This window comes from Rhizobium sp. 2YAF20, assembly GCF_052114685.1.
Classification (GTDB): Bacteria; Pseudomonadota; Alphaproteobacteria; order Rhizobiales; family Rhizobiaceae; genus Rhizobium.
In genome coordinates this window covers 1-57,671 of record NZ_JBFRFF010000019.1, presented here as the reverse complement: position 1 = coordinate 57,671, position 57,671 = coordinate 1, and the positions used below count along the sequence as shown (strand labels likewise).

Below are 57,671 nucleotides of genomic sequence, written 5' to 3'. Positions count from 1 at the left end.
ATTCAGGCCGGGGAAGAGGCGATCCTATTTTCCTCTCCCATTGCCGTCAGGCCGCTGGAGACTGCCGATAGCGCGCGGCGCATGCTCGAAGGCTTTGACGACCCTGATACGCACATGGCCGTCATCGGCCGCGATGGCGACATCATTGCCTCCTCGCAGGGTTTCAACTCGCTCAGCATCACGCCGCAAACGGCAAAGATGCTGGTGATCATGGCCGGAGCCCAGCCGGAGCGGCTGATCAAGCGGCCGATCCCGACAGGACGCGGCTATCTGCCGGCAGCCGTCGGCAAGCTTTCCGATATTCCCGCTCTGCACCTTCTCTTCGTCGTCGAGATGGCGATTGGCCATCTCGATCCCGTCGAGGAACCGCCGTCGGGCTTTGTCGCGGAAGTCCCCGTACCCGCCGAAGCAGCGTTTGAGACGGCCACAGTTGCCGAAGCAGAAACCCAGACTGCGCCTGAAACATTGGCCGACGCTGCGAGTACGCCGGAAGCGCCGCCGATTGCGGACCCCTCTTCCCAAGTCATCGACGCCGTCGCCGGCATCGTCGATGTCGAGGATGCGCCCGAGGACATCTCCCTTTTAGAGGTCCCGGCGGAGGAGACTGCCGATCATGAGCCACAAGGTCTGGACGGGCTTGCCGCCATCGACGGAGCGACAAGCGAGGATATCGACGCCGCAGAGCTTAAGGGCGACGAGGAGACTGCCGCCGTTCAGCATTCCGTCGAACCTGAGGTGAGCGAGCCAATTTCGAGTGAGGAACCTGTCGAGCTGGAAGGCGAAGAAACCGCGCAGGCTCCCGCTCCTGTCATCGACGACATCCCGGCAGAAGCCCATCCAGCGATTGCGCCCGAGACTGCGGTCAAGGCCGATCAGGAAAGTGCAGCGCCTGAAGGCTTTGCCTATAACCGCAGCGGTCGCGCGACACGCTTCGTCTGGAAGATCGACGCCGAGGGCCGGTTCAGCGAGGTCTCGCGCGAATTCGCCGAGGCCGTGGGGCCGCACGCCGGCAATCTTACCGGCGTCGCCTTCGCCGATATCGCCAAGCGGTTCGATCTCGACCCCGAGGGCAAGATCGCCGAGCTTCTGGCAAAGCGCGATACATGGTCCGGCCGAACCATCAACTGGCCGATCGAAGGCACCAACCTGATGGTACCGGTGGACCTGGCAGCACTGCCGACCTACACGCGAAGCCGCGAATTCGACGGCTTCCGCGGCTTCGGCGTCGTCCGCCTTTCGGACGCTATCGAGGACCCTTCGGCTCTCGGGCTGACGCTTGCCCCGGCAGCCGAGCACGAGAAAGAGACGGAGGAACTGCCGGTCCAAGCTGACACGGAACTGGCGGCGGGCGAAGAGATACCGGCCGACAATCTTGAAGCAGAGCCTATCCTCGAAGAGGCGACGTCCGGCGAGCAAGAGCCGGAGATGCCGTCCAAGACAGAACCGCCGGCGCTGAAAATTGCTGATACGCCGTCCCGACGGCTCTCCGACAAGATCATCCAGCTGCACGAGCACCGAGCCGGCGACACCTTGTCTGCCAGCGAGCAGGCCGCATTCCGGGAGATCGCCAAGCAGCTCGAGCCCTTCGGCAAGCGAACGGAACTGCCGGTCGCGGTGGAAGAAGTGGGTTCCGAGCCAAAGGATATGCCGGCCGCGCTGGAGGAAGTGCCGCAAGCCGAGATGCCCGAAGCCGAGGCCAAGGAGGCCATAGCCATCGAGCCGATGGTCGCACAGGCTCAGAATGCCCATGACGATCACTCGGCCCGCATCCCAGACGCTGCGGCTGCGCCCGAAGAAGATTTCAATCCGCTCGACGTCCTGCACACGGTGATCTCTCCGCGGGTGAAAATGACCGTTGGATTGTCCGCCGAGATCGTCGATCAGTTGCCGATCGCCATTCTCGTCCATGCTGGCGACAGGCTGATCCATGCCAATCCGGAATTGTTGCGGCTGACAGGCTATGCGGGGCTCGGCGAGATCGAGAAAGTGGGCGGGCTCGACGCATTGCTGCAAAGGCACGACCTTGAAGGAAAGACCGAGCGACCTGGTGCGATGATGGTCGTGCGATCGGACGATACGCTCGTGCCTGTCACCGCCCGGCTGCAGTCCATCCGCTGGGAAGACGGCAGCGCGTTGATGCTGGCGCTGATGCCCGTCGAGAAGGAAGACGCGCAAGCGCATGTAGCAGAGGCCGTCGGCGGCCATGACGAGGTGCGACCGGAGCGGATGCTAGAAAAGGTGGCCAAACTCCAGATCGAGGTGGAGGAGCTGCGGTCCATCCTCGAGACAGCAACGGACGGAGTGGTGATCATCGGTCCGGAAGGCGACATCCGCTCGATGAACCGCTCGGCCAGCGCGCTCTTCAATTATGACGACCAGGAGACCCGCGGCAAACCGTTCGTGATGTTGTTTGCACATGAGAGCCAGAAGGCGGTTCTCGATTATCTCGGCGGCCTTGCCGGGCATGGCGTCGCCAGCGTCCTCAATGACGGGCGCGAGGTCATCGGCCGCGAGGCTTCGGGCGGTTTCGTGCCGCTGTTCATGACCATGGGCAAGCTCACCTCGTCGAACGGCTATTGCGCCGTCATCCGCGACATCACCCAGTGGAAGCGGACGGAAGAAGACCTGCGCAACGCCAAGCGCGCCGCCGAAACCGCCAATGCCCACAAGAGCGATTTCCTTGCCCGCGTCAGCCATGAAATCCGCACCCCGCTCAACGCTATCATCGGCTTTTCCGACATGATGGCGAGCGAGCGGCTCGGCCCGATCGGCCATTCGCGCTACGTGGAGTATTCGAACGATATCGGTCGCTCGGGGCGCCATGTGCTCGACATCGTCAACGACCTGCTAGACATCTCGAAGATCGAGGCCGGCGAGATGGATCTCGAATTCGGCGCGGTCGGCCTCAACGAGGCGATCGCCGAAGCCGTGTCGCTGGTGCAACCCCAGGCCAACAGCCAGCGCGTGATCATCCGCACGGCCCTGTCGCAATCGGTCCCCAACGTCGTCGCCGACCTGCGCTCGATCAAGCAGATTGCCCTGAACATCCTCTCCAACGCCATCCGCTTCACCCCGTCTGGAGGACAGATTGTCGTATCGACGTCCTATGAAGGCAATGGCAGCGTGGTCATCCGCATCCGCGATACCGGCGTCGGCATGACCCGGACCGAGCTCGAACAGGCGATGAAGCCGTTCCGGCAGGTGGCGACCAACTCGCGCAAACGCGGCGACGGCACCGGCCTAGGCCTGCCGCTGACGAAGGCGATGGTTGATGCCAATCGCGCGCTGTTCTCGATCAATTCTGCGCCGAACGAGGGAACGCTGGTGGAAATCACCTTCCCCTCGCCCCGCGTCCTGGCAAACTGATTGCTCAAAAGAAAAGGGCAGCCAATGCTGCCCTTAAGAGTCGATGCTGTCAGAACAATGGGTCGGCGGGATTAAGCGATGTCGGCCGCGACCAAGTTGGATTTACCTTTGACCAAGGTTTCTTAACGCGGAGTTACCGCCGAAGGGCTAACTTTCGCTTGCAACATGTGGCTTGACCAGAGCTAGTCCCGCAGTTCCGCAAGGCCCGCGAAAAGATCCAGAGCTTCCGGATTGGCAAGCGCTTCCTTGTTGCGTACGGGCCGGCCGTGGACCATGTCCCTGACGGCAAGTTCGACGATCTTTCCGGATTTGGTACGCGGAATGTCGCTGACCGCGATGATCTTTGCCGGCACATGCCGGGGCGTGGCTCCGGTTCGGATGCGGGTCTTGATCGCCTTGATCAGCTCGTCCGTCAGCCGGGCGTCCGGCACCAGGCGGACGAAGAGGACGACCCTGACGTCGTCTTCCCAGTCCTGCCCGATGCAGAGCGCCTCTGCGACCTCCTCCATCTGCTCGACCTGATTATATATCTCCGCCGTGCCGATGCGCACGCCGCCCGGATTGAGGGTTGCGTCGGAGCGGCCATGGATGACGAGGCCGCCATGGCTGGTCCATTCGGCGAAGTCTCCGTGGCACCAGATATTGTCGAAGCGCTCGAAATAGGCCGCGCGATATTTGCCGCGACCGGGATCGTTCCAGAACATGATGGGCATCGAGGGGAAGGCCTTGGTGCAGACCAGCTCGCCCTTTTCGCCGCGCACGGGCTTGCCGTCCTCGCTCCAGACATCGACGGCAAGACCCAGTCCCGGCCCCTGGATTTCGCCTCGCCAGACCGGCTGCAGCGGATTGCCGAGAACGAAACAGGAGACGATGTCGGTGCCGCCCGAGATCGAGGCGAGCTGGACATCGCTCTTGATACCCTCGTACACGAAGGTGAACCCCTCCGGCGAAAGCGGCGAGCCCGTCGATGTCATCAGCCGCAGGCTTGAAAGATCGTGGGAGGTCGCCGGCTTAAGGCCGCTTTTGCGAACGGCATCAATGTATTTCGCCGACGTACCGAAGACCGCGAATTTCTCATCTTGCCCGTAGTCGAAAAGGACATTGCCATCGGGCGCGAAAGGCGAGCCGTCGTAGAGGCAGAGCGTCGCGCCGGCGGCAAGTCCGTTGACCAGCCAGTTCCACATCATCCAGCCGCAGGTGGTGAAATAGAAGACCTTTTCGCCAGGCACTACGCCGCAATGGAGGCGGTGTTCCTTGACCAGCTGCAGCAGCGTTCCGCCCGCCGAATGGACGATGCACTTTGGAACGCCGGTCGTACCCGAGGAGAAGAGAATGTAGAGCGGGTGGGAAAATGGAAGAGCGACATATTCCACGGCCCTCGGCTCGAACGGCGCAAGGAAATCATCGAGCGTTCTTGCATTTTCGGTCACTTTCACGACCGCGTCGGCATCACCGGCATAGTGAACGATCAGCGCCGGCACGACAAGGCGGCGGGACACCGCGCTGACTTTCTCCGTCACATCCTGCAATTTGCCGTTATACCAATAGCCGCTGCAGGCGATGAAGAGCTTGGGTTCGATCTGGCCGAAGCGATCCATGACGCCCTGTTCGCCGAAATCCGGGGAGCAAGAGGACCAGATGGCGCCGATGGAGGCGGCGGCCAGCATGCAGGCGATGGTCTCAGGCATGTTCGGCATCATCGCCGCAATGCGATCTCCCTTGGCAATGCCAAGAGCCAGATAGGCCTGCTGGAGGCGCGATACAGTCGCGGTCAGCCGATCCCAGGACCAGCGGTCACGAACCTTGTCCTCGCCTCGAAATATCAGTGCGTCACCATCGCCTGCCCGTACCAAAAGGTTCTCGGCAAAGTTCAGCGAGGCGTCGGGAAAGAAGCGTGCCTCGAGCATATCGTGAGCATTGGTCAGCGCACGGTCGCCGCGATCGCCCCGGATGCCACAAAAATCCCACACTGCCGTCCAGAAATTCTCCCGCTCGGCAATCGACCACGCGTGCAGGCCTTCGAAATCTGAAAGCGACAAGCCGAAACGCTCGTTGCAGGCTTCCATGAAAACGTGCATCGGACTTGCACGACGAGATTGCTCGGAGGGTCTCCACAGCGGCTTTTCGTCTTGCATTCTTACTCCTCCGGGTTTGGCTCTATATATCATGCTGCAACGCATTATAAAGATCGTGATAATGCCGGCTTGTCCGGAAGCGGCATTTGCATATGGACTACATTTCCTATATCCGGCAAACGCAGACGATATCATGCGCAACAGTTTGAAAGTTTCTGCACAATCATGACGATGTCCAGGAATAAAAGATGGCAGGTAGCTATGCGATCCATGGGTCGTTGGCTACCGAGAGTTGCGAGAACCTCGGGCGCGATCCTGCTTTCGATCGTCATCGTGTTTGCCGTTTTCCGGGCGACTGCACCGTTTCTAATTTCCAGCGGGCTCGTGCGCTCCGGCATCGAGGACGCGCTCTCGAAATGGTCCGGCTACAAGGCCGAGATCGAAGGCACGCCAACGCTTGAATTCTGGCCGACCCCGAGGATCACGCTTAACCAGGTCACAATCCGCGAACCCACGAAGAGTGGCAAGACGCTCGGCCATGTCGATAGCCTTTCAGCCGACTTTTCGCTTCTGGCGGCGCTCGGCGGACATGCGAGGTTCCACGAATTTCACTTCGTCCGGCCCGTCCTCTATCTTCGTAGGGACGATAGCGGCCTGATTGACTGGACCAACGAAGGCCTGCTTTCAAAAGCGATCAATCGGGTCGAGACCAACTCCAGCAATGGCCTTGTCATGAGCAGGGAGCAGGATGCCCGGATCGGCGCGCTTACCATCGAGGACGGAAAGCTCGAACTGACGGACGACAAGACCGGCCGGCTCTTCAGACTGGATGGCATCAACGCCGACATCGTCTGGCCCCGGCTTTCAAGGCCGATGAGCGCAGTTCTCCTGGGCCGTCTCAATGGCCAGGATATCAAGGTCGATTTTGATTCAACACAGCCGCTGCTGCTTTTCGCCGGCAAGAACGTCGACGCCAGGACGACATTCTCGTCGCCGCTGATGAGCGGCACCTTCAGCGGCATCACCAATATTTCCAATTTTGCGGCGCTAGCCGGCAACCTCGACCTGACCATACCCGATATGCCGTCGTTCCTTACCTGGAGCGGCGAGCGCCTGCCGGGGTCAAGCACGATCAAGAACGTTTCGCTCAGCGCGAACATCGCGACCGTCAACAACAGCTTGCGGTTCAACGACCTGACCTTCAAGGTCAACGATGCCGCTGCATCCGGCGTCATGGATTACGGCTATACGTCAACAGGCAAGCCGAAGGTTTCCGGCACGCTCGCCTTCGACCAGATGAACCTCAATCCGTTTCTGGCCGCCTTTTCCATGCGGCTTGCCGCCGACACTGCCATCGACACGATCATCAACGGCAATCCGCTGCAACGGCTCGATATCGACCTCAGGCTCTCGTCCAAGAAGGCAGCCCTCGGTCCCTTCCTGTTCGACGATATCGGCGCCAGCCTGCTCGTTGCCGGCGGCACGGCAAAATTCGACATCGGCGATAGCGGCTTTGAAGGCGGCGGGCTGACCGCCCACCTCGAGGTCACCGAGCGGGACTTCGATGGCGGCGGCAAGCTGCAGATATCCGTTCGCAATGCCGATTTTGCCGGCCTGGTCAGCCGGATGAGGCTTGCCGGCCCGCTGCCGCTTGCAAGCGGCTCGCTCGACCTGTCGCTCAGCACCTCCAAGCCAATCTGGGCCGCAAGCCTGGGCGATGTCTCGGGAAAGCTTCATTTCTCGACCAAGGCAGGCACTTTCCGGCAGTTCAACATCTCCGCCTTCCGGGTATTGGCCGCCCAAAAGACGTTCTTCCGCATGAGCGATGTCGCCGACACTACCTTCGATTTCGATAGTATCAACTTCGATGCCACCTTCGCCAACGGCTCGGCGGAGGTTCACGATGCCAAGATCATTGGACGAAACGAGACCGTGACGCTCTCCGGCCTCGTGCCCTATCGCAGCAATGCCTTAGCCCTGTCCGGCTCTCTCGAGGCCGCCGATCCGGCCAACGCTGGCGACCTGCCGTTGCTGCCGTTCTTCATTGGCGGGACCTGGCCTGACCCGGTCATTTCGCCGGTATCGACCCTGCTGCAGAAACCTACCCAGCCGTAGCGCTTCCTAGGGCGATTCCAACAGGAAAAGTGTGAAGCGGTTTTCACTAGGAATTGCGTCAAACCAACAGCTTAAAGCGCGGCTGCGGCGTGTTCGTCGCGTTGGCGCTGCAGTTCGCGGCGCTTGGTGATCACCGAGGCAGCGATGACGCCGACGGTCACGACTGCAATCAGGATGGTGCAGACCGCGTTGATCTCCGGCGTCACGCCACGGCGGACCTGGCTGTAGATCTTCATCGGCAGGGTCGTCGTGCCCGGCCCCGAGGTGAAGCTGGCGATGACCAGATCGTCCAGCGACAGCGTGAAGGCGAGAACCCAGCCGGAGAACACCGCCGGCGATATCAGCGGAAGGGTAACCTCGAAAAAGGCCCGCACCGGAGACGCGCCAAGATCGAGCGCTGCTTCCTCGATCGATCGATCGAAGGTTATCAGCCGCGACTGCACGACGACGGCGACGAAGCACATGGTCAGCGTCGTATGGGCAAGCGCTACGGTCCAAAAGCCGCGATCGAAGCCGATCGTCACCAACAGCAGCAGCAACGACAGGCCGGTGATGACATCGGGCATGACCAGCGGTGCATAGATCATGCCGGAAAACAGCATGCGGCCGCGAAAGCGCGTGTGACGGACCAGTGTGAAAGCGGCGAGCGTCCCGAGGATCGTTGCAAGCGTCGCCGAAATCACGCCGACACGGAGCGTCGTCCACGCTGCATCGAGCAGGCTCTGGTTGTCAAAGAGTTGCCCGTACCATCTGAACGAAAATCCGGCCCAGACGGTCACCAGCTGCGAACTATTGAACGAGAAGATCACCAGCAGCAGGATCGGCATATAGAGCAAGGCAAAGCCGAGGACGACGGAGGTGACGTTGAAGCGGGACCATTTGACCATCGTCTACACCCCCCGCTCGTCGGCTTTCGCCTGTATGTTCTGAAACAGCACGATCGGGCCTACCAGGATAAGCAGGAGGATCGCAGCCACCGCCGAGGACACCGGCCAATCGCGGTTTGCGTTGAACTCGTTCCAGAGCGTCCTGCCGATCATCAGCGTCTGCGAGCCGCCTAACAGGTCGGGGATGACGAACTCGCCAACGACGGGGATGAACACCAGCATGCAGCCGGCGATGACGCCGGGCATCGACAGCGGGAAGGTCACCCGCCAGAACGCCGCCATCGGCGGGCATCCCAGATCCTCGGCCGCTTCGATCAGGGTGCCGTCCATTTTTTCAAGGGCCGAATAGAGCGGCAGCACCATGAACGGTAGGTAGGAATAGACGATGCCGATATAGACGGCGATATTGGTGTTGAGAACGACCAGCGGCTCGTTGATGACGTGCAGATAAAGCAGCACCTGGTTGAGGAAACCTTCGGGCTTGAGGATGGCGATCAGGGCATAGACGCGGATTAGGAAGCTCGTCCAGAACGGCAGGATGAGCAGCATCAGCAAGGTGGGTCGAAGCGCGCGCGGCGCCTGCGCCATGCCATAGGCGATAGGATAGCCGACCAGCAATGTCAGGAATGTCGAGATGGCAGCGATGACCACACTGGATAGATAGGCGTGTAGATAGAGGGGGTCGCTTGCGAGCCACGTGTAGTTGTCGAAGGAAAGCTCGCTGACCTTGCTCCAGAACCCGGCCCAGCCATCCGATAGCGCAAAGACCGGCGTATAAGGCGGCATGGCCGTTGCCGAGGTCGACAGCGACATGCGGAAAACGATGAAGAACGGCGCGAGGAAGAAGATAAGCAACCACAGATAGGGAATGATGATGACGAGGCGACGGTTGAGATAAGAGCCGAGCGTTCCCATGATCTCAATCCTTCAGCAGCACGCCGGCATTGTCGTCGAAGGAGACCCAGACTTCCTGGTCATAGGCGAAAGGCTCCTCGACGGTGCGCACGGCATTGAGCGACGATGCCTTCACCACCTGGCCGCTCTTCAGCTTGACGTGGAAGACTGTCATGTCGCCGAGATAGGCGATATCCCATATCTCTCCCGCAACGGCGTTCACCGAGGCGTTTTCTGGAGCGATCGGGCTCACCCGCAGTTTCTCCGGGCGGACGGCGAAACCGACGCGGCTGCCTTGTGAGGGGGTCTCGTTGGTCGCGGTGCGCAGCCTGAATCCGCTATCGACCGCTACCTCCACGATGCCGGGCTGCACCGCGACGACATTGCCGTCGAGAATGTTTACATCGCCGATGAAGCCGGCCACGAAGCGGCAATTCGGCGCCTCGTAGATTTCAGCGGGCGTGGCCACCTGCACCACCTTACCATGGCTCATGACGGCGATGCGATCAGCCATCGTCATCGCCTCTTCCTGGTCGTGCGTGACGACGACGAAGGTGAGGCCGAGGCTCTGTTGCAGGTCCATTAGCTCGAACTGGGTTTCCTCGCGCAACTTCTTGTCGAGCGCGCCGAGGGGTTCATCGAGCAACAGCACCTTCGGCTGCTTGGCGAGCGAACGGGCAAGCGCCACGCGCTGGCGCTGGCCGCCGGACAGCTGCGTCGGCTTGCGGCTCGCGAATTGCTCGAGCTTCACCATCTTCAGCATCTGCGCGACGCGATCGGCGATCTGATCCTTGGCCATCCCCTCCTGCCTGAGGCCGAAGGCGATGTTCTTTTCGACGGTCATGTGCGGGAAAAGCGCATAGGACTGGAACATCATGTTGACGGGCCGACGATATGGCGGCGTGCCGGCCAGGTCCTGTCCATCAAGGACGATCTCGCCTGACGTCGGCTGTTCGAATCCTGCCAGCATGCGCAAAAGCGTGGATTTGCCGCAGCCGGACGCACCGAGCAAGGCGAAGAATTCGCGGTGGTAGATATTGAGCGACAGGTCGTCGACGGCGGTGAAGTTGCCGAATTTCTTGGTGACGCCCCGAACCGAAATAAACGGCTTTGCCGAAGGATCCGCCCAAGGGGCGAAAGAGCGACGGATATTGCCGAGAGACTTCATCATCTATCCTCGAATGACCTGACAAAGCGCGGCGCGATATAACCGGCAACCGTCAACGAAAAGGCCCGGACTTTTGAGGTCCGGGCCGATGGCTTGCCGCTTACTGGCCGGTAATGACCGTGGTCCACAGTCGTGTGACCGTTTTCTGGGTCTTGTTGTCATAGGGGGTCGTGGTGAAGAGCTTCTTCATCATGTCTTCCGGCGGGTAGATGACCGGATCATCCAGAATTTCCTTGTCGACAAACTGCTGCGAGGCCTTGTTGCCATTGGCGTAGAACACGAAGTTGGACGACTTGGCGATGACTTCGGGCCGCATCATGTAGTTGATGAACTCATGCGCTTCGGCGACGTGGGGAGCGTCGGCCGGGATCGCCATCATGTCGAACCACATCTGGGCTCCCTGCGCTGGGATTGAATAGCCGATCTTGATGCCGTTCTTGGCCTCTTCAGCGCGGCTGCGCGCCTGGAAGATGTCGCCGGAATAGCCGAGCACGAGGCAGATGTCGCCCTGCGCCAGCGCGCTGATGTAGTTGGACGAATCGAACTTGCGGACATAGGGCCGGATCGAGGTCAGGAGATCCTGCGCCTTCTTCAGGTCGCCGGCGTCGCGGCTGTCGGGATCGACACCTAGATAGGCAAGGACTGACGGCAGGACATCGGACGGCGAATCCAGCATGTAGATGCCGCAATCCTTGAATTTCGCTGCCATTTCCGGCTTGAAAAGGATGTCCCAGCTCGGCCGCTCGTCGCTACCGAGGATCGCCTTCATCTTGTCGATGTTATAGCCGATGCCCGTCGTGCCCCACATGTAGTCGACCGCATAGGCATTGCCCGGATCGTATTTCTGGGCGCGATCGGTAATCTCGGTCCACATGTTCGAAAGATTGGGGATCTTTGACTTGTCGAGCTTCTGGTAGACACCGGCCACGATCTGGCGTTGCAGGAAGGAGGCCGTGGGAACGACGACGTCGTAGTTCGTACCACCGGCCAGGAGCTTGGCCTCCAGCGTCTCGTTGCTGTCGTAGACATCGTAGACGACCTTGATGCCGGTTTCCTTGGTGAAATCGGTCAGAATGGAATCGTCTATATAGTCCGACCAGTTGTAGACATTGACCACGCGATCCGCGGCAGAGGCGGAAGCTGCCAGGCCGATCGCGGCGAAAGCGGTCAAGGCCAAGCGTGCGAGAATGGCTTTCATTTTCTCTCCTGTTCCGTTCACGGGTATCTATGCGATACCCAACCCTCTGTTTTTCCCGGCAGACTAGAAAGGAATTCAAAAGGCCACAAGAGGAAAAGGCAAAGCTCGACGAAGCTTTTTCGATTTCCAACATACAGCCGCCGGCCGCCGATCAGGGGCTGCGGGCAATTATAAGTATTATGCATTTCTAATATTGATAGGCGATGCCGGCGACGCTAGATTGCCTGCCGTGTATGCTTTCAAATCCAGCGGCGGTGCGGGAGCCTGGATGAGGAAGGCGCGCAGCCAGGGGAGGCAATCAATGGCAATCATGAGAACCCATTCCGGGACGTGTTTCTGTGGGGCCGTGGAAGTGGAGGTCGCGGGAGAGCCCGCAGCAATGGGCTATTGCCATTGCGGATCCTGCCGCGAATGGTCTGCAGGTCCGGTCAATGCGTTTACGCTGTGGCCGCCGGATGCGGTGCGGGTCACAAAGGGCGCGGATCACGTTGCTAGCTATCAGAAAACCGAAACCAGCATCCGCAAGTGGTGCGCAACTTGCGGCGGGCACCTATTGACGGAGCATCCGCTCTGGGGCGTCACCGACGTCTACGCCGCCATCATCCCGACGCTCGATTTCAAGCCAGGGCTGCATGTGAACTACGAAAGCACCGTGCTGCACCTGATGGACGGCCTGCCCAAGCAGAAGGACATGCCGTCCGAAATGGGCGGCTCGGGTATTCTTCTGCCGGATTAATAGGTTGGCCGCTTGCCGGCGAAAAGGTCGGCGTGGCTCTTGAGCAGCTTCGTCATCCGGTCGATCACCGCGCGGATCTCCCGGCGGTGGCGATCCTCGTTGTTCATGACGATCCATTGATTGTGGCGGAGGGCCTCGATCTCGTCCCCTGCCCGCTCCAGCCTGGGCTCGACATCACCGACGAAGCATGGAAGCACTGCAGTGCCAGCGCCGGCGAGAACGAGATCGTGGAGGGATCGCGGGCGGTTGACCATAATTGCGATGTCAGCCGCATGGTTTGCGTGCGGCCAGCGCAAATAGGCCGAAACCGCTTCGTCCTCGCTAACGGCAATGAAGCGCTCTTGCCCGGCAAGGGGGGCGTTGCGTGCACGATAGGCCGCATAGGCGACATCGCCTGCCTTGACCGCCGCAAGGTTTGGCTCCTCCGGCTCGAAGGCCCGCATGGCGATATCGCTCTCGCGATGGGCGAGGCTGGCGCGACGCTCGGCAAGATAGAGGTCGACACGAAAATCATCGCGCTCCGAACAGATTGCCGGCATGTTCCGGCTGAGCAGCCACCCGACCCATGTGCCCGTCGCTATCCGAACGACCGCCGATCCCAGCGCGCCGCGTTGCCAGCCATCAACTTTGCGGGCAGCCGTCTCCATCTCCAGCAGTTGATCGAACAGCGCCTGTCCGTCTGCCGTCAGCCGATAGCCGGTCTGGCTTCGCGCAAAAAGCGGACGTGCAACCTGCTGTTCCAGATCAAGCATGCGACGGCCGATGGTGGCCGGGCTAAGCCCGGTCGCCGAAGCAGCACCCGTCAAGCCGCCGCCCCGCGCCACATCTAGGAAAAGTTGATAGGAATCCCAACTTGCATTTTTCATGAGTGAAAGACATAGGCTATTCTGAGTGGTTTATGAAGTAATTTTTGATGACTAGATTGCTGTCTTCCCAACATATGGAGGACGTCGTTTGTTCGACAATTTTGCCATCGTGAAACTGATCGAGATGCAGAACGAGATCGACCGCGCACGTTGGCGCAAGGACGAGGATGCGTTCTATCGTGATTTGGCCGGAGGCGACGAGGCCCGATTTTCCTCGGTCTGGAGGAGATTTCGAGGGCTCATTTCGCAAAAAAGAGAAACGGACCGGCGAGATATTCGCCGGCCCGTCTCGAATGCTTGCTGCGAGGTCTGTGATCAGGCAGCGCGATTGTAACCGCGGTCCACTTCGCTCTCGATCTTAAACTGCTGGATGAGATGCATGAGCTGATCGGCTTCGTTGGCCAGTTCGCGGCTGGCGGCGGTGGTCTCCTCGACCATTGCTGCGTTCTTCTGGGTCATCTGGTCCATCTGGTTGACGGTCGAATTGACCTCCTGCAGGGCGCTCGACTGGTCGTGGCTCGCCCGGGCGATCATCTCGACATGCTGGCTGATGGTAACGATCTGGCTGCTGATCTTCTCTAGAACCGTCCCCGTCTGCTGGACGAACTGCGAGCCGGAATTGACCTCGCGGGTAGACTTGTTGATGAGGCCCTTGATTTCCTGGGCGGCAGCGGCAGAGCGTTGCGCCAGTTCGCGGACTTCCATGGCGACGACGGCAAAGCCCTTGCCGGCCTCGCCGGCGCGGGCCGCTTCGATGCCTGCGTTGAGCGCCAGGAGATTGGTCTGGAAGGCGATCTCGTCGATGACGCCGATGATCTGTTCGATCTGGCGTGATGCGTCCTCGATGCGGGACATGGCGTCGATGGCATTGTTGACGACAACAGCCGAATCGTCGGCGCTGCGCTTGGCCTCGCGGACGATGACATCCGCGTCCTTGGCGCGCTCCGCGGAAGAGCGGACCGTCACGGTGATCTCGTCGACGGCAGCGGCCGTTTCTTCAAGCGATGCCGCCTGCTGCTCCGTGCGCTTCGAAAGATCTTCGGCCGAGGCTGCCATCTGGTTGCCGTTGTTCTGGATCAACTCGGCATTGTCGCGAACCTGGCTGAGGGTTTCCTGCAGGCGGGACATCGAAGAATTGAAGTCCTGGCGCAACTGTTCGAGGCGGCCGATGAACGGCGTCTCTATGGTGGAGGAGATATCGCCCTGGGCAAGGCGCTCAAGGCCGGCCGCAAGCTCGCTGACGGCGAAGTCGATCTGTCGGTCGAGCTCGCGCTTGTCCTCGTCGTTGCGCTGCCGCTCGTGTTCGGCTGCCGCGCGTTCCTCGTCGCTCTGTTCTTCGATGCGGATCTTCGACAGGGCGTTTTCCTTGAAGATGCCAAGCGCCCGGGCGATATCGCCAATCTCATCATGACGCTGTTCGCCGGTGATGCTGGTTTCAAGCCGGCCTTCGGCGATACGGCGCATGGCCGCGGTGATCTGGCCGATCGGACGCTGCAGTGTCAGCACGAGAGCGATGCCGCCGGCGATCGACAGCACGATCCCAAGCGCTGTAGCGAGGATCGAGATGAAGTTGGACTGCTGGCGTTCGACGCCGGCGCTCTGTTTCTGCGTCTGGGCAAAAGCGGTCAATTGAGCCCAGATCTGGTCGAACTGCTGGCGCGCGTTTGCGTATTCGGCGACGCGCTTCGTGATCGTATCGACGAGCGTGCCACCGTCCACATCCATCGACTTGATAGCAGGGCCGATCGCCGCATCGATGTCACTGGTGAAGTCCATGCCCTTGGCGCTCTGGTCGAGGGTGTTCATGTCGGTGCCGAGCTTGGCGACTTCCTGGCGCAGGCGCACAAGGTTGTCCTTGTTGGTGGTCGACAGGAATTCGGCGAGCACAAGCTGCATGGAATAGATAGAGGCTTCGAGGCGGCGCGTATCCTCAAGGACGGAATTGGTCTGGACGACCCGGGCATCAAGCGCCACGAAGGTGGTGGTCGCCTGGCGCATCATCTGGGTCGCGGTCAGCTGGGTGTAGGTCGACATCTGGCGAAACCGCGACAGAAGACGGGTAATGTCCGTGACCGACTGGTCGGTCGCCGCTGCGGCATCAATCCCTTCGACCAGGGTGGTCAGGTCCTTGATCGTGCCGTCCAGCGACTGCGTCATGCTCTTCTGGTTTTGCGGGATGGCAAGTCCGATCGAGCGCTGGGCCTTGACGATGTCGGGCAACCTGTCCTTGAGGGCCTTGACCTTGTCGGCCGGGGTCTGGGCCTTGTTGAAATCTTCGACGACGCTGACGAGCGTGTCGCCGCCCTTAAGTAGGCGATCCGCGGCACGCAACGTTGCGGTAGCGTTGGCCTCGTCGGTGCGCATCGTATCTTGAAGCTGCTGCGCCTGGAAATTGACGTTGAAACGCGTGCCGATCAACACTCTCTGTGCATCGTCGATCGATTTGCGGACATCGAGTTCCTGCTGATGCAGGGACCAGAGCGTGCCGACGACGCTGGAGATCGCCGCCGTCTTGGTCGTGGCATCGGCCAGCTCGTCGTGGCCGTCGGCGTCCTTGCCGACCTGATTGAGCGTCGCATTCAACACGGCTTCCTGCGACTTGAGGTCGACATAAAGCTTGTCGCGCGCCGGCTCGCTGGTGATGCGCAGGAAGTCGTCCATCGAGGCGTAAAGATTTTTAAAGCCGGTCAGCGATTGAAGGACGCTGTTGGAAATCTCCATGCGGCCCTGCAACAGGCCCGAGGCATAAAGACCGGTCAAACCGACCGCAGAGATGCTGATGACGAAAGGCAGGACGAAAATCAGGACCTTCGTCTTGATTTTGAAACGAGACAGAATCTTGTCAATCAACATGTGTGGCTTGGCCTCTCATACACCGCTTCCCCCGCCGACGCCTGCAGGGCGTTGACGCGAGTGCACAACCGTAAACCTTGGATTTGTTCAGACGGAACCCGAAGGGGGCAATCATTGCCGCACATCCAATCTACTTGGACGCATCCAATACAAGCTTAGCAATCTTGGAGCGAATATCTTAATATTCGGATAAAGACACTATCAGTCGGAGAATAGTCGTTAACGGGACAAATCGGCGAAAACAGCAACATGTATCACGGCACCAAGCGACATTAGACGGACCACTGATCTGTGGTCTCATGGCGCTTGGCGCAATCGCATCAAATCTGCTTCAGACGATGCGAGCCACAATATAGGCGACGCATGCGGCTGTTGCGCCGGTCGCCAACATCACAAGCCTTGTCGTCAAGATCTTCGATGACTGGGTTTCAGCAATTGCAATGGCACGAGCGCGACGCATATTCTTGTTCATGAGCATATATCCCATTTCGCACTGACACGATAACCGAAAGCGGCGTGCCGGCAACCATAAATATAGGAACTCGGTCGGCAGACGGCATTGGGACAGAATGGCGCAGCTCTCTTAAGAAGTATTGAATGCCCTGCGTGCGGGCAGATGCCCGACACAGCCCTGCCTATGCGGCCTCGCCGGCGACGTATCCCGACGCCCAGGCCCACTGAAAATTATAACCGCCGAGCCAGCCGGTCACATCAACGCATTCGCCGATGAAATAAAGGCCCGGGACGCTCTTTGCCTCCATGCTGCGCGAATCGAGGCAAGCCGTGTCGATGCCACCAAGCGTGACCTCTGCGGTTCTATAGCCTTCGGAGCCGGATGGCTTGATCTTCCAATCCTTGACGGCGGAGGCGAGCCCCGCCAGCCGAGCGCCGGATTGATCCGCCATATTGCCGGTCATGCCCTCGGCTTCCGCCATATGCTGGGCAAGTCGCTTCGGCAGGATTTCGGCAAGTGCCGTCTGTGCCGATTGCCGCCCGTTTTCCTGTCGCGCCTGTTTCAGATGGGCAAGGACATCGATATCGGGCTCGATTTCGATCGTGATCTCATCGCCTTCGCGCCAATAGGAGGAAATCTGCAGGATCGCCGGGCCGCTCAGGCCCCGATGGGTGAAGAGAAGCGCCTCGCGAAAGCCGGTCTTGCCATGGCGGATCTCGGCGGGAGCGGAAATGCCCGATAGCGGTGCCAGCCTTTCGAGAAGGCCCGGATCGAGCGTCAACGGTACAAGACCGGGGCGCGTCTCGACCACAGGAAGCAAAAATTGTTCGGCCACTCGATAGGCAAAGCCGGAGGCGCCCATCTTGGGAATAGACTTGCCGCCCGTCGCAATCACCAGCGAGCCTGCCTCGAATGCCTCATCCGGATTGACAACGCGAAACCCGGCCGCTGCCTGCTCGACGTTTGCGACTTCGACTTTCAGACGCAACTCGACGCCAGCCGACCGCATCTCGTCCGTCAACATGCGGATGATATCCTTGGCGCTGTTGTCGCAAAAGAGCTGGCCTAGCGTCTTCTCATGCCAGGCGATGCCGTGCTCCTCGACCCAGCTGATAAAATCGCGTGGCGTGTAACGCGCCAAGGCCGACTTGGCGAAATGCGGATTGGCGGACAGAAAGTTTTTCGCACCGGCATGGATATTGGTGAAATTGCAGCGGCCGCCGCCCGAGATGCGTATCTTCTCGCCAGGTGCTGCGGCATGGTCGATCACCAGCACCGAGCGCCCGCGCTTTCCGGCCCGGATCGCGCACATCATGCCGGCAGCGCCGGCGCCGATCACGATCACATCATATTTGCGGGCCAAATCATGTTTCCTTTGCCGTTCCCTGCTCTCATTTTTCCATCAGGCGGCGAAAGTCAACGCTCTCTCCCCCTCGCCAATTGCCAAACTGCCGTTATGATGCGGATACGAACAACCCGATACGGTGTTTTATGCCCCCCAAAAAGACCCCGCTTAAAGCCTCCAAGACGGTTTCCAAAGTTGCGGCACTTCCCCCAAGCTTGCGCTCGGCCCGAGGAGTGAACAACTGGAAGGAAGCAGTCCACTGGTTGCGGGCGCGCGGGATCGAGGATATCGAATGCATCACGCCCGATCTCGCCGGCGTTCCCCGCGGCAAAATGATGCCGACATCGAAGTTCACCTCGAACACGTCGCTGGCCCTTCCCTCGGCGATCTATCGGCACACGATCTCAGGCGAATATCCAGACGAGACCGAGAGCTTCCGCTATGAGCCGCGCGACAGCGACCTGAAACTTGTCCCCGACCTGTCGACACTCTCCATCGTTCCCTGGGAGACGGACCCGACTGCCCAGGTGATCTGCGACATCGTTAACTCCGAGGGCGGGGAAGTTTCCTATACGCCGCGCAACGTGCTGAAGCGCATTCTGGCGCTCTATGCCGAACGCGGCTGGAAGCCGGTCGTCGCACCGGAAATCGAGTTCTACCTGGTCGCTACGAACGACGACCCCGACTATCCGCTGCATCCGCCGAAGGGCCGATCCGGCCGATCGATCCTCGGCGGCCAGGGCTATTCCATCGCCGGGATCAACGAATTCGACGAGCTGATCGACGACATCTACCATTTCTCCGAAAAGCAGGGGCTGGAGATCGATACGCTGATCCATGAGGAAGGTCCGGCGCAGCTCGAAATCAACCTTCGTCACGGCGACCCGATTGAGCTTGCCGACCAGGTGTTCATGTTCAAGCGCACCATTCGTGAAGCCGCGCTGAAGCACGGCATCTATGCGACATTCATGGCCAAGCCGATGCAGGGGCAGCCAGGCTCGGCCATGCACATTCACCAATCGGTGGTGAATATCGAGACGGGCAAGAACGTCTTCACCAATCCGGACGGGGGTCCTTCGCCGGAGTTCTTCCACTTTATCGGCGGCATGCAGAAATATGTGCCGAACGCCATGGCGATGCTGGCACCCTATGTGAACTCCTATCGCCGGCTGGCCCCGAATATGTCCTGCCCGGTCAACAATGCCTGGGGCTACGACAACCGCACCACCGCATTCCGGGTCCCCGTCTCCGACCCGCAGGCCCGCCGCGTCGAAAACCGGCTGCCTAGCTCGGATGCCAATCCCTATCTAGCGCTGGCCGCGTCGCTTGCATCAGGCCTTCTCGGCATCATGAAGCAGATAGAACCGACCGCACCGACCGACGATGCGGCGAACGAAGGCTCCATCGATCTGCCGCGCGGGCTGCTCGAAGCGGTCGCGCTGATGGAGGACGAACCTGCCTTCGAGGAAGTGTTCGGCAAGGAATTCATCGGCATCTATGCCGGCGTCAAGCGTGGCGAATTCGAGACCTTCATGCAGGTGATCAGCCCATGGGAGCGGGAATTCCTGCTGCTCAACGTGTGAGGGCGGCGCATGACATTATCAGAGACATTGCCGGAAAATTGGCAAAGCCCGATCGCGCCCGGATTGTCCTGGTATCAGGCCACGGTCACCGACCGCCCGATCTATCCGGCCCTCGACGGATCGCGAAGCGCTGACGTCGCCATCATCGGCGGCGGTTACACCGGCCTGCAGGCGGCATATAATCTTGCAAAGGCCGGAACCAATGTCGTCCTGATCGAGGGCAGCCGCATAGGCGACGGCGCGTCCGGCCGCAATGGCGGCCAGCTCGGCACCGGTCAGCGTTGGTGGCCCGAGGAGATGGAGGAGACGCTCGGCTATGAGCGCTCCAAGGCGCTGTTCAACCTCGCCGAACGGGCCAAGCATCAACTGCTGGCCTTCGCCGATGAACATGGTATCGACATCGAATACATGCCTGGACAGATGAACGTCGCCCACAAGCCAGGCTACAAGCGCTCCTATGTCGAGAACGCTGAAATCGCGACGATGCGCTACGACTACCCGCATATGCGCTTCATGGACGAGGCTGAAACGCACGAGCGGCTGGGCTCAAAGCGTTATTTCTGCGGCGTGCGCGATATGGGGACCGGGCATATCCATCCCCTGAAGCTTTTGGTCGGCCTTGCGCGCATGACACAGGCGGCCGGCGCCTCGATTTTGGAAATGACGAAGGCCACCGCCATCCGACAGGCCGGGGGGCGTACCAAGATCGAGACGGCGAACGGCACGATCACGGCCGAGCGTGTGCTGGTCGCCTGCAACGGCTACATTGGCAATCTCGAGCCGGTCACGGCGAGCCATGTCATGCCTATCCGCTCTTTCATCGGCGCCACCGTGCCGCTTGAGCGATATCCCGATGTGTTGCCCGGCAGCGAGGCCGTGGCGGATTCGCGGTTCGTGGTGCGCTATTTCCGCAAGTCGAGAGACGGACGCCTGCTGTTCGGAGGGCGTGAGGCCTATACCTCGGACAATCCGCGCGACATTAAGCAGCATATCGGCCGGCAGATCGCAGAGCTTTACCCGAAACTTCGCAACATCGAGATCACCCATGCCTGGGGCGGCACGGTCGGGATAACCCTGCCCCGGCAGCCGTTCGTGCGCGAGGTCATGCCAGGCGTCACGTCCATCGGCGGCTATTCCGGTCATGGAGTAATGCTGTCAAACTACTGCGGTAAGCTCTATGCTGACGTGGTGCTCGGGCGGTCGGCGGATCTCGATCTGTTCAAGGCGCTGGACATCCCGTCATTTCCGGGTGGAGCGCGCATGCGAGCCCCACTTCTGTTCCTGGCGCTGACCTGGTTTGCGCTGCGCGACAGGTTTTAGCCAAGTGCGGATTTCCTCTTCGGGCAATTCGTTTTACAAGCGGTTTTGAGATTTATCGCAACGCACACTGGCCTTTTTAAATCGATTAGATTAAAAGGGCAGCAACCTAGCCTGATTGAGAGATACCTCATGAGCAGCCAAATAATTCCCGTTGAACCCTTTGACTATGTCGTTTTCGGCGGCAGCGGCGACCTGGCCGAACGCAAGCTCCTGCCTGCGCTCTATCATCGTCAGATCGAAGGACAGTTCAGCGAGCCTACCCGCATTATCGGCGCTTCGCGCAGCGCGCTATCGAATGAGGAATATCGGACATTTGCCCAAAATGCGCTCAAGGAGCATCTGAAGAAGGGCGAATATGACGAGGCGGAAGTGGCAAAGTTCTGCGCCCGCCTGTTCTACGTTCCCGTCGATGCCAGGTCCGACAACGGCTGGGACGAGCTGAAGAAGTTGCTTGACGAAGGCAAGGAGCGCGTTCGCGCATTCTACCTTGCCGTTGCACCTGGCATTTTCGGCGATATCTCGGAAAAGATCCGCGATCACAAGCTCATCACCAAATCCACGCGCATCGTCGTCGAAAAGCCGATCGGCCGCGACCTTGCATCGGCGCTCGAACTCAACGACACGATCGGCAAGGTCTTCAAGGAAGAACAGATCTTCCGCATTGACCACTACCTCGGCAAGGAGACGGTGCAGAACTTGATGGCACTGCGTTTTGCCAATGCCCTTTATGAGCCGTTGTGGAACGCCAACCATATCGACCACGTTCAGATCACCGTTGCCGAATCGGTCGGGCTTGAAGGCCGCGCGGGTTACTACGACACCGCCGGCGCGCTGCGTGACATGGTGCAGAACCACATCATGCAGCTCGTCTGCCTGGTGGCGATGGAAATTCCGTCGTCGATGGACCAGGAAGCTGTTCGCGACGAAAAGCTGAAGGTCCTGCGCGCACTGAAGCCGATCAACGCTTCCAATGTCGAGCAGGCAACCGTTCGCGGCCAGTACCGTGCTGGCGCTTCGGCAGGCGGTCCAGTCAAGGGCTATCTTGACGAGCTCGAGGGCGGCGTCTCCAACAACGAAACCTTCGTCGCCATCAAGGCCGAGATCGGCAACTGGCGCTGGGCCGGCGTTCCTTTCTACATCCGTACCGGCAAGCGACTGGCCGGCCGCATGTCCGAAATCGTCATCACCTTCAAGCCGATACCGCATTCGGTCTTCGACCAGGCGGCCGGCCGCATCTCCGCCAACCAGCTGATCATCCGCCTGCAGCCTGACGAAGGCGTCAAGCAGTCGCTGATGATCAAGGACCCGGGTCCGGGCGGTATGCGCCTGCGTAACGTCTCGCTGGACATGAGCTTTGCCAATGCCTTCAACGTGCGCAGCCCCGACGCTTACGAACGCCTGTTGATGGACGTTATCCGTTCCAACCAGACCCTGTTCATGCGTCGCGACGAAGTTGAGGCGGCATGGCGTTGGGTCGACCCGATCCTTAAGGGCTGGGAAGCGACCGGGCAGCTGGCGCAAGGCTATACGGCCGGTACCTGGGGACCGAGCCAGGCAATCGCGCTTATCGAGCGCGATGGCCGCACCTGGCATGATGAAATCTAGGTAGGACGGAAGCGATGGCAGCTACAATGCATGCTTTTGCCAGCGGCGCAGAACTCGCTGCCGGTCTCGCGGACAAGGTGGCCGAAGCTCTTTCGGCCGCTATCGCCGCACGCGGTTCCGCCAGCATCGCGGTCTCCGGCGGTTCCACGCCGAAGGCCTTCTTTCAAGAGCTGTCGTCGCGGGTGCTCGACTGGGACAAAGTGACGATCACGTTGGTGGACGAGCGTTTCGTGCCGCCCGACAATCCACGCTCGAACCATCTGCTCGTCAACGCCAACCTCCTGAAGGACAAGGCAGCGGCGGCGCAGTTCCTGCCGCTATACCAGCCAGCTGCGGACGCCAAGAAATCGGCTGTCATCGCGACTAGGGAAACCCGTGGGATAGACGATCCTTTCGATATCGCCATTGTCGGCATGGGCGGTGACGGCCATACGGCGTCGTTCTTCCCCGGCGGCAACAACCTGAAGCTCGCGCTTGACCCGAACACGCCGCGCGGGATCATCACGATGGAAGCCGACGGCGCCGGCGAGCCGCGACTGACTTTCACTTTCTCTAGCCTTCAGGACGCCAGATTGCTGGTGCTTCATATCGAGGGCGAGAGCAAGAAGGAGGTTCTCGCCAAGGCAGAGCAGCCAGGTGACGAGATGGAGATGCCGATCCGCGCCTTTTTGCGTAGAGCCGCCTCGCCGCTCCAAATTTACTGGGCTCCCTGAGGTCGCCCATCAGCGACCACGAGCCGACCGAGATACAACGCAAGTAGAACAGGCAGGGATGAACCATGTCCGCTGACGCACGCATTTCTGCGATCACCACACGCATCATCGAACGCTCGAAGGCGAGCAGGGAACGTTACCTGGAGCGGCTGCGCAGTGCGGCCACCAAGGGAGCTCAACGCAGCGTGCTTGGCTGTGCCAACCTTGCCCACGGCTTTGCCGTCTGTTCCCCTTCAGAGAAGGATGCGCTGGCGGGGGACCAGGTGCCGAATATCGGCATCATCACCTCCTACAACGACATGCTCTCGGCCCATCAGCCCTTCGAGACCTATCCGGCAATCATCCGCGAGGCGGCATCGCAGGCGGGCGGCATCGCGCAGGTCGCCGGCGGCGTGCCGGCCATGTGCGACGGCGTCACTCAAGGGCAGCCGGGCATGGAGCTTTCGTTGTTTTCTCGCGATCTCATTGCCATGTCGGCGGCGGTCGGCCTGTCGCACAACATGTTCGATGCGGCCCTCTTCCTCGGCGTCTGCGACAAGATCGTTCCGGGGCTGGTGATTGCCGCTCTCTCCTTCGGGCACCTACCGGCGATCTTCATACCGGCCGGGCCGATGACCTCGGGCCTGCCGAATGACGAAAAGTCGCGTGTCCGTCAGCTCTATGCCGAAGGCAAGGTCGGTCGCGATGAGTTGCTCGTGGCGGAATCCAAGTCCTATCACGGCCCGGGCACCTGCACGTTCTATGGAACCGCCAACTCCAATCAGATGCTGATGGAGATCATGGGCTTCCACATGCCCGGCGCTTCCTTCGTCAATCCCGGCACGCCGCTGCGCGAAGCGCTGACCCGAGAGGCCACGAAACGGGCGCTGGCGATCACCGCCATGGGCAACGAATTCACGCCCGCAGGCGAGATGATCGATGAGCGCTCGATCGTCAATGGCGTGGTCGGCCTGCATGCGACCGGCGGCTCGACGAACCACACTCTGCATCTGGTCGCCATGGCGCGCGCGGCCGGCATCATCCTTACCTGGCAGGATATCTCCGAGCTTTCCGATGTCGTTCCGCTACTTGCCCGCGTCTACCCGAACGGCCTTGCCGATGTGAACCATTTCCATGCCGCAGGCGGCATGGGCTTCCTCATCAAGCAGCTGTTGAAGAAGGGGCTGCTGCACAACGACGTGCGCACCGTCTTCGGCCACGGGCTCGATGGCTATGCTGTCGATGTGAAGCTTGGCGAAAACGGCACCGTTCTCCGCGAGCCGGCACCTGAAAAGAGCGCCGATCCGAAGGTACTGGCGGCGATCGAGACGCCTTTCCAAAGCAATGGCGGATTGAAGATGCTGCGCGGCAATCTCGGAAAGGCGGTCATCAAGATCTCCGCCGTCAAGCCGGAGCGCCACATCATCGAGGCGCCGGCGATGATCTTCCACGACCAGAAGGAAATGCAGGACGCATTCAAGGACGGCAAGCTGAACCGCGATTTCGTCGCGGTCGTTCGCTTCCAGGGGCCGAAGGCCAACGGCATGCCGGAACTGCACAAGCTGACGCCGGCGCTTGGCGTGCTGCAGGATCGCGGCTTCCGGGTGGCGCTCCTGACCGACGGGCGGATGTCCGGCGCGTCGGGCAAGATCCCCGCGGCGATCCATGTGACGCCCGAGGCCGTCGAAGGCGGTCCGATCGCCCGCATCAGGGAAGGCGATATGATCCGCCTTGATGCAATCTCCGGCACATTGGAAGTATTGGTCGACGCTGCCGATATGGCGGAGCGCATCCCGGTCAAGATCGATCTGTCGGAGAATGAATTCGGCATGGGGCGCGAACTGTTCGCCCCGTTCCGCCGCGCCGCGGGACCTGCCGATCAGGGTGCCGGCGTCTTCCTGTAAGCTTGCATTGGTGGCAAAAATAAGCCCCGCGGACCAGCGTCCAGCGGGGCTTTTTCATGCCTTCGCCGCTATCTTACGAGCGGATATCGAGGACCCGGTCGCGATGGGCCGGATGGGTGCTGTAGACAAAGAGCTTGTTCAGCTCCTTTTCTGACATCAGGCGCAGAAAACGGACTTCGACGGTGTTGTTGGCGAAGACCTTCATCAGCATACATCCGACCTTGACGATGCGGGCATCCGGAATATCGAGGTAGAACTGCTTTGGAAGATTGTATTGCGTAAGGATCGCCAGAATGGCACCGCTTCTGGATATCCTGATGATATCGCAGCGGCGGGACGCCATATTCATCACGCCCTTCTCGGTATACTCGATACGCGCTGCATTCATCGTATCTTCCATGCGATACCGCCCCTCGCGGTCGTACATGAAAGACTCTTCCTTGTTTAAAAAGTGATTTGGCGACCCCGACGCTGCCATGCGAATTGTCCCGTGTTGGATTAGGAGCCCAAACTCTAACACCGCAAATTTAACAGAAGGTTCGAATAGACGTTCGTTGATGTTGCAATTCGATGCGCCAAAGGTCCATTTTTGGTCCTTTAGCGCGTCGCGTCAGAATTGCATTTGGCACGCGCCTTTTAGCTCTCTGTTTTCGCGGCTTTCGCTGTCCCAACGAGGCTACGCACTTCCGGGCGACCCGCCCTATCGGCGATAAGTCTGCCCTTCCGCATCGAAGAGATGAAGCTTGGCTCGATCCGCTACAAAGCGCACCTTCTGCCCTCTTTTCACATCAACAATGCCAGCGAGCTTGGCAACGATCGGCTCGCCATCCACCAGGCCCTCGATGTAAAGCAATGTCACCTCGCCAAGCGCTTCGACAATCGCAACCTCTCCCTCGAAGAGATAGTCCTCGCTGGTGGCAATTCTCAGATCTTCTGGCCTGACGCCGAAGCTGGCGGTCTTGCCCTTTTCCGTTGCGGCAGATGGGATATCGAGGGTCACCGATTTGCCACCGGTCAGCGTGATCGTCGTCGCGTCCCCCGTTCCCTCAATCTTGGCGGGAATGATGTTCATGGCGGGCGAGCCGATGAACTTTGCCACGAATAGATTGTGCGGACGCTCGTAGAGATCGAGCGGAGCACCAACCTGCTCGATGCGGCCGGCGGAAAGGACAACGATGCGATCGGCAAGCGTCATCGCCTCGACCTGGTCGTGGGTGACGTAGATCATCGTTGTGTCAGGCATGGAATCGCTCAACCTGGCGATCTCGATGCGGGTGGCGACGCGCAGGGCGGCATCAAGGTTCGACAGCGGCTCGTCGAAGAGAAACACCTTCGGATCGCGGCAGATGGCTCGGCCGATCGCGACGCGCTGACGCTGGCCGCCGGAGAGCGCCTTGGGCAGCCGATCGAGGTATTGGGTCAGCTGCAGGCTTGAGGCTGCGGCGCGCACACGCCGGTCGATTTCCTGTTTGCTCTCGCGGGCAATCCGCATACCGAAGGCCATGTTGTCGTAGACCGTCATATGCGGATAGAGCGCGTAGGACTGGAACACCATGGCGATGCCACGGCGCGATGGCGGGACTTCGTTGACGACCCGGCCGCCGATGATCATCTCGCCGCCGGTGATGCTTTCGAGCCCGGCAATCATCCGGAGCAACGTCGACTTGCCGCAGCCGGACGGGCCGACGAAGACAATGAATTCGCCCTCCGCGATTTCGAGATCGATGCCGTGCAACACGTTTATCGACCCGTAGGATTTGCGGATATCCTTTAGAACAAGTTCAGTCATGCGATGCCCCTCCCGAGCTTTTCAGGCAAGACGCGCGAAATAAGCGCTCCATGCCGGAATATCGATGTTGTTGCCGTAATTATTGCTCGTAAACCCATGGCCGGACAAAACCTGCCAATTGCCCTCCGGCAGGCTTGCGACACTCTCCGTAGCACTCATGTTGAACATGCAGAGCACGGCCTCCCCCTCGAATGTCCTGGTAAAGATCAGCACCTCGTCCTGCGGCTCCGAAAACACGATCTCGCCCTTGGCGAAGGCCGGATGCTGTTTGCGGAAGGCGAGGAAGCGGCGGTAGTGTTCCAGCACCGAATTCTCGTCGCCACTCTGGACGCTGACGGCGCGCAAGATATGTTCGACCGGCACCGGCAGCCAGGGCTTCACGGTCGAGAAGCCACCCTGGGCGACCTGGCTGTCCCAGACCATCGGCGTGCGACAACCATCGCGGCCCTTGAATTCCGGCCAGAACTGGATGCCGTAGGGATCCTGCAGATCCTGATAGGCAAGCTCTGCTTCCGTCAGCCCCAGTTCCTCGCCCTGGTAAAGGCAGACCGACCCGCGCACTGTCATCAGGATTGCCGAATAAAGCTTGGCGAAGGCATCGCGATCCGCCACCAGGCTGCCCCAACGGCTGACATGGCGCATAACATCATGGTTTGAAAAAGCCCAGCAGGCCCAGCCGTCGGGGGCCGCCGCGCCGAAATCGTTCATGACGTCTTCGACACGCAGCGGCGTCAGCGAATCGGGCGCCAGGAATTCGAAGGCGTAGCACATGTGCATCTTGTCGTTGCCGGAGGTATATTCGCCGACGATCTCCAGCCCGCGCTGGCTGTCGCCAACCTCGCCAACCGCCGCAATCGCCGGATATTCCTCGAGCACGGCGCGAAAGCGCTTGAGGAAGGCGATGTTTTCCGGGCGGTTCTTGTCGTAGATATGCTCTTGAAAATTATAGGGATTGACCGCCGGCGCGGTGGAGGCGTTACGCCTTGCGGGCTCTAGCGCCGGATTGTCGCGCAGCTCGCGGTCATGGAAATAGAAGTTGATGGTATCCAGACGGAAGCCATCGACGCCGCGGTCGAGCCAGAAGCGTACGACCTCGAGCAGGCGATCCTGAACCTCGGGATTATGAAGGTTAAGGTCGGGCTGCGAGGTCAGGAAGTTGTGCATGTAATATTGCATCCGGGTCGGATCCCAGGCCCAGGCGGAGCCGCCGAAGATCGACAGCCAATTGTTGGGCGGGGTTCCATCCGGCTTCGAATCCGACCAGACGTACCAATCCGATTTCGGGTTGTTTCGGCTGGAGCGGCTTTCGACGAACCAGGGATGACGGTCGGAACTGTGGGAAATGACCAGGTCGATCATCACCCTGATGCCGAGGCGATGGGCCTCGGCAATCAGCGAGTCGAAATCGGTCAACGTGCCGAAGATCGGATCGACATCCTCGTAATCAGAGACGTCGTAGCCGAAATCGCGCATCGGCGACATGAAAAAGGGCGACACCCAGATCGCGTCCGCGCCAAGGTTTGCAACATGGGGCAGGCGTGCGGCGATGCCTTTCAGATCGCCGATGCCGTCGCCGTTGGAATCCTGAAAGGAGCGCGGATAGATCTGATAGATCACGGCACCGCGCCACCAATCCTTGTCGGGCGCCGTGATCGAAGCGGAAGCGATAGTCATTCGGGAGTTCCTGTATGCATGCGGGAGTGTAGTATCTGATGTCAGCCGCCCTTGACCGATCCGGCAAGCAGACCACGCACGAGGTAGCGCTGCAGGCCGAAGAAGACGAGGAGTGGTACGAGGATGGTCACGAAGGCCGAAGCCGTGAGGATTTCCCAGTTGCCGCCGCGCGAGCCAAGCAGCGCATTGAGGCTGCCGGTGAGCACAAGCTGATCCTTGTTGGTTCCGAGAAACACCATGGCGATCAACAGATCGTTCCAGACCCAGAGGAACTGAAAGATCGCAAAGGACGCGAGTGCTGGAAAGGACAGCGGCAGGATGATCTTCACGAAGATATCGAAATCGCTGGCGCCGTCGACGCGAGCGGACTCGATGATCTCCTTGGGCAGGCCAGCGATATAATTGCGGAGCAGGTAGATGGCGAGCGGCATGCCGAAGGCCGTATGCGCCAGCCAGATGCCCGGATAGGTCTTCGACGGCACCCCGAAGAAGGAGCCGATATCGTTATAGAGTCTCAAGAGCGGAATGAGCGACATCTGCAACGGTACGACGATCAGCCCGACGACAAGGGCGATCATCAGCGCTCGGCCGGGGAACTCCATCCAGGCAAGCGCATAGGCGGCAAAGGCGGCGATCAGGATAGGGATGATCGTTGCCGGAATGGTCACCGTCAGCGAATTGATGAAGGACTGGCCGATGCCCTCGCCCGTCAGCACCGTCTTGAAATTCTGGATGGTGAATTGCGGCGGCGATGCTACCGAGACATAGATGCGCCTTGGGCGTGCATCGCCGAAGGATGCATTTTTTGAATATTTGTAGCCGCCGTCGGTGTTGATGAGGAGCGTCTCTCCATCGCCGAGGTCCGTTGGAACCCCAGCCTTGAAGGCGGCCGGGTCCTGGACCTTGACGCCGAAGGCCGTGACCTTGCCGAGCGAACCTGCGTCGCCGAAGACGGAGCCGGAGATGACGTAGCCGGCGCCATCCTGTTGCTGCTTGTCTGCGCCGGCAAGCCTGACTGCCGTCGTTTGCGACGAACCGACAAAGGCCGTCCACCAGCCGGAGACCGTGATCTGGTCCTTGTCGCGTAGCGCGGTTACGAAGATGCCGAGCGTCGGCACCAGCCAGATGATCACGATCAACAGGACAGCGAAGTGAACGAAAAGGCGGGCGGGACCGATGCGGGAAATGCTTTGTCGGATCGACATCTCACTGCCCCTTCATCTGTTGGTTGGCGCGGCGAACGTTCCAGACCATGATCGGCGCAACGGCGAACATAATAATCAGCGCGATAACCGCACTTCGTCCGCTATCGCCGCCGCCGCGGAACATCCAGTTGAACATGAGGTTGGCGAGCACCATCGAATCCCATTGACCGTTGGTCATGGTAAGCACGATGTCGAAGACTTTCAGGACGAGGATGGTGATCGTCGTCCAGACCACGGCAATCGTGCCCCAGATTTGCGGCACCATGATCTTCCAGAAGATCTGCCAGCCGTTTGCACCATCGATGACAGCAGCCTCGATCGTCTCTTCGGGAATGCCGCGCAGCGCCGCCGACAGGATCACCATCGCAAAACCGGTCTGGATCCAGATGAGGATGATCATCAGGAAGAAATTGTTCCAGAGGGGTACCGAGATCCAGACTTCGGGCGTTCCGCCGAAAAGCTGGACGATGGCATTCAACAGGCCGATCTGGGTGTCGTTGCCGCCACGGTATTCGTAGATGAATTTCCAGATGACCGAGGCGCCGACGAAGGAGATCGCCATCGGCATGAAGACGATGCTTTTTGCAATATTGCCCCACCAGATGCGGTCGGTCATCACGGCGATGACGAGACCGAAGAAGGTGCAGGCAGCGGGCACGACGGCAAGCCAGAGGATGTTGTTGAAGATCGACTGGCGGAACTCGCGATCACTAACCGCCCACTGGTAATTGGCGATGCCGACGAACTGCTCGCCGCTTCGATCATAGAAGGAAAGGATGAAGGTGGCGATGACTGGATAGACCAAGTAGACGACCAGCAGGAAAAGCGCCGGGCCAATGAACAGCCAGGGACGAATGATCGACCGGCGGCGCAGATTGCGCGAGGCGACGAAGACGTCATCGCCTTCCCTTGCCGGAAATATGATGTCCAAGAGCTTGTTTGAAAAAAGGAAATAAGCAGCGCAGGCACCAACGCCCAAAACCACTGCACCCAGCGCCGATAAGATCTGCAAAAACATCCGTCCCTCCCGTGACATTCCTGGCATAACCGCATTCAAGGTCGAAGGCTCCGTCCCCACGGCTCCCAGGCGTACCTTTTGCGGCTTGAAGTGTCGCCGGCTGAACGCCGGCGACAGGTAGAAAGGGGAAGGCCTACTTGATGCCGTCCCATGCCTTTTGAATGTCATCGGCAGAGGCTTGGGCCGATTTGCCGCCGACGAAATCGACCATGCCGGTCCAGAATGCGCCCGCGCCGATCTTGCCGGGCATCAGGTCGGAACCGTCGAAGCGGAAGGTCGTGGCCGAGGTCAGGATGTCGCCTTCCTTCCTCAGCTGATCATTGGCGTAAGCAGCCGTGTTGACACCCTTGTACGGGGTCAGGAACCCGGACTGCGCCATCCAGACTTCCTGGGCGATCGGCGTCTGCAGGAAGGCTATGAAGGCGCGCGCAGCCTTGGAATCCTTGGTGATCGCGGCCAGAGTGCCGGCGCCTTCGACGGGCTTTCCGAGCTCTGGATGCGAGGCGTAAGGCGGGAAGTAGAAGAAGTCGGCATCCTGGCCGAGTTTTGTTCCCTGCGGGAAGAAGCTCGGGATGAAGGACGCCTGCTTGTGAAGGTAGCACTTCGGCGGCACGGCGAAGAGGCCCTTCGGGCTGTCGCGGAAGTCGGTCGAAGCCACGGCGGCAACGCCACCATCGACATATTTCGCGTTCTTGGCGAACTTGCCGAATTCTTCGATCGCAGCGACGACCTTGGGATCGTTGAACTTCAGCTTGTTCGTGGTCCAGTCATCGTAGTCCTGCGGCGGGTTCATGCGCAACATTAGGTCTTCGACCCAGTCGGTCGCCGGCCAGCCGGTCGCGCCGCCCGAACCAAGACCGATGCACCACGGCACGCCGCCATCCTTGACGATCTGGTCGGTCAGCTTCATCAGGTCTTCCATGGTCGTCGGCACTTTATAACCGGCTTCCTGGAAATTCTCGGGCGAGTACCAGACGAGCGACTTCAGGTCGGCCTTGTAAGGAAAGGCATAGAAACCATCCTTGCCGTCCTTGCCCTTGTAGGTGCCGTAGCTCACCCAGCTGTCGCCGGCGCCGTAATTATCCTTGACCCACTTGCCGAGATCGTCGCCAAGCGGCGTCAGATAGCCTTTGCTCGCAAGATTGGCGAACAGGCCGGGCTGCGGCAGGATGGCGATGTTCGGCGGAGAACCCGCCTGCGTGTCGATGACGATCTGCTGTTCGTAATTTTCGGACGAGGAATACTTGGCGGTTACACCGGTCGCTTCGGTGAAATAGTTGAGCACGCTGGTGAAGAGCGCCTCGTCCTCGCCTCGCCATGGGCCGAAGATGGTCATGGTCTCGCCCTTCAGGTCCGCATGCGCGGCCTTGAAGTCATCGTAGCTCTTCCAATCGAACTTGCTGTCCGTGCCCGGCGGAAATTTCAGGTCTGCCGCGGAGACGGCGCCGGCCATCAAGGCAACCATGGCAACGCCAACTAAAAATGACTTCTTCATGCGCTCATCCTCCCATAAATCCCAAGGCAGAAAATGCCTTCAAGTGCTGAAACCACACCGCCCCTCAAAGCGCTTTGGCTAATTTAGATTCAACCCACCACCTCGCACGAAGTCAAGCGGATTTGTGTAACTTGTGGCCACAGTGTCGAAAACTCGCAACGCAGCATGGTTTTGCATAGCGGCAAACGGCGATTTTTCTTGAGTAAGGCTACGGCACTGGTACATAATTGAAGGCGCTTTGGATAAAAGCAACACCCCGGCCGCTATGCCAGACGCCTGTGCTCCAGGGCTGCAGCGCATTTCCATTCAAGAGGACTACCCAGTGAATCTGAAGCAGCTATCGCAAATGTTAGGCCTGTCGCAGACCACTGTCAGCCGCGCGCTGAACGGCTATCCCGAGGTCAACCGGGAGACGCGCGAGCGGGTGCTGAGCGCTGTCCGTGAGACCGGCTATCGACCGAACAAAGCAGCGCAGAGGCTCGCGACCGGCAAGGCCGGTTCGATCGGCCTGGTGATGCCCACGGCGCCGGGTCATTACTCCGACGTGCACTTTGGTGAATTCCTCTCCGGCCTTGGCGAGGAGGCGCTGCGGCATGATTTCCATTTCGTCATCATGCCGGCCGAGCCGGACGACGAAGTTGCCGCCCTTCGCCGGCTTGCTGTCAGCGGCAATGTCGATGCGCTGTTTGCCGCCTATATGCGCGGCAACGATCCGCGGCTGGAAATGCTGAAGTCGCTGTCGATCCCCTTTGTCGTGCACGGCCGCTCGCTCGGCGCGCAGTCCGATTACCCCTATCTCGATATTGACAATGAAGGCGCTTTCTACAACGCGACGAAACTTTTGCTGTTGCTTGGCCACCGTCGGTTCGCGCTGATGAATGGTCCGGTTCATTATGATTTTGCCATGCGGCGCAAAAACGGGACTGTTGCTGCACTATCCGAGCGCGGTCTGATACTGGAGGAAAGCTGTGTCAGCCACACTCTCATGACGGATGAGCAGGGCGCGATCGCGATGGAGCGTTTCCTGCAGCTTGCCGAACGACCGACGGCGATCCTCTGCTCGAGCACGGTGCTCGCCCTCGGCGCGATCCGCGCGGTCACCCAGGCAGGATTGAAACTCGGTGAGGACATTTCGCTCATCGCGCATGACGACGTGCTGCCTCTTTTGAAACCGGAGAATTTTTCTGTGCCGTTGACGACCACTCGGTCATCGCTGCGCGCTGCCGGCGTGCGCATTGCTGAGCGATTGATCGGCGGCGTCAAGAACCTCGGACCCTTTCCGGAACAGGAGCTTTGGAAGACGGAGCTGATCGTCCGGGCATCGACCGGCGTCGCGCCGGCGAATTGATTTTGGTCAGAACGTTGGAGCCGTCTTTCCGGCAGCCCGGTACGCAGCGATTACGGTATTTGCCATCAGCATGGCGATGGTCATCGGCCCGACGCCACCCGGGACGGGCGTGATGACCGAGGCAACCTTCGCGCATTCCGCAAAGGCGACATCGCCGACGAGGCGGCTCTTGCCCTCGCCGCGCTCCGGTGCCGCGATGCGGTTGATGCCGACGTCGATCACCGTCGCGCCTGGCTTGACCCAGTCGGCTTTGACCATTTCCGCACGACCGACCGCTGCCACCAATATGTCGGCTCCGGCGCAGACGGCCGGCAGGTTCTTGGTGCGGGAATGGGCAATCGTGACGGTCGCGTTGGCGTTCAATAGCAGTTGGGCCATCGGCTTGCCGAAGAGATTGGAGCGGCCGATGACGACGGCGTTCAGGCCGGAGAGATCTTCACCATGGGTGCGGCGCACAAAGAGCATGGCGCCGGCAGGCGTGCAGGAAATGAGGCCGGTCGCAAGGTCACCGGTGGCAAGCTTGCCGGCATTGACGACGTGAAGTCCGTCGACGTCCTTTTCCGGCAGGATCGACTGGATGATCGCGTCGGAATTCAGGTGCTTGGGCAACGGCAATTGCACCAGGATGCCGTTGACGGCGGGATCGCCATTGAGCGAAGCAACCAGCGCTGCAAGTTCTTCCTGCGTGGTCTCTACGGGCAGAGTATGCTGGATAGAGTTGAAGCCGCACTCCTTGGCCATGCGGCTCTTGGCGCCGACATAGGTGTGGCTGGCTGGGTCGTCGCCGACGATGACCACGGCAAGACCGGTCTTTCGGGCGGTTTCCCTCTCCAGCGCCGATGCTGCTGATTTTACCGCGTCAACTACCGAAGCAGCTACCTGCTTGCCGTCGATCACTGTCGTCACGCATCTCTCCCAGGCTTCGATTTTGATCGCAAGCTAACGCTCAAGGCCGAGCGAAATTTGCCTGCCAACGCCCTATGCTGTCAAAAAGCGGTAATTACAAGGGTATTTCGCACAAACGTTGACTAGCCCAGTGCGGTGCGGCGTCGCAGGGCATAGTTCTCGACCTTGGCCGTGAGCGACGCCATGCTCTCGTGCAGGACAGCCAGATTTTCATCCACCGCCGGCACGGCCGGCATCCGGGTAGCAGCTCTTGGAGGATAGTCGTTGGCAACCGACGCGGTAGCGTCGAATCTCATCGCCGGCGGCTCGATTGCGGCACGCTTTTCCTCTGTTATCGGCTTGTCCCGATGGAGCGGCTGCCTCTCCGGCTTGGCGACCTGCTCCTCGCTTAAAAGGGCGTCGTCAATCCATGCACGCAGGAAGACGAGGCAAACGGCGGTACCCAGCCCCATCAGAAAGCCTGAGATCTCGGCGTCGGTTACATTGTCGTCCAATGGCTGAAGCGGGGCGACCGCGGGCATTGCGACGGCGATAGGAGCCTTTATCGCCGACGACGCGGTGCTACCGACGTCCTGCTGCGCGGCTTCATAGCGAACCCGAGCCGTTTCGACATCATCCTGCAAATGAGCAAAACGAGCCATGTCGATGCCGGGGCTCTTCTGGTCAAGGGAAGCTGCCTTGTCGGCCAACGACTTCTGGTCGCTTAGCGCCACCTTGAGCCCGGCGTCGCAGGAGGCAACGAGACGCTGCAGCTCGGCCTGTATACCTGCGCGCAGACCATCGACGGTCGATTGTTGCGCCAACAGCTTGGGGTGACGGGGCCCGAGTTGGGCCGAGAGTTGCGACAGGGTGCTCTTTGCCGCCGCGTAGCGATTTCTCAGCGCCTCGAGCCCGGCGGGCGAACCGAGATCGGGCGAAAGCGAGCCTTCGAGGACATCGGCAAGCTTGGCGGATTTTGCGGCGGTCATGCGGATCTGCGCCGCCTGCACGGCATCCACGGCCGCTGAAACCGCTGCCCTCATGTCCTTGCGTTGCTGCTGCGATTCGACTGCAGCCTTGATCTTGTCCTCGCCGACCTCCGCCGTGAAAGCTGCAAGTGCTTCATTTGCCTGATCATAGGCCTTGCTGGTTGCGTCCTGTGCAACGGCGCCTTTGGCAGATGCGGTCGTATTTTGCGTCATCGCCGCATCGTAGACGGCGACGTCAGCCAACAGATTGGCGATACGCGCCGATTTCGCCGCGTCGCTCGATATGATGGAGAGCTGCAACATGCCCGTTCGTTGATCCGTCGATACGAGGACGCTATCGCGCAGCTTGGCTTGAGCACGCGACGGTGCGTCGGCTGCCGCGCCGTTGCCGGCAAACAGATCGAAGACCACGCCCATGGCTGTCGACTTGCCGCCGGTGAATTCAGCGTCGCGGTCGAGCTTCAGCTTGGCAACGACCTGGGAAAGAACATGCGGCGAGGAAAGACGAGCGGCGATGGCGCCAAGGAGACCCGGCTCGGCGACTGCCTCCCCTTGCAACTGCATACGCGCCTCGGCGACGTAGCGAGGAGGACCGGCCAACCAAGCAGGGATACTAGCGCCGGCAATCGACATCGCGAGCACGAAGCCGATCGAGGGCAGCCCGAAGGTCCAGCCACGTCGGATTGTCGGCGGCGGATTTTCCGCAAATGGAGCAGGGTGCAACTTGGCAGGATCGGGCCGTGGCGGCTCGCTGGTCACCGTCTCTACCGGTTCCCATTGCAGCTCGACGTCGGAGATATCGAACTCAGGGGCTGGAGGCCGGCGGATCTCGGGCGACGACTTTCTCTGAAGAATCCCACGGATGATGGAAGCAAGCGGCGGCGGTTGGTCCAAGGCCGCTCTTGCGCCGTTTCGGCCTGACACAGGATGGGGATCGCCTCGCAACGCGCGGTTCAGCATGTCGAGGAGTTCGGCGTCGCTCGGCGAATGGATGTTCGCAGCCACAGGATGATTGTGGCCACCATCGACGAAGGCCGGGACCTCGACGTCGTATAGTCGGGTTTTCCTGGTTGGGCGGGGCTGCGGCATGACTGGCCAATCTCGTGCACAGGACCGTCGAAACTCACGACGGCAGCTACTTGAAGATTAACTCATCATAAATTTTCATGGCAAAGAAAGAGTTAACGAGGGCGCATATATCAGCGCCCCTGCAACAATCGGCCGATCGACGCGGAGGATGAAAACCCTATCGCAATTTTCTGGAGTTGTTCTAAGCGTGCGTGCCGGGAGGCAGCATGTCCTGGCGCTTTGCGAAGCGATGTCTGGCCACCTGATAAAGGAAGAGAGGCACGCCGAGCAGGTATCGGCGCCACAGGCGACTGGGCTCTTTCGACAGGCGATAAACCCATTCGAGCCGCAGCGTTCGCATGATCGATGGCGCGCGAGGGACTGTGCCCGATACGAAATCGAATAGCGCGCCCACCGTCAGGACCAGACGGGCATGTTCGGGGCAAATGTTGGCAGCCACCCAGGCCTCCTGCAGTGGCGTGCCCATGCCGACGATCAACAGGTCGAGTTTCTGCCGCTCGATTTCTGCGACAACGCCTTCGCTGTTCTGTTTGTCGAAGTAGCCATCCGAGATGACGACAAAATCGTGCCACGGTGTATGCAACCGGAAATTCTCGGCGGCCTTCTCAACGACCTCGCGACGTCCGCCGACCAGCCCGATGCGTTTGGGCCTGTCCATGAAGGTCAGGAGCGCCGGGACGAAATCGGTTCCGTTGAGGTTGGCCGGGAACGAGGCGCCATAGGACGCGCGGGAGGCAATGTCCAATCCGACGCCATCTGGGAGCACCAAATTGCTACTGAGCACTTCGCGGTAGTTGCCGTCGTTCAACATGACGAGCATGTTGTGGGCGTTGACAAAGGAGATGACCGTTTGGCCAACCGGCATGGACGCCAGATCATTGGCGAAGGCAAGCGCCTCCTGCCAGCCGAGATCGCAGACCGGCAGGTCGAATATCATACGACGCGAGGCATGCACGGCAAAATTTGCGACCAGATTCACCCAAGACCTCCTGCCACCGGCACTTCATATGCCCGATGCACGCCTAATGATATCTTATGTAAAAATGCAACCAAGATGATTATAGCAAGGCTCTCCAAAGCAACATTTATAGAAATCTCTAAAAACGACTGGGAAAAGCCAAGATATTGTTAACCTTGCTTGGAGTGGCAACCTTCCACTGCGAGCGATAGTCGGGACTACTTACTGATTTTTAGCTCAGCAGGCGAGCAAGAGCTGCGTTTCTGGTTAACGCGAAGGCCGCCTCGCGGTGAAGCGGGCGGCCCAGTCTTGAACAAGTCTGTCGTCGGGGGATTTTACTGCGCGGGCTTCTCGGCGCCGGCGGGAACGGGATCGCTCTCGACGATCTTTACCGGCTTCATGTTCTTCTTCACGGGGCCGGAAGAGTTGGACCGGATTTCTTCCTTCGAGACGTAGTCGATCTGTTGCACCAACACGCTGGCGATATAATCGCCGCCGAGGCGCTCGTTCATGTTCTTCTTGATATCGCTTCGGAATTCATCAAGCTTGAAGCTGTTCGGATGGGCGATATCGATCATCCTGTTGCCGACAAGCAGGGTAAACAGCTGGTCCGTCGTCAATTCGACCAGCGGCAGCGGCAGGTCCTTGGCCTTGTCCTTGTTCATCATGAACGAGATCTTGGTCAGGAAATACCCGCTCACCCCGTCATTGCTGATGACGGGAATATTGATCGGCTCGCCCATGACAAATTCCTGGGCCGGCGTCTTTCCGGCGTTCGGATCCGTCACAGGCGCGGTTGCCATCTGCACGGAAAAATAGACCGCCGCCAGCGTGACCAGACAAACCCAGACGCCTGTCAGAACGAGCTTGACCATCAAGCCTCACGAACGAGAAATTGTTCCTGGGAATAAGTGCCGTCGGCATCGGCGTCCTGCACGGCATTCTTGAGGATTTCGGCAACGGCGCGAACAGCTTCCAGATGTGCTTCGACGCGCCGTGCGTTGAGCACGAGCTTCTTCTTCAGCGCATGCAGCTGCTCGATATGCGTTGCAGCGAGCTCGGCCGGATCGGTGTCGCGAAACAGCATCGACAGCTCATAGAGGCAACGGCTCTTGTTTGCGTTGGATACCTTCAGGTCGAAATCCCGATCGTGGCCGATCCGGGTATTCTCGTTGTCGATGATCATCTCAAGGCGGCCCAGAACCGACTTGATGCGGTAGTCGTTCGAAATTATTTCCATGTCCCCACCCCCCTTACGCAGTTTTCGCCAGAATATTCGCATGGACTACGGAGCCGTTTTCATCCGACTTGTCGGATGTCGTGCCGAGTGTCTTGCGCTCGAAATCGGTGATTGCGCTCAGCGCCATCTTGCGATCGTTTTCGTCGGTCGTGATGTTTGCAACGCCGGTGCCGCGGGTCTTCTGGAGCTGCTCCTTGTACATCTTTTCAGCGATACCGACGCCGTTGTTCTTGGCAAGCGTATTGCCCAACTGCTCGGCCATCATGCCTTTCCAGATTTCGCCGGCAGAACCCTTGCCATACAGTGTCTCGCTGGTCGGCAGCATGTTCTTGACGAAATTCTGCAGAACCATGGCTTCGAACTTCTGGTATGCCGCCGGAACCTTGCCGGATTTGGCGGCCGGATGTGCATTGCCCAATCCTGCCTGCGTGCCGGCCTGCGCGCCTGCGCGGTTCAGCACATCGACGGTCGATGCGAAACCGTTTCCGGCTTCCGCGAGACTGGTTGCGGCAAAGGCCGCCTTGTTTGCCTGGAGCTTGGCCTGGGCAGCCTGGACGTCGATCGGGTCTGCAGCCTTCAAAACATCCAGGACCAAATCACTTGGAGGTGAAATCGCCACGTCACGTTCCTTTCACTTGAAATCGAAACGATTATGATTTTTGAAGCTTGCTGGAGGCTGGCGTTGTGGATGCGGCCTGCTGGTCGATGATGTCGTAGACGCTATTGTCGTCGGATTCCCGGGTTTCCAGGGCGCGCGCGTCGTTCATGTGCTCTTCGAGCCGGTCCGCCTTGGTGCGTTCCGTCAATACGCGTGTCTCGATCATCGCCTGCATGCCAGCAAGTTGCTGGTCGCGCAGCGTCAGCCGCCCGAATCGATCGGCATAGTGGCCGGAGAACACCATATGGACCGGATCCATTGAGCCGATCGCATCGATGACGCGATCCATCGATTGCGCCACCTCGCTGCGGACCCTGCTGGCTTCGGCAAGTTCGCTTTCCGCCATGCGCTCGAGATGGCGCTGGACAGTGACGAGGCGCTTCAGTTTTTCAGATCGCGTTCGTTCAACCATGCCGCCGCCTCCCCGTCAGTGGCCGTTATAGATGCTGACGAAAGCATCCGAGAACTGGCTGAGCATGGCGGCTATGCTGAGATAAAGCATGAAGAGACCGCCCATCAACAGGTACGGGGTCGAGATGAAGTAGATGGGAATCTGCGGCGCCAGCTTGTTGATGAAGCCGATCGAAATCTGAAACATCAGCCCGTACAGGACGAAGGGGCTTGCCAGCCGCAGCATGATGTAGGTGGTCGCCTGCAGCGTGTCGGTGAAGGATATGAGCGTCGCCTGCATCTGCAGATGCCCGCCAAACGGAACGACAGTGTAGGAATCGATCAGCGCCTTGAAGACGTAATGATGGAAATCCATGATGAAGAGGATCATCAGGCCGGCAAAGGTGATCAAGCTGGTAAGCGACGTTTCGCCGGCATCCTCGACGATATCCATGCCGCCAGGTGCATTGAAGCCAATGAGCATGGCTATGATCGAGCCTGCAAACTGTAGGCCGATGGTATAAAGCCGCGCCATCATCCCATACATCGCGCCGATCAGCGATTCCGTGAAGATGAGGCTGATGTAACTGGCGCCGCCGGCTGCGGCCTTTGGATAGATCGTGTCCCAAAGCACGGGCAGGATGGCCATCGACAGGGCAACGGCAACGAGAAGACGGATCTGCTGCGGAATGCGGCCGGAAGAAAACCCCGGGAGAACCATCACGCAAGCGCCTATACGGCAGAATGCGAGAAACAAGGCAAGGATGGTCCCCTGAGGGTCTGAAATCATGAAATGGCGCCCAGAATCTTGATCTCGATTCCCTTTGCCAATTCCACATGCGACAAAACGGGAAGAGTCGCGAACAAGCGTTCGACGATCATGCGCACATAGGATCGTGTTTCGGGCGACGTGACAAGTACGAATGGCAGTCCACGGTCCATGAATTCACGGATAACTTTGGTGGCCTGCTCGCTGAACTCCTCGAGCGTGCGCGGATCGATGTCGAATTCGATGACCTCGCCCTTGGGATCGCGCTTCAGCGCCTGGTGGAAGACAAGGTCCCACTTGCTGCCAAGCCGCAGGACGCGAAGAACACCATTGTCGGCCAGATCGCCGCAAAGCTGCTGCGACATCCGCACCCGGACATGCTCGACGATCTGTTCGGTCTTGCGGACATGGGGCGCAAGCTCGGCAACGGCTTCGAGGATGAGGTGCAGGTTGCGGATCGAGACGCGCTCTGCAAGCAGCAGCTTCAAGACCGCCTGCAGGCCGGAATAGGACATGTGCGAGGTGCATATCTCGTCGGCGAGCTTCTTGTACTCCGGGTCCAGCCTGTCGATCAGGATCTTGACGTCCTTGTAGGACAGCAGAGCCGGCAGATTGTTGCGAATGACCTCGCTCATATGCGTCAGCACGACGGAGACATTGTCGATCGGCTGGAAGCCTTCGCGTTTCAGATCTTCGGCAAAGGCCTCGAGAACCGAGACCGCCGGCATGCCGAAGGCGGGTTCGCGAATCTCGTCGCCTGGAATGGTCGGCTTGCGGCCGGCGCCGGTGACGACAAGCACTTCGCCTACACGCAGGATGTTCGAGGCGATCGTCGTGCCGTGAATGCGGATCTGGTAGGATTTGTCGGCAATGGCGATGTCGTCGGTGACCTTGATCTCGGGGACGACGAAGCCGTATTGCGTGGCGAATTTCTTTCGCATCTTGCCGACACGGAAGGCAAGCTCCTGGTGGGCGCCGAGCATGCGGGTGGAGACGATCTTGCCGAGCGCCAGCTCGATTTCCGATGTCTTCAAGACCGACTTGACGCTATCCTTCTCGAGCTCTTTCGACTGCATGACCTTCTTTTCCTCCTGGTCGCGGAGGATTTTGTTGCCGGCCTCGATCTGGCGTGGGATCAGCCAGGCGCCGGTGGCCATAAGGCCGCCGAGCGTCATGAAGGGAAGGAACGGCAGGCCCGGCATGATCGCCAGGATGCCCATGAGGACGGCTGCGACCGCAAGCGCGCGCGGATAGCCGCTTAGCTGATTGATGACGGCCTGGTCGGTCGAGCCGGAGCTGCCGCCGCGGGTAACGAGAAAGCCCGCCGCCAGCGAGACGATCAGCGCCGGCATCTGGGCAACGAGACCGTCGCCGACCGAGAGTTTGACGAAGACGTCGGCTGCCTGGCCGATCGGCATGCCATGGCGGAAATAACCGATGATGATGCCGCCGAAGACGTTGATACTGGTAATCAGAAGGCCGGCCACCGCGTCGCCGCGCACGAACTTCGAGGCACCGTCCATCGCGCCGAAGAACGAGCTCTCCTCCTCCAGCTCCTTGCGCCGGCGCTGCGCTTCCTTCTCGTCGATCAGGCCCGCCGACAAGTCGGCGTCAATCGCCATCTGCTTGCCGGGGATGGCGTCGAGGGTGAAGCGGGCGCCGACTTCGGCGATACGCGTCGCACCCTTGGTGATGACGATGAAATTGATGGTGATGAGGATGAGGAAGACGATCAGACCGATGACGAAGTCGCCGGACATGACAAGATTGGCAAAGCCGGCGATCACCCCGCCGGCGGCCCTGTCGCCCTCGAAGCCATGCGAAAGGATGACACGCGTCGTCGCTATGTTCAGCGCCAGACGCGTCATCGTCGCAATCAGCAGGATGGTCGGGAAGGACGAGAATTCCAGCGGTTTCTGGATCCACAGCGCAACCATCAGGATCAGCACGGAAAGCGCTATCGAAAACGCCAGCCCCATATCGATCAGGAACGGCGGAATGGGCAGGAACAGGACGCAGAGGATAAGGACGATGCCCATCGCAAAGCCGACATCGCGCAGGCTCGGATTGACTTTCGGAAGGGCTATTGCAGGTGGCTGCGACATTGTGTCGGTTTCCGTCTCTTCATGAGAGGAGACAAGCGGCAAGGCCACTTATCCATTTAAACCGAGAATTAGGAGACGAAGCTTGCGCGAGGATGATTGCCGGCACTCTGCCCTTGCCCAGGGCTCAAAAGCCGGACTGGATCCTTGAAAACACCAGATTGGTGAAGATCGAAATCTGTGAGCCGACGAAAGGCGCCGTCACGCCGACCGTCACCAAGACGGCGACGATCTTCGGCACGAAGGTCAGCGTCGCCTCCTGGATCTGGGTCAGCGCCTGAATGAGGGCGATGACCAGACCGACGATCATGGCGGCAAGAACAGCCGGACCCGAGGCGATGAGGACCGTCCAGATTGCCGCCTGAAAGATGTCCAGTGCATCGGCTTCATTCATATCGAGGCTATTCCCGTTTCATACGAGGAGCCGGTGTTACGAGCTCGTGTCGGTACTGGTGTCAGTGTTGCTTGTTGAACTGCCGCCCGCAGAGAATACACTGATTCCCGGCTGTACGAGAACCTTATCGCCGGCCGCGGTAATTGCAACGATGCCGTCGGAATACACACTGACTTCCTTGACCGTGCCGCTGATGGTGCCGTCGGCGCTGGTGATGTCTTTGCCGACGTAGCTTGCTGCCTCGGCCAGCATCTGGTTCGACAGTACGGTTTCAAGATGCGAGTTCGTCTGGATCTGCTGTTCGACCTGCGAGAAGCTGGCGAGCTGCGAAATCTGCGCGGTGGCATCCATCGGACTTGTCGGGTCCTGCTGCTTCATCTGGGCGATGAGGAGCTGCAGGAAGTCGTTGTAGTTGATGGTCGCGCCGGCGGCCGCCGTCGCCGCATTCGAACTGTTGGCATTGGCTGTGGAGTTGTTGGTCGCCATGGCGCTGACAGGATCTACCGCCATGGTGCGATCTCCTTGCGAATCTGTTCGATCGTCGCTGCCGGCATTTCGTGGCTGTTGAGGATGCTGTCCTCGACCGCGTAGAGACTGCGGATGGCCTTCAAGGCATCGAAGGCGCGGCCGGTGGCGACAAGACCGTCGACGCGCTTCAGCTCGGCCAGGACTTCGTCATTTTTGAAGCAGGTCAGCAGCATGACGATCGACTTGCGGAACATCGCCGTCGACTGGTCCTTGCCCTCGGGATTGATCAGGATCATCTGTGCGATGAAATAGAGCTGGCGCAGCGGTGTCGTCGCGTCTTCCGGCTGGAGAACATGGTTCTCGAGCAGGAAAGTCACGTCATTCAGGAACTCCAAAGCGACCTTACGGTCTACGCGAAGCACGGCCCCGTTTATAAAGATTTTCTCACCGGCTTTTAGCGATATACGAAGGGTACTTTTCATTTAAGTCCATCCCTGATGATGGTGGTGACATCGATGATGCCCTGATAATTTGTCGACTGCCGCTTCCTGATCCGCTCACATTCCTTCAAGATCCAGATCGCGATGGAAATCAGATTGGCACGCAGCTGTATATCAAGCTGATTTTCGGGGTTTTTCAGATCCTCGATGAAGGTGACCCAAACCCGTCTTGTGTAGAACAAAGCCTCGATCGCTTCGCGGGAGTACTTTTCCTTTTCCTGCGCTGCGGCCAGTAGGGCGATGGAGCGGTCCAGGACCTGGCGCTCCCGTTCCCTGGCGTCCACCACCGCATCCTGCATGACTTCCGCATATGAGAACTGATACATTCATGCATCCTCTTATTCTTGCGAACCCTTGATCATCAAAGGTAATTCACGAGACTCAACTGCTGTATTTTCGAAACGATCGTGTAGGCGGTCTGGAGCTGCGTTTCCAAGCTGTTGACTTTCGTCGACGCTTCGTAAGGATCAACGCCCTGCAGATCGACGATGCTGTTGTTGAAGATATTCTTCTGGGCATTCAACGCATCATCCGCCTTGGTTGCCCGCGACTGGGAAAGGCCTAGCTGACTTGCCTGTTCGTTCAAACCGTCGACCGCCTGGCGTGCATAGCTGGTCGCCTGGTCGGTGACTGCATTTGCCGCGTCCGAGCTCAGGGGCAGTCCCGACAATGCGGTCGTCACCGTTGCAGCCAGCGCCAGGTAGCGCATACCTGGCCCGTTGGCGTTGGTGGACGTATCGACCACTTCCGAGTTGCTGATCCGGCTCGTCAAGTTCTGGCTGGACGCAGCCGACCATTGGTTCCACTTGCTGCCGGCACCGGAGGCGGCGAACATCGGCTCGACCTTTGTCGTGATGAAAGTGGTCATCTGGGCGCCGGTAAGCTGGCTTGTCGGGACACCCAGACCAGTTGAATAGGCCGTCAGGGCGGTCTGAATGTCAGTCGTCGCCGTGGTGCTGTTGTCGGTCAGCGGCTGCACATCGGTATTGGTGCCGGCAAAGATATACTGGCCGTTGACCATGGTGTTGCCGGCGCCGATGAGGCTGCTCAGCGAATCCGTGGCCTTCTGCTGCGTCAGCGCTGCGCTCGTGCTGTCCTTGTTGCCACGCAGCGCGATCAGCTGGTTCATGAAGTCCTGCGCCGCCGTCGACATATTGCTCAATGCGTCCTGCGAGGCAGTCATCCTGCCTTCGGCAACCGAATTGCTGCCGAGGATGGCGTCGATGCGCGAGGTCTCGCGCGTCAGGTCGATGCTCTGAGCCGTCTTGCCGCCGAGCGAAACGCCGATATCCGCGTAGACACCCGTTGTCGCCTCGAGGGAGGCTTGCGTCATGTCGTTCTGCGACTGCCGGATGGTCAGCCGCATGGCGTTTTGAATAGCGCTGCTCGAAATCGAGGAAAGTTTCATTGCTTAGCTCACAATATCTAGAACTGCTTGAAGCATCTGGTTGACGGTATTTAATATCTTCGTACCGGCCTTGTAGGACTGCTCTATATCCATCATCAGCGTCAGCTCTTCATCGAGATTGACGCCCGTCCCGTTCGAGTATGCATCCGACGAGCGAGACAGTGCTGCCGACGTGCTTTCCGAGGCCGAGGTTGCAGCACTGCGCTGCGCTTCCAGCCAGCCGACGGAACCGGAGGCAAAACTGACGATGCTCCCATTGGTGCTGGTGCCGGCGGCCGCGTCGAACGTCATTGAGGTGTTGATCGCCGTGCCGTAGCTGTCGAGGAGCGTGGAATAGCCACTGTCGCCGGTTGCATTCTGGTTGATACCAGCGGTGTTGATCGTGCCGTCCCGAAGCTTGCTCGGATTGGTGTCAGCAGCACTACTAACCGAGATACTCCCGGCAAGGCCCGAAACTAAGGTTCCACTGGCTGGAGTGGTGGTGCCGCTCCAGGTGAAAAGACCAGGAGCCGGTCCAGCGCTCGTCGTTTCCGAAAACGCCGTGACAAGGCCGCGCGCGATCTCGTCTAACTGGTTCTGATAGGTCGGAGCAACATTGTCGCGAACCTGAAGCAGCGCCTGCAGCGTTCCCTGCCCTGTCGTGGCAGCACCTGTTCCGGGGTCGACCGCGACCCCGTCGATATAGACGGCGTTGCCTTTGGTGGTTGCGGAATAGACGTTGGTTGGGTTGAAGGTCACCGACCGTGGCAAGGTCTCGAAAAGAGTTGTTCCGGAAGAGGTATAGAGCGCCATGTCATTATTGGCGCGCGTGACCGTGGTGACGCCGACGATCGAGGAGATCTGTTTGAGGATGCTGTCACGCTGGTCGAGCGCGTCGGACAGCGCAGTCGATGTATTGCCGCCGAGCGCTGTTGCCGTCTTCACCGCGTCGTTTGCGGTTTGGAACTGCGTCAACAGGTTGTTCAGCGTACTGACGTTCGTCGCGATCTCCTTGTCGGCGTTGGTACGGATCGCCTGCACGGAATTGGTCGCGTTGTTGAGGGACGTAGCAACGTCCTGGGCGGCAGTTACTGCCGCCTGTGCTGCCGTCGCGCTGTTGGGAGAACCGGCATAGGTGGTCAGGGCCGTTTGAAAGGCGGACAGATAGGTGGCCGGCGCCAACTCGTTGTTGTTGCCGCCGACGGTTGCCGACTGAAGGTCGGTAAATCCTTGCAAAACCCGCTGCTGGGCGGCATCGCTCGATGTGGTTCCGAGGAATTGACGCTGGAGGGACGGCTCCTGATTTCGGGCAATCTGTACGACCTGCGCACCACCCGACGAGACGGTCAAGACCGCCTGGCGCCGGACGTAGTTTGCGTTGTTCACGTTGGAGATATTGTTCGCTACGGTGCTGCTTTGTGTGCCCGTATTGTTGAATATCTGCTGCGCGGTATTGAGTGCCTGCGTGAGTGACATGGCCGTCCTCTAACTCTTGATTTTACCGCTGGAGGTTCACAAGAACGTCCATCAGCTCGGATCCGGCCTGGAACACCTTGGAATTTGCCGTGTAGCTCTTCTGCGCCTCGATCATGTTCGTCAGCTCGCTTGCGAGGTCGACGTTGGATTCTTCGAGGGCGCCGGACTGGACGTAGCCGAACTGGCCCGTCTGCGGAAAGCCCGTAACGGTGACGCCCGACTGGCCGTTCGCCGAATAGACGTTGCCGCTCTGAAGGGTGAGCAGATCGGGGCTGGCAACGGTTGCAAGCGGAATGCGGTAGAGGTTCTTGCTGCTGCCGTCGCCATAGAGCGCGGATACGGTTCCATCCTTGCCGATCGTCACGCTCTTTACCGGGTTCGGTGCCTGACCGTTGACCTTACCCGTTGCAGTGAAGCCGCTGGCGAGCTGAGTGAAACCCGACATGTCGATTTTGATCGGCTGCGGAGCGGTTGGATTGACTGTAAGCGGCGCGGTGGGGGTAATTGTTCCTGTGGTGGTCAGTTGGCCATTTGCGTTGAATACCATCGTTCCGCCGCCAAGGAATGCGCTGGCCGCAGGCGTATAAGGAAATGGAGTGTTGCCAGCGGTAGCATCGGCATGGTTGTAGACGGCCACATCCCAAGTGTTCGCGGCAGTCTTGGTGTAGTAGACGTCGTAGGTGATCGCATTGCCCTGGCTGTCGTAGCCCACGACCGAACTTTTTTCTGACGGCGTCGCGGTCGAATTATTTGCGGATGCGACATTTGCGGCAGTGGTGACAGCCGTATCATTGGAATTCAGGTTGCCAGCAAGATTTCCGCTCGTCGAGGCCACTGCGGTCAAACCGGTCTGGTTGACGTTGATCGGCACCAGACCGTTGAACCCGTTGACGACGACGGAGGGGGAGCCTGAACCGTAGGAATAGCCCATCAGCGTAAAGCCGGCGGAGTTCACCAGATTTCCCGAACTGTCAGGCGCGAAGTTGCCGGCGCGGGTCATGTAGGGCGTGCCGGCGGCATCCGACACGACGAAGAAGCCGCTGCCCTGGATGGCAAGGTCGTTCGTGGAGGTGGTGTAGGAGATGTTGCCCTGCTGGGAGATCGCGTACTGGATGGTCGTTTCGACACCACCGGAATTGTAGTTTCCCGAACCCTGTGGCAGGACGAGCGAGGAAAAGCTCGTTGTGGCTTCCTTGTAACCCGTCGTGCTCGAATTGGCGATGTTGTCCGAAACGGTGCCCAGACGATTGGCCTGGGCATTCATCCCTGAAACCGCCGTCTTCATGCTGCCGAAAATGCTCATCTGAAAATCCTCATTTTCCTCGTAATCGCAAGCCTATGTGGCCTTCCTTGCGTGAAGCTGTCTGAAGAGGAAAAGCCCGATATCAAGAAGCATTTTCTAAGGGTTGCAGGAGCCGGCGGTTCGCCGTCAGCTCCAGTCGATGCAGTATCCGAGGAACCGCTTGCTATCGACCGGATCAAAGCCGAGCTTCTTGCGCAGCTTCTTGCGCAGCTTCGAGATGTGGCTCTCGACGACGTTCTCTTCGACCTCTTCGTCGAAGATGCCGTAGATCGCGTTGAAGATCTGGGTCTTGGTGACCCGGCGTCCGCGATTGGAAATCAAGTATTCGAGGATGCGCCGTTCGCGACGGGGCAAGGCGAACACATCGCCGCCGATCTCCGGGTCGCGTCCATCCGAGAAAACCCTGATGGAACCGACGTCGGTATAGTTGGCGATCGCCTTCAGCCGGCGGCGGATGGCGGCGGCGCGTGCAAGGATTTCCCTGGGGTGAACCGGCTTGCGGACCACGTCGTCGACGCCGCAATCAAACAGCGCCAAAGTCGCCTCGAGCGAGGGATGATCGCTGACCGCAATGACCGGGGCCAGCGAGCGATCTCGTATCGCCCGCGGCAGCTGGTGAACATGCTGTCCCTGGCCGATGAGAAACGCCTCGACGGCAGCAATATCGCCGTCCGCCGCGGTCTGGACCCACTCCCCGAACTCGCGAGGATCGAACCCCGTCGATGGAATGCCTTCGCGCCCAAAAAGGGATGTGTATCCGTCTTTAACAAGCTCTCGCTCGTCAACCACTACGATCATTCGTCCGCCTCCGAATCAGTTGTGGCGTTTCCGCTGTGTAATGGGTACGAATCGGGCGAATCACGAACAACTGCAGGAAGTGAGTGGCATGAATTAACCATTGCTTAAGATTCATGCCGCGATTTGACCTACATCTAGTATGCGTAGTGTCATCTTGGCACAAGAAAGCGGTGGAAAAATTAAGACATCGTGAAGGTCGGCCTTGCCTTCCATTTTTTGCCCGCATTGTCGCCACAATGGTCAATGGCCTTATGTGATAAAAATGCAACTTAACGGCTAATCAGTTCTGACAAAAAACGGCTGCGTTGGGGGTCCATTTGCCATAACCGGTGGCGACCAGATTGGCGATGACACGGCAGACATAGACCTTCTGTTCGGGATTGTTGTTCGGGCCGGCGTGGTAGCGTGCAACCGCCATGGTCCATGTGTCGTGTCTGTCGTGCAGGTCGCGAAGGAATTTCGCCGCATATTCCACGTTGGCGTGGGGGTCGAACATGGCCTCGACGGAGGCAAAATTCTCGCCATGGAAGTAGTGATTGATCTGCATGCAACCGATGTCGATGAGCTTGGCACCCGCCTGCTTGGCCATTGCAAACTGCTGAAGTGCGGCATCTTCGGACGGAGGGAAAAAGGGCTTTCCTTCGATGTTCAGAGCGTAGGGATAGAGCGATCCCTTGCGTCCGGTTTCAGTCAGGCCCACGGAGTAGAGAATGCCTTCAGGGATGCCATATTTGGCCGCCGCCGCCTGGATCTCACGCTCGCAAAGGCCGACCGCCGAGGCTTGCGCATTAGAGGTAGACGCTGCCGCTGCGAACGCGCTGAGCGCTGCCAGCAACACCGTCGTCCACGGCCACGTCCTTCGAGCTCCGGCCACTGTCGTTTCCATTCGTCTGCTGTCCTGAATAGCCCTGCCGTCTGGCCTGAGCCTCGCTGCCCTGGCCCTGATTGGCCGCGGACTGCTGCTGCGACTGCTGTCCCTGGAAGCCCGGCTGGCTTTGCTTGTCGCCGGCATCCGAGGTGGTCGGCGCCATCGAGACCGTAATGCGGTCCACCGCATAGCCTTGTGCCCGAAGCGCGTCCACCATCTTGCTCTGATCGGTGCTGAGCTGGCGGTAGGCCTCGGCGGAATGAACCTTGAGATCGACGCTCAACTGATCGCCGGACAGCCGCATCGTCGCTGTCACGACCCCAAGGTCGACCGGGTTCATCTGAATTTTTAGTGTGTTGACAACCTTGCCTGTCGCGGCGGTGCCGTCGGCGTTCGTTAGCGCCGAGCCTGACCGCATAGTCGCTGCCCATTCCTTGTCGCCGGCAAGCGCGCCTGTGACGACAGCCGAATTCGAGCCATCGGCCAGCCCAAGGAACCGGCGCTGATCCAGCACCGTGACCGTATCGCCACTGGCGCTTGCTGTCGCCTTGACGTCGAGTTGGGCGGCATCGTCACTGCCCTTGCCGATCGACATATCCATGGCGCCGCTACGGCCGTCTGCGCGGATGAACTTGAAGGTTTGCGTGGCGCCGTCGGTCGTGGTCACCGCTGCTGTCGGACCGCTGCTGGCGTCGCTCACGGCAGTGGTCATCCTATCCGCTGCGATCTTCGAAACCGGCTGCTCTGGCGCCGGCTCAGCGGTTGCGTGCGCGTTGGCGGCGCCAGCGAATGCCGTTGCTACGGTCTGGAGTACGACGGGCGCTGCAGCTGCCTGAGGGACATTGAGCAGCGACAGCGCATCCGATACGGCACCACTTGCGTCAGATGCCGGCGTATCGCTAGATTTGGTGTCGGTGGTCTCTGCGGCTTTTACGGTCTTGGCAGGCCCGGTGGCGTCAGGCTTGCCTGCAGGAGGCTGGACCGCTGCAATCTGGTCCGCCGGCAGCCCGGCCGCCAGTTGCTGGACCAGGTCGCCGGTCGGCTTGGCAGTCACGGTGGTTTTGGCGTCGGTCGACGTTTTAGCATCCGTCGCCTGCGATTGATCGGCCTCAGCCGGCTTCTGAAAACCCAGAAGCGACTTTGGGAAGCCGGAAAGCAGCGGCGGTGTTTTCAGGCCGGCCGGCGCCTTTGTACCTATCGGGTCGCCTGGTGAACCGGCTACACTGGTCGACATCGAGCCATCCGCGGCCAATTTTGCATCCGTCGTTGCCGCAGACAGCGCTGCAGCGTCGGCCGAAGAGCCATCAGAAGTGGCTGCGTCCGCGCTGGCGCCGGAATCCGACTGCGCAGCCGGATTGGTCTTGTCATCGTTGGTGGTCTTGGCAGACTGCCGCCCGCCGCCGCCCGAACTGGACAGGGCATTCAGGAAGCCGCTACCATCCTTGTCATCTTGCTTGGAGCTGCGGCCGCTTCTTGACGCCGTCAACGCATCCGGGCCCAGCGGCGCATTCTGAATAGCAATATCCACCATGATCAGTGACTTTCCTGCTTCAACAGGCCATCGATGACATCAAGCTTCGATCGGCTTGTCGTGACGAATGTATTGAATGAAGAAGCGGCGTCCTGCCCTCCTCCGTCCTGGGTTGCCACCTCGGTGGCTGTTCCCGGCTTCACACTCGCCGAACCGGAGGATTTGTCTCCGGGCGCCTTGGCGGCTGCGGCTGCATCGTGTTCAGTAGTCTCTGGTTTGACTACATTAGATGATGAGGCTTGCGTCAGGCTTTTCGGATCCGGCGCCCTCGTAACCGCTTCCGCCATCGCCTTGGCGGCATCGCGAAGCGCCCGATCCCGAGGATTGAGTTCTCCATCCGGTATCTGATTGATATTGCGGATGGCAACGCCGACATCCGGGGTCGAGATATTGGCAACGCCGCCATAGAGGCTGGCCAGCGCGCCGAAGGCCTCGCTATCGTCGCTGGCAATTTCCTGCGCACGGCTAGAGGCCATCGTTGCCAGCTCGTTCTTGCCGGAGATGGCCGCCCGGCGCGCGATGCGCAGATAGACTTCGCGTCGGCGCGGCGGGTCCATGAAGGACAGGATGTCGACGACATCCTCAGGCTTTACACCGGCGCTGTCGTCGACCACCAGCTGAACGAACAGATCGGCAAACTGGCTTGCATAGGGCGAATGAAGGAAGCGCCTGACATAGCGCTGCGAATAGGCAAAGCCTTCGGGCACCATCTTGGCCTCGGTCGCCAAGGCTATCGAACGGCGGAGTGCCGCCTCCTCGACGATCGTTCCAGGCGCAGTCAGCCTTGCCCAATCATAGAGCTGGAGGGCCGCCTTCGGGTTCTTGGCGCTCATCACGTTGCCCGCCACCAGCGACAGATAGGGGCCGATCTTCTTGTCGCGATACTCCTTGGCAACGTCCACCATCGTGTTGACGACAAGCAGCCCCTTGCCGTTCAGGTATTTGCGCAACACGTCGGCGACGCGGTTGTCGAAGTGGCCGTTGACATCGCGCGACATCAGATATTCCAGGGTCGAGGGATTGCCGCCGCTCATTGCGTAGATCAGCACGGCATCGACATTCCGGCTGTCGTCGAAGACGGTCTTGTCGGCGGAGCGCAGTCGCTCGTCGAGCGTCGTTAGCAGGAACCGCTGCATCTCGGCGGCTGAGTTGTCCCCGAGCACAACCGAGTCCTGAACGAATTGCAGCGAACGCAGCATCTTGTATGGCGGAAGATCCTGCTGATCTTCAGCCCGACCGGGCCCCGGCACGAAGGCGCAAAGGGTCAGGGCGAGCATCAGGCTGTAGCGATGCATTGCGCGCGCCATGAGCTATCCCTGAGTCCCCTGTACGAGGATTTCGATACGGCGGTTTGCGTCGTTCAGCGGATCGTCCGGCAATTTCAGGCGCCGGTCGGCGAAACCCGAGACCTGCGATATCCGCTTCTCGTCCAGTCCGCCGTGAAGAAGCATATAGTAGGCACTCTCGGCGCGATCGAGCGAGAGGCGCCAGTTGTCCTTCTGGGTGCCTTTGAACTGTCGTCCGTCGGTATGGCCGCGAATGACGATCGCGCCCTTGCGATCCGATAGGATCTTGCCGATCTTCTCCATCGCCAGCACCATCTCCTTGCGAGGGACCGCCGATCCGACGTTGAACATCGGATCATTGCCCTGATCGGAGATCGTCACCAGCAGGCCACCTTCCGACGGCGTAACGACAAGACCCTCCGCGAGCTGACCGGCAACGCCGCTGATCTGCTGGGTAATCGCCTGCTGCAAGTCCTTGGCCTGTTTTTCCTGATCCTTCGTTGCCGGTTTTTGGGCGTCAGGCTTATTATCAGCAGTCTTGGTGCTGCCCGCCTTTTGATCAGCTGTCGTCTCATCCGCATTTGCCTGATCGGAAGCCGTCGGCTGCTGGCCCGGCTGCTTTTTCTGTCCCGGCACCGGTGGTTTCGTCGGCGACTGTTGATCGGACACCGTCGCCTGGTCCTCCGGCGTCTGCGGCTGGTCGGTCACCTCGCCGGTATCCGCAGCGGTCGCCTTTGCCATGGCGACCACTTCGCCCTTGGAAGCCGTTTCGCTCTTGGAATCTTCCTTGCCTTGCTTCTTTGATGCGCTGGAGACCTGGACCTGTTTGGTCCAGAAATCAGGATCGAAGGGATCGCGATAGGCTTCGCCGCCATCGGCCCCGGTCGCCGGGCCGGACGTGCTTGCGCCGCCATCGCCCTTGGCGCTGACATTGGCCTGCTGTCCGACTTCCTGCGCAATTTCAGCAAGGACGGAATAGGGATTTTCAAAGAAGTCAGCTTCGGAATAGTTGGTTTGGTCGCCGGCAGTGGCCGTCTGGTCGTCGCCGGTCTTTGCTGACGTTCCGTTGGTCTGCTGTTCTTCCTTCTGCTTCGATTTTTCGTGGTTCTGTTCGCCGTCGGCCTGGTCGACCGGCTTTTTCAACCCCTTCTCGGTCGGCTTTTCGTCAGCAAGCTTGATCGGGTTGAAATATGAGGCGACCGAGGCCTTCGTCTCCTCGTTTGCCGCGTTCACCAGCCACATCACCAGGAAGAAGGCCATCATCGCCGTCATGAAGTCGGCATAGGCGATCTTCCAGGCGCCGCCATGGCCGCCCTCGTGATCTCCGCCGCCATGACGCTTGATGATGATGATTTCATTTTTGCCGTGATGGTGGTTCTCGCTGTCGCTCATGCCAGGATCTTCCTCAAGCTATCTGCCCAGGCAGACACGCGCGTCACGATGACATTGTCGCCGATGGTCACGGAGAGATCGACATCGGTCGTTTCGACGTGCCGAAGCATGGCGCTGTCTTCACCTAGCTGTGCCGCAAGGATATCGAAGAGATGAAGAGGCCCTTCGACGGTGATCGACCCGACAACGCCGCCAAGGATCGCGGCGGTGACCAGTTCGGCAAGATCCGCAACCGCCTTCTCAGTCAACACTTCCGTCATGACGGGAGCGAGCGCATTCGCCGTCTCGATGCTGACCGCTTGTCCGAGCGCCACGGCAATCTGCTTGAGGCTGGAGGCGATATGCTCGGCCACTCGGAACTCGTATTCGGCGCGAAGGGCGGCAAGTTCAAGTGAGTGAGCCGAGGTGCGCTCCTCGACCTCTGCCTGATGCTTCTCGGAGAGTTCCTGGGTGGCGGCCTCGTGGCCTTCGGCATAGGCTTGCCGGCGCTCGGCTTCGATATCGACGACGGGCTCCTCGTAAAGCTCGGCAAAGCCTGCCGGCTTCTCGAACGACGGAGCCGAATCAAAGGCGGCAGCGGCCAGTCTCTCGGCGCCGAAGTCCTTCAGGTAGCGCGAAATTGCAGGGCTCATGCGACGTATCCGCCGATCAATTGACCGGAGTTTTTGTTGCGCGCGCGATCACTTTGACCCGCTTCCCAGATTTTCATGCTCAAAACGTTGATCATCACGCTTCCGGTTTCCGTCCTGTGGCCGCAAACGCGGCTTCGGCAAAGCCTGCCGAACGGCAGAGGTCCATGCCTTACGACTGGAAAGTATGAGGTCAAACTTGTGCGAGGATGAATGATGCCGGCGCCTGCCGGCAACCATTCGCGTTCATTTGCCCTGGAGCAGAATGAGCACCTTGCTTGCCATGGTATTGGCGATCGACAGCGACTGGACGCCCATCTGCTGCGCCGTCTTCAAAGCGGTGACCCGGGCCGAGGCTTCTTCCTGATTAGTGTCGACAAGGCTGCCGATCGTCGTTGTCAGGGTGTCGGTGAGGTTTGATATGAAGCTCGATTGCTGGTCGAGACGCGACTGCATCACACCCATGGTGGAACCCGCCGATGTTGCGGAGGCGAGCATGCTGTTCACCACGTCCAGCATGTCGTTCAATTGCTGGGTCGTGGTGCTGGTAGAGAGTGCTACTTCCGTGCCACCGGTCTGGCCAGCGCCTGATCCGACCGGCAGCAAATAATAATTGCGGGCGGTGGACGTTCCGTCGGATTGGATCGCGTTGGCGTCGATATTCTTTGTCAGCAGCCCGCGGCTCGGATCTGCCGTGTCGACCATCAGTGCCTGGGAGCCGTCATAACTTACCGATTGAAGGTAGACCTGCCCGCTGGTTCCGCGGGCAAAGCCGCTGATGACGGATTTCGTCAAATCGGGAACCTGATCGGTATTGTAGAGCCAGTTCTCGCCGGCGACGGATGCGCCCTGGCTCGTCGTCTGCAAGGTATCCTTCAGTTGCTGCAACGACTGGTTCAGCGTGGTCTTGTCGGCTCCGGGCTCCTGGGCGCTGACAAGAATCTTCTGTATGCTCGAGAGCGTGCTGATCACGCTATCCATCGCGGTGGAAGCAGTGTCGAGCTTGTTGGCACCGAGGCTCATGGCATCGTTGATCGTCGACAGACTGCTGCTGTCGGACCGCATCGTCGTCGCCATGGACCAGTAGGACGGATCGTCTGCCGCGGTCTGGACACGGAGCGTCGAAGACACTTGCTCCTGAGCCTTCTCGAGATCCTTGTTCACGCCGCGCAAAACGGTCAGCGCGCCCAAGGCGGCGGAGTTTATCACAGTGCCCATTGAAAGCCCGTATGTTTGGTGGAGAACAGCAGGCCGGATCGAACCGGCAACGACGTTTCGGCTTCATGCCAGCCGACGGGAAATTCCCTGCGACGGCCCATCGCTTGCAGCAAATCAGCTGCGAGGTGGAGTTAACAAGACATGAAGCATTCCGGCAAGTCATAATTGCAATCGCCGGATCGAGGCGCAAGCCACGGTCAAGGCTCACGAAAAGATCAAGGCCGCACCGTCGCCGGCGCGGCCTTGGGAATGGATGGAATTCGCCGATCTTACTTGAAGAGCGAGAGGATGTTCTGAGCGCTGCTGTTGGCAATCGAGAGCGACTGGATGGCCAGTTGCTGCTGCGTCTGCAGAGCCGTCAGCTTGCTCGATTCCTGTTCCATGTTGGCGTCAACCAGCTTGCCGACGCCGGAGCTGATCGAATCGGTCAGTGCCGAAACGAAGGTCGTCTGCAGATCGATGCGCGAGGAGAGCGAGCCGAGCTGCGAACCTGCCGCTGTCAGCGCCTTCAGTGAATTCTCGACCATGCCAAGAGCGCTATCGATGCCGCCCGAAGTCATGTTGGTGATGTCGAGGCTGTAGACCGAATAGCTCGTTGCACTGTTGGCGAGCGCCTGGACAGTGCCAAGGATGCCGGAGCTGGTGCTGATGACGCCGACCGAGTCCGAACCGAACAGGACATTGCCGGTTGCGGAAGCGTTGAACGTGTAGCTCGTGCTCTGCACCGAGACGCCACCCGTGGCGCTGCGGACGAAGGACGACACAACCGAAGCGGAGGCCCCTGATGACGCGACCATCCAGTTCTGACCGGAGAACGAAGCCGACTGGGCAACGCTCGACAACTGTTGCTGAAGCTGCTGGATTTCGTTCTGGATATCGTTCTTGCTGACGCTGCCTTCCTCGGCGCTGACAAGCTTGGCCTTGATCGACTGGACGATGCTGATGGCGCTGTCCATTGCGGTGTAGGCAGTGTCAACCTTGGCAGCGCCGAGGCCGAGGGCGTCGGAAACCGCACTCATCGCACCGCCGTCGGAGCGCATGGTCGTCGCGATCGACCAATAGGCGGCATTGTCGGAAGCCTTGGAGATGCGCAGGCCTGTTGAAACGGCCTTCTGCGTGGCCGTCAGGTTGGAGTTGATGCCGCGCAGCGTCTGGAGAGCTGCCATAGCTGCATTGTTGGTCAAAATGCTGGTCATCGAAAATTGCCCCTTTTGGCGATATCTTTAACGGGGACATTCCGGTCTTTACGGCCGGTAACGGTGATCAGCGTCATGCCTGTTAACCAACCCTTAGGTGAAGTTAACCAACCGTTGCGTTGGGGGCAGATGACAACATTATAGTTAACTAGTAGTTAACAGAACGACCTACCGGGTTAACAAAACAATAAAAACCGCACCCCTTTCGGAGTGCGGTTTCTGTTCCTTGCTGCCTGATCGCGACTGCCGGGCTGGCAGCGTGATCGAACGCCCTATTAACGGAAGAGCGACAGGATGCTCTGCGAGGAGGAATTGGCGATCGAGAGCGACTGTACTGCCAGCTGCTGCTGTGTCTGCAGGGCAGAAAGCTTGCTCGATTCCTGTTCCATGTTGGCGTCCACCAGCTTGCCGACGCCGGAGCTGATGGCGTCGCTGAGCGACGAGACGAAGGTCGTCTGCAGGTCGATACGCGCGGTCAACGAGCCGAGCTGCGAGCCGGCCGCGGTCATTGCTTTCAATGCGCCTTCAACCATGGTCAGCGCCGTGTCGATGCCG

Annotated in this window: 49 protein-coding genes (1 of these 49 running past the window's edge); 9 read left to right on the top strand and 40 right to left on the bottom strand. The window is 59.7% G+C overall.

Annotated elements, in window-relative coordinates:
* Positions 1 to 3,366, top strand: the 3' portion of a protein-coding gene (locus AB4Z52_RS20585) for an ATP-binding protein (RefSeq protein ID WP_442219773.1). The gene continues 324 nt to the left of window position 1, outside the view; the window shows 3,366 of its 3,690 coding nt (coding positions 325-3,690); its start codon lies off the left edge, out of view; the stop codon is at positions 3,364 to 3,366.
* 182 nt (positions 3,367 to 3,548) lie between these two features.
* On the opposite strand, the gene AB4Z52_RS20580 is transcribed toward AB4Z52_RS20585, so the two are convergent.
* Positions 3,549 to 5,501, bottom strand: coding sequence for an acetoacetate--CoA ligase (locus AB4Z52_RS20580; protein ID WP_442219772.1), 1,953 nt, complete (start codon positions 5,499 to 5,501; stop codon positions 3,549 to 3,551).
* Between the two features lie 165 nt (positions 5,502 to 5,666).
* Between AB4Z52_RS20580 and AB4Z52_RS20575 the strand changes: the two genes are divergently transcribed.
* Complete coding sequence (locus AB4Z52_RS20575) at positions 5,667 to 7,556, top strand: AsmA family protein (protein WP_442219771.1); 1,890 nt, start codon at positions 5,667 to 5,669, stop codon at positions 7,554 to 7,556.
* Between the two features lie 71 nt (positions 7,557 to 7,627).
* On the opposite strand, the gene AB4Z52_RS20570 is transcribed toward AB4Z52_RS20575, so the two are convergent.
* The 4 genes from AB4Z52_RS20570 to AB4Z52_RS20555 all read right to left on the bottom strand — a co-directional run bounded on the left by AB4Z52_RS20570 (position 7,628) and on the right by AB4Z52_RS20555 (position 11,703).
* Positions 7,628 to 8,443, bottom strand: a complete 816-nt coding sequence (locus tag AB4Z52_RS20570; protein ID WP_442219770.1) for an ABC transporter permease — start codon at positions 8,441 to 8,443, stop codon at positions 7,628 to 7,630.
* Positions 8,444 to 8,446: 3 nt separating this feature from the next.
* The gene (locus AB4Z52_RS20565) at positions 8,447 to 9,358 is read right to left on the bottom strand and encodes an ABC transporter permease subunit (RefSeq protein WP_442219769.1); all 912 of its coding nucleotides are present in this window, start codon (positions 9,356 to 9,358) and stop codon (positions 8,447 to 8,449) included.
* A 4-nt stretch (positions 9,359 to 9,362) separates the two neighbouring features.
* Positions 9,363 to 10,505: an ABC transporter ATP-binding protein gene (locus AB4Z52_RS20560; protein WP_442219836.1), complete on the bottom strand. Its 1,143-nt coding sequence runs from the start codon at positions 10,503 to 10,505 to the stop codon at positions 9,363 to 9,365.
* Positions 10,506 to 10,605: 100 nt separating this feature from the next.
* Positions 10,606 to 11,703: a polyamine ABC transporter substrate-binding protein gene (locus AB4Z52_RS20555; RefSeq protein WP_442219768.1), complete on the bottom strand. Its 1,098-nt coding sequence runs from the start codon at positions 11,701 to 11,703 to the stop codon at positions 10,606 to 10,608.
* A 301-nt stretch (positions 11,704 to 12,004) separates the two neighbouring features.
* On the opposite strand from AB4Z52_RS20555, the gene AB4Z52_RS20550 reads away from it, so the two are divergent.
* On the top strand, positions 12,005 to 12,439 hold the full coding sequence (locus tag AB4Z52_RS20550; protein WP_442219767.1) for a GFA family protein: 435 nt from the start codon (positions 12,005 to 12,007) through the stop codon (positions 12,437 to 12,439).
* On the opposite strand, the gene AB4Z52_RS20545 is transcribed toward AB4Z52_RS20550, so the two are convergent.
* The 4 genes from AB4Z52_RS20545 to AB4Z52_RS20530 form a co-directional block, all read right to left on the bottom strand.
* Positions 12,436 to 13,305 carry a LysR family transcriptional regulator gene (locus AB4Z52_RS20545; RefSeq protein WP_442219766.1) on the bottom strand — a complete coding sequence of 290 codons (870 nt, stop codon included), beginning with the start codon at positions 13,303 to 13,305 and terminating at the stop codon, positions 12,436 to 12,438. The two genes, AB4Z52_RS20550 and AB4Z52_RS20545, sit on opposite strands and share 4 nt — an antisense overlap.
* Before the next feature lie 315 nt (positions 13,306 to 13,620).
* The gene (locus AB4Z52_RS20540) at positions 13,621 to 16,158 is read right to left on the bottom strand and encodes a methyl-accepting chemotaxis protein (protein ID WP_442219765.1); all 2,538 of its coding nucleotides are present in this window, start codon (positions 16,156 to 16,158) and stop codon (positions 13,621 to 13,623) included.
* A gap of 331 nt (positions 16,159 to 16,489) precedes the next feature.
* Positions 16,490 to 16,630 (bottom strand): hypothetical protein, encoded by a 141-nt coding sequence (locus AB4Z52_RS20535; protein WP_442219764.1) that lies wholly within the window; start codon positions 16,628 to 16,630, stop codon positions 16,490 to 16,492.
* A 163-nt stretch (positions 16,631 to 16,793) separates the two neighbouring features.
* Complete coding sequence (locus tag AB4Z52_RS20530; RefSeq protein WP_442219835.1) at positions 16,794 to 17,927, bottom strand: NAD(P)/FAD-dependent oxidoreductase; 1,134 nt, start codon at positions 17,925 to 17,927, stop codon at positions 16,794 to 16,796.
* A gap of 176 nt (positions 17,928 to 18,103) precedes the next feature.
* Between AB4Z52_RS20530 and AB4Z52_RS20525 the strand changes: the two genes are divergently transcribed.
* From AB4Z52_RS20525 to edd, 5 genes are all read left to right on the top strand, one after another.
* Complete coding sequence (locus AB4Z52_RS20525; protein ID WP_442219763.1) at positions 18,104 to 19,540, top strand: glutamine synthetase family protein; 1,437 nt, start codon at positions 18,104 to 18,106, stop codon at positions 19,538 to 19,540.
* Positions 19,541 to 19,549: 9 nt separating this feature from the next.
* On the top strand, positions 19,550 to 20,860 hold the full coding sequence (locus tag AB4Z52_RS20520) for an NAD(P)/FAD-dependent oxidoreductase (RefSeq protein ID WP_442219762.1): 1,311 nt from the start codon (positions 19,550 to 19,552) through the stop codon (positions 20,858 to 20,860).
* A 129-nt stretch (positions 20,861 to 20,989) separates the two neighbouring features.
* Entirely contained in the window at positions 20,990 to 22,465 is a 1,476-nt protein-coding gene (gene zwf, locus AB4Z52_RS20515) for a glucose-6-phosphate dehydrogenase (protein WP_442219761.1), read from the top strand.
* A 14-nt stretch (positions 22,466 to 22,479) separates the two neighbouring features.
* Positions 22,480 to 23,178 (top strand): 6-phosphogluconolactonase, encoded by a 699-nt coding sequence (pgl, locus tag AB4Z52_RS20510; RefSeq protein WP_442219760.1) that lies wholly within the window; start codon positions 22,480 to 22,482, stop codon positions 23,176 to 23,178.
* Between the two features lie 65 nt (positions 23,179 to 23,243).
* Positions 23,244 to 25,061, top strand: a complete 1,818-nt coding sequence (gene edd / locus AB4Z52_RS20505) for a phosphogluconate dehydratase (protein WP_442219759.1) — start codon at positions 23,244 to 23,246, stop codon at positions 25,059 to 25,061.
* 73 nt (positions 25,062 to 25,134) lie between these two features.
* On the opposite strand, the gene AB4Z52_RS20500 is transcribed toward edd, so the two are convergent.
* The 6 genes from AB4Z52_RS20500 to AB4Z52_RS20475 form a co-directional block, all read right to left on the bottom strand.
* Complete coding sequence (locus AB4Z52_RS20500) at positions 25,135 to 25,539, bottom strand: hypothetical protein (protein WP_442219758.1); 405 nt, start codon at positions 25,537 to 25,539, stop codon at positions 25,135 to 25,137.
* Positions 25,540 to 25,761: 222 nt separating this feature from the next.
* Complete coding sequence (locus AB4Z52_RS20495; protein WP_442219757.1) at positions 25,762 to 26,850, bottom strand: ABC transporter ATP-binding protein; 1,089 nt, start codon at positions 26,848 to 26,850, stop codon at positions 25,762 to 25,764.
* 21 nt (positions 26,851 to 26,871) lie between these two features.
* Positions 26,872 to 28,524 carry a beta-galactosidase BglA gene (bglA, locus tag AB4Z52_RS20490; RefSeq protein WP_442219756.1) on the bottom strand — a complete coding sequence of 551 codons (1,653 nt, stop codon included), beginning with the start codon at positions 28,522 to 28,524 and terminating at the stop codon, positions 26,872 to 26,874.
* A 41-nt stretch (positions 28,525 to 28,565) separates the two neighbouring features.
* The gene (locus AB4Z52_RS20485; protein ID WP_442219755.1) at positions 28,566 to 29,729 is read right to left on the bottom strand and encodes a carbohydrate ABC transporter permease; all 1,164 of its coding nucleotides are present in this window, start codon (positions 29,727 to 29,729) and stop codon (positions 28,566 to 28,568) included.
* A 1-nt stretch (position 29,730) separates the two neighbouring features.
* Positions 29,731 to 30,747, bottom strand: coding sequence for a carbohydrate ABC transporter permease (locus tag AB4Z52_RS20480; protein ID WP_442219754.1), 1,017 nt, complete (start codon positions 30,745 to 30,747; stop codon positions 29,731 to 29,733).
* Between the two features lie 133 nt (positions 30,748 to 30,880).
* The gene (locus AB4Z52_RS20475) at positions 30,881 to 32,242 is read right to left on the bottom strand and encodes an ABC transporter substrate-binding protein (protein WP_442219753.1); all 1,362 of its coding nucleotides are present in this window, start codon (positions 32,240 to 32,242) and stop codon (positions 30,881 to 30,883) included.
* Between the two features lie 322 nt (positions 32,243 to 32,564).
* On the opposite strand from AB4Z52_RS20475, the gene AB4Z52_RS20470 reads away from it, so the two are divergent.
* Positions 32,565 to 33,590, top strand: a complete 1,026-nt coding sequence (locus AB4Z52_RS20470; RefSeq protein WP_442219752.1) for a substrate-binding domain-containing protein — start codon at positions 32,565 to 32,567, stop codon at positions 33,588 to 33,590.
* 6 nt (positions 33,591 to 33,596) lie between these two features.
* Here AB4Z52_RS20470 and folD read toward each other — a convergent pair whose 3' ends face one another.
* The 25 genes from folD to AB4Z52_RS20345 form a co-directional block, all read right to left on the bottom strand.
* The gene (folD, locus tag AB4Z52_RS20465) at positions 33,597 to 34,496 is read right to left on the bottom strand and encodes a bifunctional methylenetetrahydrofolate dehydrogenase/methenyltetrahydrofolate cyclohydrolase FolD (protein WP_442219751.1); all 900 of its coding nucleotides are present in this window, start codon (positions 34,494 to 34,496) and stop codon (positions 33,597 to 33,599) included.
* Positions 34,497 to 34,618: 122 nt separating this feature from the next.
* Positions 34,619 to 36,553, bottom strand: a complete 1,935-nt coding sequence (locus AB4Z52_RS20460; protein ID WP_442219750.1) for a GumC family protein — start codon at positions 36,551 to 36,553, stop codon at positions 34,619 to 34,621.
* 181 nt (positions 36,554 to 36,734) lie between these two features.
* Positions 36,735 to 37,532 (bottom strand): WecB/TagA/CpsF family glycosyltransferase, encoded by a 798-nt coding sequence (locus tag AB4Z52_RS20455; RefSeq protein ID WP_442219749.1) that lies wholly within the window; start codon positions 37,530 to 37,532, stop codon positions 36,735 to 36,737.
* A 314-nt stretch (positions 37,533 to 37,846) separates the two neighbouring features.
* Positions 37,847 to 38,386 (bottom strand): hypothetical protein, encoded by a 540-nt coding sequence (locus AB4Z52_RS20450; RefSeq protein WP_442219748.1) that lies wholly within the window; start codon positions 38,384 to 38,386, stop codon positions 37,847 to 37,849.
* Positions 38,386 to 38,751: a hypothetical protein gene (locus AB4Z52_RS20445; protein WP_442219747.1), complete on the bottom strand. Its 366-nt coding sequence runs from the start codon at positions 38,749 to 38,751 to the stop codon at positions 38,386 to 38,388. Before AB4Z52_RS20445 ends, AB4Z52_RS20450 begins: the two co-directional genes overlap by 1 nt.
* A gap of 13 nt (positions 38,752 to 38,764) precedes the next feature.
* On the bottom strand, positions 38,765 to 39,370 hold the full coding sequence (locus AB4Z52_RS20440; protein WP_442219746.1) for a rod-binding protein: 606 nt from the start codon (positions 39,368 to 39,370) through the stop codon (positions 38,765 to 38,767).
* A 31-nt stretch (positions 39,371 to 39,401) separates the two neighbouring features.
* Positions 39,402 to 39,821 (bottom strand): hypothetical protein, encoded by a 420-nt coding sequence (locus AB4Z52_RS20435; protein ID WP_442219745.1) that lies wholly within the window; start codon positions 39,819 to 39,821, stop codon positions 39,402 to 39,404.
* A 15-nt stretch (positions 39,822 to 39,836) separates the two neighbouring features.
* On the bottom strand, positions 39,837 to 40,589 hold the full coding sequence (gene fliR, locus AB4Z52_RS20430) for a flagellar biosynthetic protein FliR (RefSeq protein WP_442219744.1): 753 nt from the start codon (positions 40,587 to 40,589) through the stop codon (positions 39,837 to 39,839).
* Positions 40,586 to 42,673, bottom strand: coding sequence for a flagellar biosynthesis protein FlhA (flhA, locus tag AB4Z52_RS20425; protein ID WP_442219743.1), 2,088 nt, complete (start codon positions 42,671 to 42,673; stop codon positions 40,586 to 40,588). Before flhA ends, fliR begins: the two co-directional genes overlap by 4 nt.
* 124 nt (positions 42,674 to 42,797) lie before the next feature.
* Complete coding sequence (gene fliQ / locus AB4Z52_RS20420; protein WP_442219742.1) at positions 42,798 to 43,064, bottom strand: flagellar biosynthesis protein FliQ; 267 nt, start codon at positions 43,062 to 43,064, stop codon at positions 42,798 to 42,800.
* Between the two features lie 36 nt (positions 43,065 to 43,100).
* On the bottom strand, positions 43,101 to 43,574 hold the full coding sequence (flgD, locus tag AB4Z52_RS20415; protein ID WP_442219741.1) for a flagellar hook assembly protein FlgD: 474 nt from the start codon (positions 43,572 to 43,574) through the stop codon (positions 43,101 to 43,103).
* A complete protein-coding gene (gene flbT, locus AB4Z52_RS20410) occupies positions 43,565 to 44,014 on the bottom strand; it encodes a flagellar biosynthesis repressor FlbT (RefSeq protein WP_442219740.1) in 450 nt (149 codons plus the stop codon). The genes flgD and flbT overlap by 10 nt, the downstream gene beginning before the upstream one ends.
* Complete coding sequence (gene flaF, locus AB4Z52_RS20405) at positions 44,011 to 44,358, bottom strand: flagellar biosynthesis regulator FlaF (RefSeq protein ID WP_442219739.1); 348 nt, start codon at positions 44,356 to 44,358, stop codon at positions 44,011 to 44,013. Before flaF ends, flbT begins: the two co-directional genes overlap by 4 nt.
* Positions 44,359 to 44,393: 35 nt before the next feature.
* The gene (locus tag AB4Z52_RS20400; protein WP_442219738.1) at positions 44,394 to 45,440 is read right to left on the bottom strand and encodes a flagellar hook-associated family protein; all 1,047 of its coding nucleotides are present in this window, start codon (positions 45,438 to 45,440) and stop codon (positions 44,394 to 44,396) included.
* Between the two features lie 3 nt (positions 45,441 to 45,443).
* Positions 45,444 to 46,895: a flagellar hook-associated protein FlgK gene (gene flgK, locus AB4Z52_RS20395; RefSeq protein WP_442219737.1), complete on the bottom strand. Its 1,452-nt coding sequence runs from the start codon at positions 46,893 to 46,895 to the stop codon at positions 45,444 to 45,446.
* A 22-nt stretch (positions 46,896 to 46,917) separates the two neighbouring features.
* Complete coding sequence (locus tag AB4Z52_RS20390; protein ID WP_442219736.1) at positions 46,918 to 48,198, bottom strand: flagellar hook protein FlgE; 1,281 nt, start codon at positions 48,196 to 48,198, stop codon at positions 46,918 to 46,920.
* Between the two features lie 126 nt (positions 48,199 to 48,324).
* A complete protein-coding gene (rem, locus tag AB4Z52_RS20385; RefSeq protein WP_442219735.1) occupies positions 48,325 to 48,996 on the bottom strand; it encodes a transcriptional activator Rem in 672 nt (223 codons plus the stop codon).
* Positions 48,997 to 49,276: 280 nt separating this feature from the next.
* The gene (locus AB4Z52_RS20380) at positions 49,277 to 49,882 is read right to left on the bottom strand and encodes a transglycosylase SLT domain-containing protein (RefSeq protein ID WP_442219734.1); all 606 of its coding nucleotides are present in this window, start codon (positions 49,880 to 49,882) and stop codon (positions 49,277 to 49,279) included.
* Positions 49,785 to 51,395: a flagellar hook-length control protein FliK gene (gene fliK, locus AB4Z52_RS20375; RefSeq protein ID WP_442219733.1), complete on the bottom strand. Its 1,611-nt coding sequence runs from the start codon at positions 51,393 to 51,395 to the stop codon at positions 49,785 to 49,787. Before fliK ends, AB4Z52_RS20380 begins: the two co-directional genes overlap by 98 nt.
* A gap of 2 nt (positions 51,396 to 51,397) precedes the next feature.
* The gene (gene motC / locus AB4Z52_RS20370; RefSeq protein WP_442219732.1) at positions 51,398 to 52,702 is read right to left on the bottom strand and encodes a chemotaxis protein MotC; all 1,305 of its coding nucleotides are present in this window, start codon (positions 52,700 to 52,702) and stop codon (positions 51,398 to 51,400) included.
* A gap of 3 nt (positions 52,703 to 52,705) precedes the next feature.
* On the bottom strand, positions 52,706 to 54,073 hold the full coding sequence (locus AB4Z52_RS20365) for a MotB family protein (RefSeq protein ID WP_442219731.1): 1,368 nt from the start codon (positions 54,071 to 54,073) through the stop codon (positions 52,706 to 52,708).
* Positions 54,070 to 54,705 (bottom strand): hypothetical protein, encoded by a 636-nt coding sequence (locus AB4Z52_RS20360; protein WP_442219730.1) that lies wholly within the window; start codon positions 54,703 to 54,705, stop codon positions 54,070 to 54,072. Before AB4Z52_RS20360 ends, AB4Z52_RS20365 begins: the two co-directional genes overlap by 4 nt.
* 243 nt (positions 54,706 to 54,948) lie before the next feature.
* Complete coding sequence (locus AB4Z52_RS20355; protein WP_442219729.1) at positions 54,949 to 55,920, bottom strand: flagellin N-terminal helical domain-containing protein; 972 nt, start codon at positions 55,918 to 55,920, stop codon at positions 54,949 to 54,951.
* A 269-nt stretch (positions 55,921 to 56,189) separates the two neighbouring features.
* Positions 56,190 to 57,116, bottom strand: a complete 927-nt coding sequence (locus tag AB4Z52_RS20350) for a flagellin N-terminal helical domain-containing protein (protein ID WP_442219728.1) — start codon at positions 57,114 to 57,116, stop codon at positions 56,190 to 56,192.
* 275 nt (positions 57,117 to 57,391) lie between these two features.
* On the bottom strand, positions 57,392 to 57,671 hold a 280-nt coding region (locus AB4Z52_RS20345; protein ID WP_442219727.1), incomplete at its 5' end, for a flagellin.

Coding starts and splice junctions, on each gene's coding strand:
- AB4Z52_RS20580 (WP_442219772.1), bottom strand. CDS start 5,501: ATGCAAGACGAAAAGCCGCTGTGGAGACCCTCCGAGCAATCTCGTCGT.
- AB4Z52_RS20575 (WP_442219771.1), top strand. CDS start 5,667: ATGACGATGTCCAGGAATAAAAGATGGCAGGTAGCTATGCGATCCATG.
- AB4Z52_RS20570 (WP_442219770.1), bottom strand. CDS start 8,443: ATGGTCAAATGGTCCCGCTTCAACGTCACCTCCGTCGTCCTCGGCTTT.
- AB4Z52_RS20565 (WP_442219769.1), bottom strand. CDS start 9,358: ATGGGAACGCTCGGCTCTTATCTCAACCGTCGCCTCGTCATCATCATT.
- AB4Z52_RS20560 (WP_442219836.1), bottom strand. CDS start 10,505: ATGAAGTCTCTCGGCAATATCCGTCGCTCTTTCGCCCCTTGGGCGGAT.
- AB4Z52_RS20555 (WP_442219768.1), bottom strand. CDS start 11,703: ATGAAAGCCATTCTCGCACGCTTGGCCTTGACCGCTTTCGCCGCGATC.
- AB4Z52_RS20550 (WP_442219767.1), top strand. CDS start 12,005: ATGGCAATCATGAGAACCCATTCCGGGACGTGTTTCTGTGGGGCCGTG.
- AB4Z52_RS20545 (WP_442219766.1), bottom strand. CDS start 13,305: ATGAAAAATGCAAGTTGGGATTCCTATCAACTTTTCCTAGATGTGGCG.
- AB4Z52_RS20540 (WP_442219765.1), bottom strand. CDS start 16,158: ATGTTGATTGACAAGATTCTGTCTCGTTTCAAAATCAAGACGAAGGTC.
- AB4Z52_RS20535 (WP_442219764.1), bottom strand. CDS start 16,630: ATGAACAAGAATATGCGTCGCGCTCGTGCCATTGCAATTGCTGAAACC.
- AB4Z52_RS20530 (WP_442219835.1), bottom strand. CDS start 17,927: ATGATGTGCGCGATCCGGGCCGGAAAGCGCGGGCGCTCGGTGCTGGTG.
- AB4Z52_RS20525 (WP_442219763.1), top strand. CDS start 18,104: ATGCCCCCCAAAAAGACCCCGCTTAAAGCCTCCAAGACGGTTTCCAAA.
- AB4Z52_RS20520 (WP_442219762.1), top strand. CDS start 19,550: ATGACATTATCAGAGACATTGCCGGAAAATTGGCAAAGCCCGATCGCG.
- zwf (WP_442219761.1), top strand. CDS start 20,990: ATGAGCAGCCAAATAATTCCCGTTGAACCCTTTGACTATGTCGTTTTC.
- pgl (WP_442219760.1), top strand. CDS start 22,480: ATGGCAGCTACAATGCATGCTTTTGCCAGCGGCGCAGAACTCGCTGCC.
- edd (WP_442219759.1), top strand. CDS start 23,244: ATGTCCGCTGACGCACGCATTTCTGCGATCACCACACGCATCATCGAA.
- AB4Z52_RS20500 (WP_442219758.1), bottom strand. CDS start 25,539: ATGGCAGCGTCGGGGTCGCCAAATCACTTTTTAAACAAGGAAGAGTCT.
- AB4Z52_RS20495 (WP_442219757.1), bottom strand. CDS start 26,850: ATGACTGAACTTGTTCTAAAGGATATCCGCAAATCCTACGGGTCGATA.
- bglA (WP_442219756.1), bottom strand. CDS start 28,524: ATGACTATCGCTTCCGCTTCGATCACGGCGCCCGACAAGGATTGGTGG.
- AB4Z52_RS20485 (WP_442219755.1), bottom strand. CDS start 29,729: ATGTCGATCCGACAAAGCATTTCCCGCATCGGTCCCGCCCGCCTTTTC.
- AB4Z52_RS20480 (WP_442219754.1), bottom strand. CDS start 30,747: ATGTTTTTGCAGATCTTATCGGCGCTGGGTGCAGTGGTTTTGGGCGTT.
- AB4Z52_RS20475 (WP_442219753.1), bottom strand. CDS start 32,242: ATGAAGAAGTCATTTTTAGTTGGCGTTGCCATGGTTGCCTTGATGGCC.
- AB4Z52_RS20460 (WP_442219750.1), bottom strand. CDS start 36,553: ATGCCGCAGCCCCGCCCAACCAGGAAAACCCGACTATACGACGTCGAG.
- AB4Z52_RS20450 (WP_442219748.1), bottom strand. CDS start 38,386: ATGGTCAAGCTCGTTCTGACAGGCGTCTGGGTTTGTCTGGTCACGCTG.
- AB4Z52_RS20445 (WP_442219747.1), bottom strand. CDS start 38,751: ATGGAAATAATTTCGAACGACTACCGCATCAAGTCGGTTCTGGGCCGC.
- AB4Z52_RS20435 (WP_442219745.1), bottom strand. CDS start 39,821: ATGGTTGAACGAACGCGATCTGAAAAACTGAAGCGCCTCGTCACTGTC.
- fliR (WP_442219744.1), bottom strand. CDS start 40,589: ATGATTTCAGACCCTCAGGGGACCATCCTTGCCTTGTTTCTCGCATTC.
- flhA (WP_442219743.1), bottom strand. CDS start 42,673: ATGTCGCAGCCACCTGCAATAGCCCTTCCGAAAGTCAATCCGAGCCTG.
- fliQ (WP_442219742.1), bottom strand. CDS start 43,064: ATGAATGAAGCCGATGCACTGGACATCTTTCAGGCGGCAATCTGGACG.
- flgD (WP_442219741.1), bottom strand. CDS start 43,574: ATGGCGGTAGATCCTGTCAGCGCCATGGCGACCAACAACTCCACAGCC.
- flbT (WP_442219740.1), bottom strand. CDS start 44,014: ATGAAAAGTACCCTTCGTATATCGCTAAAAGCCGGTGAGAAAATCTTT.
- flaF (WP_442219739.1), bottom strand. CDS start 44,358: ATGTATCAGTTCTCATATGCGGAAGTCATGCAGGATGCGGTGGTGGAC.
- AB4Z52_RS20400 (WP_442219738.1), bottom strand. CDS start 45,440: ATGAAACTTTCCTCGATTTCGAGCAGCGCTATTCAAAACGCCATGCGG.
- flgK (WP_442219737.1), bottom strand. CDS start 46,895: ATGTCACTCACGCAGGCACTCAATACCGCGCAGCAGATATTCAACAAT.
- AB4Z52_RS20390 (WP_442219736.1), bottom strand. CDS start 48,198: ATGAGCATTTTCGGCAGCATGAAGACGGCGGTTTCAGGGATGAATGCC.
- rem (WP_442219735.1), bottom strand. CDS start 48,996: ATGATCGTAGTGGTTGACGAGCGAGAGCTTGTTAAAGACGGATACACA.
- AB4Z52_RS20380 (WP_442219734.1), bottom strand. CDS start 49,882: ATGGAAACGACAGTGGCCGGAGCTCGAAGGACGTGGCCGTGGACGACG.
- fliK (WP_442219733.1), bottom strand. CDS start 51,395: ATGGTGGATATTGCTATTCAGAATGCGCCGCTGGGCCCGGATGCGTTG.
- motC (WP_442219732.1), bottom strand. CDS start 52,702: ATGGCGCGCGCAATGCATCGCTACAGCCTGATGCTCGCCCTGACCCTT.
- AB4Z52_RS20365 (WP_442219731.1), bottom strand. CDS start 54,073: ATGAGCGACAGCGAGAACCACCATCACGGCAAAAATGAAATCATCATC.
- AB4Z52_RS20360 (WP_442219730.1), bottom strand. CDS start 54,705: ATGAGCCCTGCAATTTCGCGCTACCTGAAGGACTTCGGCGCCGAGAGA.
- AB4Z52_RS20355 (WP_442219729.1), bottom strand. CDS start 55,920: ATGGGCACTGTGATAAACTCCGCCGCCTTGGGCGCGCTGACCGTTTTG.
- AB4Z52_RS20350 (WP_442219728.1), bottom strand. CDS start 57,116: ATGACCAGCATTTTGACCAACAATGCAGCTATGGCAGCTCTCCAGACG.